Origin of the sequence: Streptomyces sp. NPDC059718, assembly GCF_042733315.1 — a bacterium.
In the GTDB taxonomy this organism is placed as follows: Bacteria; Actinomycetota; Actinomycetes; order Streptomycetales; family Streptomycetaceae; genus Actinacidiphila.
In genome coordinates this window covers 53,627-110,473 of record NZ_JBHWGA010000013.1, presented here as the reverse complement: position 1 = coordinate 110,473, position 56,847 = coordinate 53,627, and the positions used below count along the sequence as shown (strand labels likewise).

At 74.1% G+C, this 56,847-nt stretch carries 49 protein-coding genes (2 of these 49 only partly in view); 27 read left to right on the top strand and 22 right to left on the bottom strand.

Features of this window, described 5'->3' with window-relative positions:
• Positions 1-1,310, bottom strand: the 5' portion of a protein-coding gene (locus tag ACFV3E_RS17175) for an outer membrane protein assembly factor BamB family protein (protein ID WP_500535392.1). The gene continues 265 nt to the left of window position 1, outside the view; the window shows 1,310 of its 1,575 coding nt (coding positions 1-1,310); its start codon is at positions 1,308-1,310; its stop codon lies off the left edge, out of view.
• A gap of 107 nt (positions 1,311-1,417) precedes the next feature.
• Positions 1,418-3,208, bottom strand: a complete 1,791-nt coding sequence (locus tag ACFV3E_RS17170) for an ABC-F family ATP-binding cassette domain-containing protein (protein ID WP_500535391.1) — start codon at positions 3,206-3,208, stop codon at positions 1,418-1,420.
• Between the two features lie 157 nt (positions 3,209-3,365).
• Between ACFV3E_RS17170 and ACFV3E_RS17165 the strand changes: the two genes are divergently transcribed.
• Together ACFV3E_RS17165 and ACFV3E_RS17160 are read left to right on the top strand one after the other, a co-directional pair.
• Positions 3,366-3,641 carry a type II toxin-antitoxin system Phd/YefM family antitoxin gene (locus ACFV3E_RS17165; protein ID WP_500535390.1) on the top strand — a complete coding sequence of 92 codons (276 nt, stop codon included), beginning with the start codon at positions 3,366-3,368 and terminating at the stop codon, positions 3,639-3,641.
• Complete coding sequence (locus ACFV3E_RS17160; RefSeq protein ID WP_500535389.1) at positions 3,638-3,889, top strand: type II toxin-antitoxin system RelE family toxin; 252 nt, start codon at positions 3,638-3,640, stop codon at positions 3,887-3,889. The genes ACFV3E_RS17165 and ACFV3E_RS17160 overlap by 4 nt, the downstream gene beginning before the upstream one ends.
• On the opposite strand, the gene ACFV3E_RS17155 is transcribed toward ACFV3E_RS17160, so the two are convergent.
• The 7 genes from ACFV3E_RS17155 to rsmI form a co-directional block, all read right to left on the bottom strand.
• Positions 3,867-5,186 (bottom strand): acyltransferase family protein, encoded by a 1,320-nt coding sequence (locus ACFV3E_RS17155; RefSeq protein ID WP_500535388.1) that lies wholly within the window; start codon positions 5,184-5,186, stop codon positions 3,867-3,869. The two genes, ACFV3E_RS17160 and ACFV3E_RS17155, sit on opposite strands and share 23 nt — an antisense overlap.
• 82 nt (positions 5,187-5,268) lie before the next feature.
• Entirely contained in the window at positions 5,269-6,177 is a 909-nt protein-coding gene (locus ACFV3E_RS17150) for a 4-(cytidine 5'-diphospho)-2-C-methyl-D-erythritol kinase (RefSeq protein WP_500535387.1), read from the bottom strand.
• A 91-nt stretch (positions 6,178-6,268) separates the two neighbouring features.
• Positions 6,269-7,162: a 16S rRNA (adenine(1518)-N(6)/adenine(1519)-N(6))-dimethyltransferase RsmA gene (rsmA, locus tag ACFV3E_RS17145; RefSeq protein WP_500535386.1), complete on the bottom strand. Its 894-nt coding sequence runs from the start codon at positions 7,160-7,162 to the stop codon at positions 6,269-6,271.
• Positions 7,163-7,201: 39 nt separating this feature from the next.
• Entirely contained in the window at positions 7,202-8,449 is a 1,248-nt protein-coding gene (locus tag ACFV3E_RS17140) for a resuscitation-promoting factor (protein WP_500535385.1), read from the bottom strand.
• 230 nt (positions 8,450-8,679) lie between these two features.
• Positions 8,680-9,585 carry a TatD family hydrolase gene (locus ACFV3E_RS17135; RefSeq protein ID WP_500535384.1) on the bottom strand — a complete coding sequence of 302 codons (906 nt, stop codon included), beginning with the start codon at positions 9,583-9,585 and terminating at the stop codon, positions 8,680-8,682.
• A gap of 31 nt (positions 9,586-9,616) precedes the next feature.
• Entirely contained in the window at positions 9,617-10,015 is a 399-nt protein-coding gene (locus ACFV3E_RS17130; RefSeq protein WP_500368908.1) for a hypothetical protein, read from the bottom strand.
• Between the two features lie 191 nt (positions 10,016-10,206).
• Positions 10,207-11,091, bottom strand: a complete 885-nt coding sequence (rsmI, locus tag ACFV3E_RS17125; RefSeq protein ID WP_500535383.1) for a 16S rRNA (cytidine(1402)-2'-O)-methyltransferase — start codon at positions 11,089-11,091, stop codon at positions 10,207-10,209.
• A 90-nt stretch (positions 11,092-11,181) separates the two neighbouring features.
• On the opposite strand from rsmI, the gene ACFV3E_RS17120 reads away from it, so the two are divergent.
• The 5 genes from ACFV3E_RS17120 (at position 11,182) to ACFV3E_RS17100 (ending at position 18,590) form a co-directional block, all read left to right on the top strand.
• Positions 11,182-12,912 carry a dolichyl-phosphate-mannose--protein mannosyltransferase gene (locus tag ACFV3E_RS17120; protein ID WP_500535382.1) on the top strand — a complete coding sequence of 577 codons (1,731 nt, stop codon included), beginning with the start codon at positions 11,182-11,184 and terminating at the stop codon, positions 12,910-12,912.
• Positions 12,913-13,003: 91 nt separating this feature from the next.
• Entirely contained in the window at positions 13,004-15,424 is a 2,421-nt protein-coding gene (locus ACFV3E_RS17115; protein WP_500535381.1) for a SpoIIE family protein phosphatase, read from the top strand.
• A gap of 167 nt (positions 15,425-15,591) precedes the next feature.
• On the top strand, positions 15,592-17,211 hold the full coding sequence (locus tag ACFV3E_RS17110) for a penicillin-binding transpeptidase domain-containing protein (RefSeq protein WP_500535380.1): 1,620 nt from the start codon (positions 15,592-15,594) through the stop codon (positions 17,209-17,211).
• Positions 17,212-17,265: 54 nt separating this feature from the next.
• Positions 17,266-17,751 carry a YbaK/EbsC family protein gene (locus ACFV3E_RS17105; RefSeq protein WP_500368898.1) on the top strand — a complete coding sequence of 162 codons (486 nt, stop codon included), beginning with the start codon at positions 17,266-17,268 and terminating at the stop codon, positions 17,749-17,751.
• The gene (locus ACFV3E_RS17100) at positions 17,748-18,590 is read left to right on the top strand and encodes an EamA family transporter (protein ID WP_500535379.1); all 843 of its coding nucleotides are present in this window, start codon (positions 17,748-17,750) and stop codon (positions 18,588-18,590) included. Before ACFV3E_RS17105 ends, ACFV3E_RS17100 begins: the two co-directional genes overlap by 4 nt.
• 542 nt (positions 18,591-19,132) lie before the next feature.
• On the opposite strand, the gene ACFV3E_RS17095 is transcribed toward ACFV3E_RS17100, so the two are convergent.
• Positions 19,133-19,912, bottom strand: a complete 780-nt coding sequence (locus ACFV3E_RS17095; RefSeq protein WP_500535378.1) for an SDR family NAD(P)-dependent oxidoreductase — start codon at positions 19,910-19,912, stop codon at positions 19,133-19,135.
• Positions 19,913-20,021: 109 nt separating this feature from the next.
• Here ACFV3E_RS17095 and ACFV3E_RS17090 point away from each other — a divergent pair, with 109 nt between their 5' ends.
• The 3 genes from ACFV3E_RS17090 to ACFV3E_RS17080 all read left to right on the top strand — a co-directional run bounded on the left by ACFV3E_RS17090 (position 20,022) and on the right by ACFV3E_RS17080 (position 26,403).
• Positions 20,022-21,677, top strand: coding sequence for an FAD-binding dehydrogenase (locus ACFV3E_RS17090; RefSeq protein ID WP_500535377.1), 1,656 nt, complete (start codon positions 20,022-20,024; stop codon positions 21,675-21,677).
• 101 nt (positions 21,678-21,778) lie between these two features.
• Entirely contained in the window at positions 21,779-22,978 is a 1,200-nt protein-coding gene (locus ACFV3E_RS17085) for a serine hydrolase domain-containing protein (RefSeq protein WP_500535376.1), read from the top strand.
• A 50-nt stretch (positions 22,979-23,028) separates the two neighbouring features.
• The gene (locus ACFV3E_RS17080) at positions 23,029-26,403 is read left to right on the top strand and encodes a S41 family peptidase (protein WP_500535375.1); all 3,375 of its coding nucleotides are present in this window, start codon (positions 23,029-23,031) and stop codon (positions 26,401-26,403) included.
• Between the two features lie 80 nt (positions 26,404-26,483).
• On the opposite strand, the gene ACFV3E_RS17075 is transcribed toward ACFV3E_RS17080, so the two are convergent.
• From ACFV3E_RS17075 to ACFV3E_RS17060, 4 genes are all read right to left on the bottom strand, one after another.
• Positions 26,484-26,744, bottom strand: a complete 261-nt coding sequence (locus ACFV3E_RS17075; protein WP_500535374.1) for a hypothetical protein — start codon at positions 26,742-26,744, stop codon at positions 26,484-26,486.
• A gap of 98 nt (positions 26,745-26,842) precedes the next feature.
• Positions 26,843-27,736, bottom strand: a complete 894-nt coding sequence (locus tag ACFV3E_RS17070; RefSeq protein ID WP_500535373.1) for an SDR family oxidoreductase — start codon at positions 27,734-27,736, stop codon at positions 26,843-26,845.
• Positions 27,733-28,665 carry an alpha/beta fold hydrolase gene (locus ACFV3E_RS17065; RefSeq protein ID WP_500535372.1) on the bottom strand — a complete coding sequence of 311 codons (933 nt, stop codon included), beginning with the start codon at positions 28,663-28,665 and terminating at the stop codon, positions 27,733-27,735. The genes ACFV3E_RS17070 and ACFV3E_RS17065 overlap by 4 nt, the downstream gene beginning before the upstream one ends.
• The gene (locus tag ACFV3E_RS17060; RefSeq protein WP_500535371.1) at positions 28,662-30,173 is read right to left on the bottom strand and encodes a flavin-containing monooxygenase; all 1,512 of its coding nucleotides are present in this window, start codon (positions 30,171-30,173) and stop codon (positions 28,662-28,664) included. The genes ACFV3E_RS17065 and ACFV3E_RS17060 overlap by 4 nt, the downstream gene beginning before the upstream one ends.
• A 165-nt stretch (positions 30,174-30,338) precedes the next feature.
• Here ACFV3E_RS17060 and ACFV3E_RS17055 point away from each other — a divergent pair, with 165 nt between their 5' ends.
• The 3 genes from ACFV3E_RS17055 (at position 30,339) to ACFV3E_RS17045 (ending at position 34,009) form a co-directional block, all read left to right on the top strand.
• Positions 30,339-31,028, top strand: a complete 690-nt coding sequence (locus ACFV3E_RS17055) for a MerR family transcriptional regulator (RefSeq protein ID WP_499516859.1) — start codon at positions 30,339-30,341, stop codon at positions 31,026-31,028.
• A 72-nt stretch (positions 31,029-31,100) separates the two neighbouring features.
• Positions 31,101-33,134: an MDR family MFS transporter gene (locus tag ACFV3E_RS17050; protein ID WP_500535370.1), complete on the top strand. Its 2,034-nt coding sequence runs from the start codon at positions 31,101-31,103 to the stop codon at positions 33,132-33,134.
• A 50-nt stretch (positions 33,135-33,184) separates the two neighbouring features.
• Positions 33,185-34,009, top strand: coding sequence for an arylamine N-acetyltransferase family protein (locus ACFV3E_RS17045; RefSeq protein ID WP_500535369.1), 825 nt, complete (start codon positions 33,185-33,187; stop codon positions 34,007-34,009).
• Between the two features lie 8 nt (positions 34,010-34,017).
• Here the strand turns inward: ACFV3E_RS17045 and ACFV3E_RS17040 are convergent, their stop codons facing one another.
• Positions 34,018-34,233, bottom strand: coding sequence for a DUF4287 domain-containing protein (locus ACFV3E_RS17040; protein WP_500535368.1), 216 nt, complete (start codon positions 34,231-34,233; stop codon positions 34,018-34,020).
• 179 nt (positions 34,234-34,412) lie between these two features.
• Here ACFV3E_RS17040 and ACFV3E_RS17035 point away from each other — a divergent pair, with 179 nt between their 5' ends.
• The 4 genes from ACFV3E_RS17035 (at position 34,413) to ACFV3E_RS17020 (ending at position 37,340) form a co-directional block, all read left to right on the top strand.
• Positions 34,413-35,225: a helix-turn-helix domain-containing protein gene (locus ACFV3E_RS17035; RefSeq protein ID WP_500535367.1), complete on the top strand. Its 813-nt coding sequence runs from the start codon at positions 34,413-34,415 to the stop codon at positions 35,223-35,225.
• A complete protein-coding gene (locus ACFV3E_RS17030) occupies positions 35,222-35,416 on the top strand; it encodes a DUF397 domain-containing protein (protein ID WP_500368873.1) in 195 nt (64 codons plus the stop codon). The genes ACFV3E_RS17035 and ACFV3E_RS17030 overlap by 4 nt, the downstream gene beginning before the upstream one ends.
• A 60-nt stretch (positions 35,417-35,476) precedes the next feature.
• Complete coding sequence (locus tag ACFV3E_RS17025) at positions 35,477-36,127, top strand: HAD family acid phosphatase (protein WP_500535366.1); 651 nt, start codon at positions 35,477-35,479, stop codon at positions 36,125-36,127.
• A gap of 139 nt (positions 36,128-36,266) precedes the next feature.
• Positions 36,267-37,340 carry a glycerophosphodiester phosphodiesterase family protein gene (locus ACFV3E_RS17020; protein ID WP_500535365.1) on the top strand — a complete coding sequence of 358 codons (1,074 nt, stop codon included), beginning with the start codon at positions 36,267-36,269 and terminating at the stop codon, positions 37,338-37,340.
• Positions 37,341-37,411: 71 nt separating this feature from the next.
• On the opposite strand, the gene ACFV3E_RS17015 is transcribed toward ACFV3E_RS17020, so the two are convergent.
• The 3 genes from ACFV3E_RS17015 to ACFV3E_RS17005 form a co-directional block, all read right to left on the bottom strand.
• Positions 37,412-38,317: a DMT family transporter gene (locus ACFV3E_RS17015; protein ID WP_500535364.1), complete on the bottom strand. Its 906-nt coding sequence runs from the start codon at positions 38,315-38,317 to the stop codon at positions 37,412-37,414.
• Between the two features lie 172 nt (positions 38,318-38,489).
• On the bottom strand, positions 38,490-39,686 hold the full coding sequence (locus ACFV3E_RS17010; protein WP_500535363.1) for a MarP family serine protease: 1,197 nt from the start codon (positions 39,684-39,686) through the stop codon (positions 38,490-38,492).
• Between the two features lie 274 nt (positions 39,687-39,960).
• Positions 39,961-41,484 (bottom strand): MFS transporter, encoded by a 1,524-nt coding sequence (locus tag ACFV3E_RS17005; protein WP_500535362.1) that lies wholly within the window; start codon positions 41,482-41,484, stop codon positions 39,961-39,963.
• Between the two features lie 186 nt (positions 41,485-41,670).
• Between ACFV3E_RS17005 and ACFV3E_RS17000 the strand changes: the two genes are divergently transcribed.
• Both ACFV3E_RS17000 and ACFV3E_RS16995 read left to right on the top strand, forming a co-directional pair.
• Positions 41,671-41,940 (top strand): DUF2630 family protein, encoded by a 270-nt coding sequence (locus tag ACFV3E_RS17000; RefSeq protein WP_500328961.1) that lies wholly within the window; start codon positions 41,671-41,673, stop codon positions 41,938-41,940.
• Positions 41,937-42,245, top strand: coding sequence for a GNAT family N-acetyltransferase (locus tag ACFV3E_RS16995; RefSeq protein ID WP_500535361.1), 309 nt, complete (start codon positions 41,937-41,939; stop codon positions 42,243-42,245). The genes ACFV3E_RS17000 and ACFV3E_RS16995 overlap by 4 nt, the downstream gene beginning before the upstream one ends.
• Here the strand turns inward: ACFV3E_RS16995 and ACFV3E_RS16990 are convergent.
• Positions 42,235-42,849 carry a TetR/AcrR family transcriptional regulator gene (locus ACFV3E_RS16990; protein WP_500535360.1) on the bottom strand — a complete coding sequence of 205 codons (615 nt, stop codon included), beginning with the start codon at positions 42,847-42,849 and terminating at the stop codon, positions 42,235-42,237. The two genes, ACFV3E_RS16995 and ACFV3E_RS16990, sit on opposite strands and share 11 nt — an antisense overlap.
• A 155-nt stretch (positions 42,850-43,004) precedes the next feature.
• A complete protein-coding gene (locus ACFV3E_RS16985; protein WP_499512309.1) occupies positions 43,005-43,445 on the bottom strand; it encodes an OsmC family protein in 441 nt (146 codons plus the stop codon).
• Positions 43,446-43,674: 229 nt separating this feature from the next.
• Between ACFV3E_RS16985 and ACFV3E_RS16980 the strand changes: the two genes are divergently transcribed.
• The 6 genes from ACFV3E_RS16980 to ACFV3E_RS16955 all read left to right on the top strand — a co-directional run bounded on the left by ACFV3E_RS16980 (position 43,675) and on the right by ACFV3E_RS16955 (position 51,534).
• On the top strand, positions 43,675-46,200 hold the full coding sequence (locus ACFV3E_RS16980; RefSeq protein WP_500535359.1) for a SpoIIE family protein phosphatase: 2,526 nt from the start codon (positions 43,675-43,677) through the stop codon (positions 46,198-46,200).
• Positions 46,201-46,272: 72 nt separating this feature from the next.
• Complete coding sequence (locus ACFV3E_RS16975) at positions 46,273-46,881, top strand: helix-turn-helix domain-containing protein (protein WP_500535358.1); 609 nt, start codon at positions 46,273-46,275, stop codon at positions 46,879-46,881.
• Positions 46,878-48,179 (top strand): MFS transporter, encoded by a 1,302-nt coding sequence (locus ACFV3E_RS16970; protein WP_500535357.1) that lies wholly within the window; start codon positions 46,878-46,880, stop codon positions 48,177-48,179. The genes ACFV3E_RS16975 and ACFV3E_RS16970 overlap by 4 nt, the downstream gene beginning before the upstream one ends.
• 73 nt (positions 48,180-48,252) lie before the next feature.
• Positions 48,253-49,731, top strand: a complete 1,479-nt coding sequence (locus ACFV3E_RS16965; RefSeq protein WP_500535356.1) for a dihydrolipoyl dehydrogenase family protein — start codon at positions 48,253-48,255, stop codon at positions 49,729-49,731.
• A 76-nt stretch (positions 49,732-49,807) separates the two neighbouring features.
• Complete coding sequence (locus tag ACFV3E_RS16960) at positions 49,808-50,761, top strand: hypothetical protein (RefSeq protein WP_500535355.1); 954 nt, start codon at positions 49,808-49,810, stop codon at positions 50,759-50,761.
• The gene (locus tag ACFV3E_RS16955; protein ID WP_500535354.1) at positions 50,758-51,534 is read left to right on the top strand and encodes a peptidoglycan-binding domain-containing protein; all 777 of its coding nucleotides are present in this window, start codon (positions 50,758-50,760) and stop codon (positions 51,532-51,534) included. The genes ACFV3E_RS16960 and ACFV3E_RS16955 overlap by 4 nt, the downstream gene beginning before the upstream one ends.
• Here ACFV3E_RS16955 and ACFV3E_RS16950 read toward each other — a convergent pair.
• On the bottom strand, positions 51,483-53,084 hold the full coding sequence (locus ACFV3E_RS16950; RefSeq protein ID WP_500535353.1) for an IucA/IucC family protein: 1,602 nt from the start codon (positions 53,082-53,084) through the stop codon (positions 51,483-51,485). The two genes, ACFV3E_RS16955 and ACFV3E_RS16950, sit on opposite strands and share 52 nt — an antisense overlap.
• Positions 53,085-53,159: 75 nt before the next feature.
• On the opposite strand from ACFV3E_RS16950, the gene ACFV3E_RS16945 reads away from it, so the two are divergent.
• Positions 53,160-54,818: an IucA/IucC family protein gene (locus ACFV3E_RS16945; RefSeq protein WP_500535352.1), complete on the top strand. Its 1,659-nt coding sequence runs from the start codon at positions 53,160-53,162 to the stop codon at positions 54,816-54,818.
• A 455-nt stretch (positions 54,819-55,273) separates the two neighbouring features.
• On the opposite strand, the gene ACFV3E_RS16940 is transcribed toward ACFV3E_RS16945, so the two are convergent.
• Positions 55,274-56,629, bottom strand: a complete 1,356-nt coding sequence (locus tag ACFV3E_RS16940) for a hypothetical protein (RefSeq protein WP_500535351.1) — start codon at positions 56,627-56,629, stop codon at positions 55,274-55,276.
• Between the two features lie 209 nt (positions 56,630-56,838).
• Between ACFV3E_RS16940 and ACFV3E_RS16935 the strand changes: the two genes are divergently transcribed.
• A protein-coding gene (locus ACFV3E_RS16935) for a hypothetical protein (protein ID WP_500535350.1) crosses the window boundary here: on the top strand, positions 56,839-56,847 show its beginning. It continues 576 nt past the right edge of the window; the window shows 9 of its 585 coding nt (coding positions 1-9); it begins with the start codon at positions 56,839-56,841; the stop codon falls past the right edge of the window.

Below are 56,847 nucleotides of genomic sequence, written 5' to 3'. Positions count from 1 at the left end.
AGCTCGCGCTCCTGGTCGGGCTTGGCGAGCCACGTGGGCTTGCCGGTGGTGAGGTCGAGCGCGGCGATCTCGTTCGTCTGGGAGTAGGAGGTGCCGCTGCCCGAGTGGGTCTTGGTGGGCAGGTAGATGGTCGTGCCGTCGACGGCGACGTTGGTGCACCGGTTGTCCTCGCAGTGGATCCGGTACGTGGCGTCCGCGCCGCCCGCGCCCAGCGAGATGCGGCTCTTCATCTTGCCGCCGTCCAGGTACACGATGTCGGTCATCGACAGGCTGCCCGCCGACAGCCCCACGACCACCGGGTCCGTGGAGATGACGCTGTACACCTCACTGCCGCTCGGCACCTGCCAGGACCACTTCTTGGCGCCGCCCTCACCCAGGCCCTGCACGTACTCGTCACCGCCGAAGCCGCCGCACTCGACGACCGCGACCAGCGCGCTCCCGCCGTGGTAGCCCTTGTCGGTGCACTCCGAACCGGCCTTGGGCGTCCACAGCACGGCCCCGGTGCTGATCTTGTACGCGACCGAACCGCCGATCCAGGAGACGGCCGCCGTGTCGCCCGTGAGCGCGATCTGCGAGTAGCTGTGCGAGGTCCGGCCGTCCGGGTCGGGCAGCTTCTTCGCCCACAGCTTCTTGCCGTGGGCGATGTCGACGGCGATCACGCTGTCGCAGTCCGTGCCGTACTGCAGCACCAGGCGGTCGCCGGCCGCCGACTCCGGGCCCGGGCAGGACTCCCCCTCCAGCGGGATCGACCAGTTCTCCTTGCCGCTGTCGAGGTCGAAGGAACGCAGCGCGTCGGGCATCGTCTTCACGACGGCGTTGCCGGTGAACCAGGCTTCCGCCACCGGGGCGGTGATCTCGGACTTGGACGGCCGCACCGCCTTCTTGTCCCACAACGCGCGGGCCTTCAGCGGGCCGTCGCCGGCCGGGCGGCTGCTGCTGCCGCCCTTCGCCGGGGTGTCCGAGGGCCCGTCGTCGCCGCCCGCGGCCAGGAAGACCCCCGCGCCGACGACCAGGACGGCCGCGATCGCCGCCGCCACGATCGCGGCCACCTTGCCTTTGCCGCGCTTCGGCGGCTGCGGGTACTGCGGGTACGGCTGGTAGCCGTACCCGGGGAGGGGCTGGGTCGGCGCCTGGGCGTACGGGTTGGGGCCGTACGGGCCCGGCGGCGGGGGCGGGGGCGGCGGCTGCTGTCCCTGGGGATGGGCCGGCGGCTGGGCGTAGGGGTTGGGCTGCTGCGGCGGGTAACCGTACTGAGGCGGCTGCGGCCCGAATCCGGGCTGGTTGCCGGGGGGAGGCGGCGGCTGCGACATCAGCGGGCACCTTTCGGGCACAGGTGTGCGGAGGCGGACGGTGACCCTCTTTGTACCACCGGTGACACACCGTTCCGCCCCCGCGCCGAAGGACCGTTACGGCACTGCTACACCTCGTCCGCCAGTTCCAGCCAGCGCATCTCCAGTTCCTCGCGCTCGGCGGCCAGCGACCGCAGCTCCATGTCGAGTTCGGCCACCTTCTCGAAGTCGGTGGCGTTCTCGGCGATGGCGGCGTGCAGCTTCGACTCCCTCTCGCCGATCTTGTCCAGCTGCCGCTCGATGCGCTGCAGTTCCTTCTTGGCCGCGCGGCTGTCGCCGCCGCCCTTCGGCTTGGCCGGGGCGGGCGCGGGGGTGGCGGCCTCGACGGCCGCGCGGCGCCGCTCCAGGTACTCGTCGATGCCGCGCGGCAGCATGCGCAGCGTCGCGTCGCCGAGCAGGGCGAAGGTGCGGTCGGTGGTCCGCTCCAGGAAGTACCGGTCGTGGGAGATGACCACCATCGAGCCGGGCCAGCCGTCGAGCAGGTCCTCCAGCTGGGTCAGGGTCTCGATGTCCAGGTCGTTGGTGGGCTCGTCGAGGAAGAGCACGTTGGGCTCGTCCATCAGCAGCCGCAGCAACTGCAGCCGGCGCCGCTCGCCGCCGGACAGGTCACCGACCGGGGTCCACTGCTTCTCCTTGGTGAACCCGAACTTCTCGCAGAGCTGACCCGCCGTCAGCTCCCGTCCCTTGCCGAGGTCGACGCGGCCGCGCACCGACTCCACCGCCTGCAGCACCCGCAGCGACGGCTCGAGTTCGGCGACCTCCTGCGAGAGGTAGGCCAGCCGTACGGTCCTGCCGACCACCACCTTGCCGGCCACGGGCTGCTGCTCGCCCTCGCTGACGGCGGCGTCCGCGAGCGCCCGCAGCAGGGACGTCTTGCCCGCGCCGTTGACACCGACCAGGCCGACCCGGTCGCCGGGGCCCAGCTGCCAGGTCAGGTGCTTCAGCAGCACCTTGGGTCCGGCCTGCACGGTCACGTTCTCCAGGTCGAAGACCGTCCTGCCCAGCCGGGTCGTGGCGAACTTCATCAGCTCGGCGTTGTCACGCGGCGGCGGCACGTCGGCGATCAGCTCGTTGGCCGCCTCGATGCGGAAGCGCGGCTTGCTGGTGCGGGCGGGGGCACCGCGGCGCAGCCAGGCCAGCTCCTTGCGCATCAGGTTCTGCCGCTTGACCTCCTCGGTCGCGGCGATCCGCTCGCGCTCGGCGCGGGCGAAGACGTAGTCGCTGTAACCGCCCTCGTACTCGTGGACGTCACCGCGCTGCACGTCCCACATGCGGGTGCAGACCTGGTCCAGGAACCAGCGGTCGTGGGTCACGCACACCAGGGCCGAGCGCCGTGCCCGCAGATGACCGGCCAGCCAGGAGATGCCCTCGACGTCGAGGTGGTTGGTGGGCTCGTCGAGCACGACCAGGTCCTGCTCGGCGATCAGCAGCTTCGCCAGCGCGATCCGGCGGCGCTCACCACCGGAGAGCGGCCCGATCACCGTGTCCAGCCCCTGCGGGAAGCCGGGCAGGTCCAGCCCGCCGAAGAGGCCGGTGAGCACGTCCCGGATCTTCGCGTCGCCCGCCCACTCGTGGTCCGCGCGGTCACCGACCACCTCGTGCCGGACGGTGGCCTGCGGGTCCAGGCTGTCGTGCTGCGTCAGCACGCCCAGCCGCAGGTCCGAGGTGTGCGTCACCCGCCCGGTGTCCGGCCCCTCCAGCTTCGCCAGCATCCGGATCAGGGTCGTCTTCCCGTCGCCGTTGCGGCCGACGACGCCGATGCGGTCGCCCTCCGATACGCCGAGCGAGATCCCGTCCAGCAGGGTGCGCGTTCCGTACACCTTGCTGACGGACTCGACGTTGACCAGGTTGACGGCCATGGGACTCCTGTCACTACGAAAGAACGACCTCCCAGGGTAGTGCGGCCCCCTCACCCCCCGGGTACGGCGACCGCCCCCCGGACACCCGTGCGGGTGGGCTCGCCCACCAGAGGTGAATCGCCAACCGTACACAGCCGCAGGTCTGTACAGTTTTCCCATGGATACGTATCCGCTCGTGGAAGCGCGCAACCAGCTCGGGCAGCTCGTCGGCCGAGTCCGGCACGGGCATGAACACATCCTGATCAGCGAGTACGGGAAACCCGCCGCCGCGCTCATCCCGATAAGCGCCCTCGAGGAACTGCAGCGTCTGCGCGATACGGCGGACGCTGCCGAGGCGGCAGCCCGCGAATCGGCTCCCACCGGCCCCGCGATGACGCACGACGAGTTCATGGCCCGGTTGGAGGACGAGGACCGTCAGGCCGATGCCTCGTGACCCACACCGTCGTCTGGCAGCACCAGGCCATGGCCGAGTTCCGCCGCCTGCGCGTCCTCGACCCGGTGGGTGCGAAGGCCTGCGCGGCTGCCGTCCGGGATGTGGCCGGGGAACCGCACCTCCGGACTGCGCACGCCCTGGGAGGTTCGGGGTACGGGCGGCTGTCCGCCGGCGACTGGCGTGTCCTGTACCGGCCCGACGCCGAGACCGTCACCGTGCTCGTCCTCAAGGTCGGCCGGGTGGGCTGAAGCCCGGCTCAGCCCTGACGCGGCCCGCCCTTTCGACCAGGGCCCAGCCGGCGACGGCCATGAGGACGGATGCCGGAGCCGTGACGCGGAAGGCGATCAGGGTGGCCGAGTGGCCGTCGAAGCCGACGGCGGACAGGCCGAGGACGCCCAGCAGCGCGAGGACGACGCCGAACGCGGCACCGGGGCCGGAGAGCGGGCCCGGCGCCTGGGCGGGGCGCGGGGCCGGGGGGCGTTCGGCGCGGCGGAAGACGGCGACCAGGGCGGCGGTGAGGGCGGTCGCGGCCGCCACGCGCAGCGGCACCTGGGCCCACCAGGCGGCGGTGGCCGGGGCGGGCAGCGTCCGGCCCAGGGAGATCAGCGCGCCGTACACGGCGAGCATGGCCGTGAGGTGCCAGAGGAAGGCCGTCATCGCGATGCCGTTCGCGGCGACCACGCCGCGCCACACGCGCGGGCGCTCCAGCAGGCGCGCGGCGGGGCGCCGCAGCAGTTCGACCGCGCCGACCAGCCACACGCCGTGGCAGAGGAGGGCGAGCGTGGGCGGCGCCATGTTCGAGATCCGCTCGCCGGGCATGCCCACCATGGACAGCGGGTACGGCCCGAGCGCCACCAGCGCGACCGCCCCCGCCAGCCCGCAGACGGCCAGCGCCGCGGGGAGGCGCAGCCGGCCGTCCGCCCGCAGGAAGCCCAGCTGGTGCACCGCGAGCCAGACGAAGGCGAAGTTCAGGAACGGCACGTAGGGCACGTCGAGGGCGAAGCGCAGCACGTCCACCGCGACCGCGCCGGCCGACAGCGCGGCGAAGGCGCCCCAGCCGTACCGCTCGTGCAGTCGCAGCAAGGGCGGGGTGAAGGCCACCATGCCGAGGTAGATCCCGATGAACCACAGCGGCTGCGCCACCAGTCGCGCCGCCACGTCCGGCACGGGGAGCAGCAGCGCGCCCGCGGCCCACACCGCGACGAACAGCATCGTCGGCCCCAGCAGCCGGCGCAGCCGGGCCCGCAGGAAGGCCGCGTACCCGCCGCCGGAGCGTGCGACGGAGCGGTAGGAGAGCGCGTGCGAGAAGCCGCCGACGAAGAAGAACACCGGCATGATCTGCAGCACCCAGGTCAGCGGTTGCAGCGCCGGGCGCACCGCCAGCAGGTTGCCGACCTCGACGCCCCCGTCGGCCCCGGTGGTCACCGCCGCCATCAGCCAGTGCCCCAGCACGACCGTGGCCAGCGACGCCACCCGCAGGAAGTCGACGTAACGGTCCCGTGCCGCGGGCGTGGCCGCGGCGATCTCTCCGGCTGTCATCCCCATGACGGCACGATCCCGCGGCGGGGCGCCGCTCCGTCAGGCCCGCCCTACTCAACTCGCCCCGGAAGACGGTGAGTACGGGTACTCAGAGCAGGGTCGCGCCCTGCGCGGGGCCGGTGGTGACCCGTACCGCGCGGCAGGTGCCGGAGGCGGCGAGGGCGCCGGCGACGGCCTGCGCGGACTCGGCGTCCTTGGCGAGGAAGGCGGTGGTGGGCCCGGAGCCGGAGACCAGGGTGGCCAGGGCGCCGGCCTCGGCGCCCGCGGCGAGGGTCGCGGCCAGCGAGGGGCGCAGGGAGAGCGCGGCCGGCTGGAGGTCGTTCGCCAGGGAGGCGGCGAGGGCCACGGCGTCGCCGGTGCGCAGCGCGTCGAGCAGGGCCGGGGACGCCTCCGGCTCCGGCACGGCCGCGTCGCCGCGCAGCCGGTCGCACTCGCGGTAGACCTCGGGCGTGGACAGGCCGCCGTCGGCGACGGCGAAGACCCAGTGGAAGGTGCCGCCGGTCTCCAGCGGCTCCAGCAGTTCGCCGCGGCCCCGGCCGAGGGCGGCGCCGCCCACCAGGCTGAACGGGACGTCGCTGCCGAGGCCGGCGCAGATCGCGAGCAGTTCCTCGCGGCTCGCGCCGGTGCCCCACAGCGCGTCGCAGGCGACCAGGGCGCCCGCCGCGTCGGCGCTGCCGCCGGCCATGCCGCCCGCGACGGGGATGTCCTTGTTGATGTGGATGTGGACGCGCGGCTCCAGCCCGTGCCTCGCCGCGAGCGCGATCGCGGCGCGGGCGGCGAGGTTGCTCGCGTCGGCCGGGACCTGGTCGGCGTCCGGTCCGGTGACCGTGATCCGCAGCTCTTCGGCGGGAGCGACGGTGACCTCGTCGTACAGGCCGACGGCGAGGAAGACGTTGGCCAGGTCGTGGAAGCCGTCAGGGCGCGGTCCGCCCACCGCGAGCTGGACGTTGACCTTGGCGGGGACGCGGACGGTCACGGACGCGGGTCGGCGGGTCACTTGCGCGGTTCTCCTCGGAGCGTGAGCGTGGGGCACTCGATGCGGGGCCTTCGGTGCGTGCGGCACGGCGGCGCCCCCATTGTGCCCTCTGTCACCGCAGTGAGCGGCCGCCACCGCCGTGCTCGGCGATCGCCGCGAACTGCTCAACGGTCAGCGCCTCCCCGCGCGCCTGCGGCGACACCCCCGCGGCCACCAGCGCCTCCTCGGCGGCGGCGGCCGAGCCCGCCCAGCCGGCCAGCGCGGCCCGCAGCGTCTTGCGGCGCTGCGCGAAGGCGGCGTCCACGACCGCGAAGACCTGCTCGCGGGTGGCGGTGGTGGCGAGCGGCTCCTTGCGGCGGACCAGCGAGACCAGCCCGGAGTCCACGTTCGGGGCGGGCCAGAAGACGTTGCGGCCGATGGCCCCGGCCCGCTTCACCTCGGCGTACCAGGCGGCCTTCACCGAGGGCACCCCGTACACCTTGGAGCCGGGCCCTGCGGCCAGCCGGTCGGCGACCTCGGACTGCACCATGACCAGGGAGCGCTCGATGGTCGGGAAGGTCGCGAGCATGTGCAGCAGCACCGGGACGGCCACGTTGTACGGCAGGTTGGCCACCAGCGCCGTGGGCGGCGGACCCGGCAGCTCCTCGACGCGCAGCGCGTCGAGGTGCACGAGCGCGAAGCGGCCGGCCCGGCCCGGCAGGCGGGCGGCGACGGTCGAGGGGAGGGCCTCGGCCAGCACGTCGTCGATCTCCACGGCGGTGACGTGCTCGGCCACCTCCAGCAGCGCCAGCGTGAGCGAGCCGAGCCCCGGGCCGACCTCGACGACCACGTCGTCGGGCCGGACGTCCGCGGTGCGCACGATGCGGCGCACCGTGTTCGCGTCGATGACGAAGTTCTGGCCGCGCTGCTTGGTGGGGCGGACGCCCAGCGCGGCGGCCAGCTCACGGATGTCGGCGGGGCCGAGCAGGGCGTCGTCGGCGGGACCGGAGTGGTCGGTGGTGCTCACCGCTCAAGGGTATCCGGGCCCGGCGGGACCTCCGGCGGGCTACGAGTAGAGCTTGCGGCCGCACACCGGCCAGGGGCTGGCACCGCGCTGGATGTACAGGCGCTTGGCGCGGTACGTCTGCTCCTTGGCGGAGGCGTCCTGGGGGCGGCCGTGGCCGCCCAGGTTGCGCCAGGTGCGCTGGTCGAACTGGTAGAGGCCGCCGTAGGTGCCGGAGGCGTCCACCGCGTTCGGCCGGCCGCCCGCCTCGCACCGGCCGAGGGCCTTCCAGTTGAGGTGGTCGGCGCCCTCGACGCTGTCGGGGAGCCGCTTGGTGCCGACGCGCACGACCTGCCGCACGGGCTCGCGCAGCACCTCCTCGGCGACGCGCCGCGGCTTGCGCCGGACCCCGTCGACCGTGCGGTACGCGTACGTGACGCGGCGCAGCCCGTTCCTGCCCCGGGTGTCGACGGCTGTGGTGCCCTCGAACAGCGAGGGGTCCTCCGTCCGCTCGACGGGGAAGGGCACCGGCTCCTCGTGGACCTCGTCGTGGCCCCGGATGCGCCGGACGGAGATCGTCTGGCCCTCGCGCGGGAAGCCGTCGGGGTCGGCGGAGGTGGTGTCGAGGCCGTGCAGGGCGATGCCGGCGTCACGCAGCGCCTCGCCGACGGTGGCGGCGTTGGTGCGGACCGGCCGTTCACGGCCGTCGACGAGGAAGGTCACCTGGCGTTCGGTGCGGACGTCCAGTTCCAGTCCGTGCCGACCGATCGCCTCGCCGCGGGAGGCGGACAGGTACGCGCCGTCCGCGCGCACGCCCAGCTGGCGCAGGGCGCCGTCCACGGTGCCGGCCGTGGTCCAGATCCGCCGGGGCCGGCCGTCGAGGGTCAGCGCGACCGGGCGGCCGTAGCGGACGGCGACGGTGTCGCCGTCCTGCAGCGCCGCGTCGGGGTCGGGGGCGACGATGTCGTGGTCGCCGACCTCGATGCCCTGGCGCTGCAGCAGTTCCTCCACGCTCCCGGCGAAGGTGTGCAGGGTGCGCGGCCGGCCGTCCACGCTGAGCTGCACGGCCTTGCCACCGGCGAGGTAGGCGGTGCTGCCGCCCGCCAGGCAGGCGACGACCAGGGCCTGGGGCAGCAGCCTGCTCAGCGCGTCCGGGCGCCGCGCGGCGCGCCTGCGCCGGGCGGCCGCGCGTCCGGGGCGCGGCGCGACGTCCTCGTCGACGGGGGCCGTGCCCGGTGTCCTGCGGTAGGGGCCGTCCGCGTAGGACCGTGTTCCGGCCTGCGTCGTGCCCGCCTTGCTCCTGTTGCTCACGGCGTACCTCCGGCCCGGTCCGATCGGACCGAACCGGGACCATAGCGGAGGATTCGTCACTCTCCCAAGCAGGACGGTCACGCCGTGTCGCCGGACGAGGGGACCGCGACACCCTCCGTGACCGTGGTCAGCGCGCCCTGCGCCGCCCCCGGAGGCCGTCGGCGCGGCCGCCGGACGTCCGGAATCGGACAACCGTGTTACGCCGACCGCGCGAACCGCGCGACGCGGCGTCAGTAGCCGAAGGCCCGGGCCGTGTTGGCCCCGATGGCCGCGGCGAGCTCGTCCTCCGCGGCGCCCCGGGCAGCGGCCATGGCCCGCACGGTGACCGGGATCAGGTACGGGGCGTTGGGGCGGCCGCGGTGCGGTACGGGGGTGAGGAAGGGCGCGTCGGTCTCGACCAGGAGGAGCTCGGCGGGGGCGACGGCGACCGCGTCGCGCAGGTCCTGCGCGGACTTGTAGGTGACGTTGCCGGCGAAGGACATGTAGTAGCCCTTGTCGGCGCAGAGCTTGGCCATCTCCGCGTCGCCGGAGTAGCAGTGGAAGACGACGGTGCCGGGCGCCCCCTCCTCGTCGAGGATGCGCAGCACGTCGGCGTGGGCCTCGCGGTCGTGGATGACCAGGGCCTTGCCGTGCCGTTTGGCGATGTCGATGTGGCGGCGGAAGGAGTACTGCTGGGCCTCGACGCCGTCGGGCCCGGTGCGGAAGTAGTCCAGCCCGGTCTCGCCGACGCCGCGCACCTGGGGCAGCGCGGCGAGGGCGTCGATCTCCGCCAGGGCGGCGTCCAGCGCGGGCAGCCCGCCCGCCTTCCGCGCCCCCTGCCGGCTCCAGCCGTCGGGGTCCCCGTGGACGATCCTGGGGGCCTCGTTGGGGTGCAGGGCGACCGCCGCCCACACCTGCTCGTACGCCCCGGCGGTGCGTGCCGCCCAGTGGGAGCCGTCGACGTCGCAGCCGACCTGGACCACGGTCGTCACGCCGACGGACGCCGCCTTCGCCAGCGCCTCCTCGACGCTGCCCTCCTGCATGTCGAGGTGGGTGTGCGAGTCCGCCACCGGGACCGCGAGCGGTTCGGGGAGGGGAGGGGCGGCGGACGCGTCCTTCTTCGGGCGCCGGCTCTGGCTCTGGTTCTGCTCGGGCATGCCCCAGATCCTAGGCGTGGGGCCGCGGCGGCTACCGGGCGTCCCTCCTGCGGTGCAGCAGGTTGCGGGGCGACCAGTGCCGTGCGCGGCGCTCGGCGTCCTCCACGGCGGGCGAGGCCGGCACCCGGCGCATGTCGGAGGCCGCGGGCAGGGGGCCGGCGGCCGCGGTGGCCGACCACGACCCGGCGACATCGGAGACCTGTCCGGCCCGCATGATGCGGACCTTGTGGCTCTCGCACTCCACGCACGTCGGCCGGGTCAGCGGGGACGGCACACGCTTGCCGTCCGCCATGTACCAGACGACCTCGCGACCCTGCGCGTCGACGTGGTGCTCGATCTCGTACGCCTGCTCCCATCCGCGTCCGCAGCTGATGCAGACGAAGGCGTACGCCTCACGAACCGTGCCATCGGTTCCGATGGTCTCGCTCATGGCAGCTCCTGTTGCCCTCCGGACGAGGCGTCCGGAGCGGGACTTCCCTCCATCAGCGAACGCCCGGGAAAGCGCCGGCGATAGCGGGGGTGCCCTTTCTTGAGCCAGTTTTGGGGAGTATGTGACACGGGGCCGAGCAGGCGGCCCAGGTTTTTCCCTCTCCTACGATAGGACTTTGCACCGCGCCGCGTTTAGCCGGTTGTGGGCTGGTTCGCGGCGTGCTTCGCGGACACCACGGCGTCGAAGACCTCCCGCTTGGGCAGCCCCGCCTCCGTCGCCACGGCCGCGATCGCCTCCTTGCGCCGCTCCCCCGCCTCCTCACGGACCCGGACCCGGCGCACCAGCTCGGCGGCGTCCAGTTCCTGCGGCCCGGTCTCCGGGGCGCCCTCGACGACGATCGTGATCTCCCCACGCACCCCCTCGGCGGCCCAGGCCGCCAGTTCCTCCAGGGGACCGCGCCGGACCTCCTCGTAGGTCTTGGTCAGCTCGCGGCAGACGGCGGCCCGGCGCCCGGCGCCGAAGGCCTCGGCCATCGCCGCGAGGGTCTCGGCGAGGCGGTGCGGGGCCTCGAAGTAGACCAGGGTGCGCCGCTCCCCCGCGGCCTCGCCCAGCCGGGCCCGCCGCTCGCCGGCCTTGCGGGGCGGGAAGCCCTCGAAGCAGAAGCGGTCCACGGGCAGGCCGCTGAGGGCGAGCGCGGTCAGCACGGCGGACGGTCCGGGGACGGCCGTCACCCGGATGTCGCGCTCGACGGCCGCCGCGACCAGCCGGTAGCCGGGGTCGGAGACCGAGGGCATCCCGGCGTCGGTGACGAGCAGCACCCGGGCGCCCTCCTCCAGCGCCGTGACCAGCTCCGGGGTGCGGGCCGTCTCGTTGCCCTCGAAGTACGACACGACCCGGGCGGTGGTGGTCACGCCCAGGGACTGGGTGAGCCGGCGCAGCCGCCGGGTGTCCTCGGCGGCGATCACGTCGGCCCCGGCCAGCTCCGCGGAGAGCCGGGGCGGGGCGTCGGCGACGTCACCGATGGGGGTCCCTGCGAGCACGAGTACGCCTGCGGCCGGTCCTGCGGAGCTAGTCACCGCCCCAGTCTCCCACCCGCCGCACACCCGGCCGGGCCTGCCGCGGCACGGCGGCGTACCCCCGGTTGGCCCGGTCCTCAGCACATACACATGCGGCTTCCCTACGATGGCCCGGTGACGAGTGACACCGCGACGCATGCGCACCGGGTCGAGGACGCCCCCAAGGCCGCGGAGGAGCAGAGCCCCTGGCAGCGGCAGCTGCGCCGCTTCGGCTACGTGGACCGCCCGCGCCCCGACGTGCGCGAGCGCCTGGTCCCGCCGTTCCCCGAACCGGGGACACGGGCGTGGGCGGCGCTCGGCGTGGGCCCGGCGACGGCACGCCGGCTGGCCCGCTGGACGGGCTGGGGCGGGCCGCTGCTCGTGGCGTTCTTCGCGGGCCTGCTGCGGTTCTGGAACCTGGGCAGCCCGCACGCGGTGATATTCGACGAGACGTACTACGCGAAGGACGCCTGGTCGCTCCTGCAGTACGGCTACGAGGGCAGCTGGCCCGACAAGGCCAACGACCTGATCCTCGCCACCCCGCCCTCCATCCCGCTCTCCGACGCCCCCTCGTACGTGGTGCACCCGCCGGTCGGCAAGTGGGTGATCGCCTCCGGTGAGTGGATCTTCGGGCTGAACCCCTTCGGCTGGCGCTTCGCGATGGCGGTGCTCGGCACGCTGTCGGTGCTGATGCTCTGCCGGATCGGCCGACGGCTGTTCCGCTCGACCGCGCTGGGCTGCCTCGCGGGCGGCCTGATGGCGGTCGACGGCCTGCACTTCGTGATGAGCCGCGTCGCCCTGCTCGACCTCGTCGTCATGTTCTTCGTGCTGGCCGCCTTCGGCTGCCTGCTGATCGACCGGGACCGCGCACGGGCCCGGCTCGCCGCCGCCCTGCCCGAGGGCCGCCCGGACGACCGCGTCGCCTCCTTCACGTGGCTGGGCGTCCGCCCGTGGCGGATCGCGGCCGGGATCTGCCTGGGCCTGGCCATCGGCACCAAGTGGAACGGCCTGTACGTGCTGGCGCTGTTCGGCGTCCTCACCGTGCTGTGGGACGCCGGCGCCCGCCGCGTGGCGGGTGCCCGCCACCCCCGGCTGACGGCGTTCTGGCTGGACGGGCTGTGGGCGGGCCTGTCCGTGGTCGGCGTCGCCGTCGCCACCTACCTGCTGTCCTGGCTCGGCTGGTTCACCACCGACAAGGGCTACGACCGCGACTGGGCCAAGGGCGACGGCGGCTTCCCCTCCCGGTCCTGGGCGGCGCTGCGCAGCCTGTGGCACTACGAAGCGCAGGTGTACGACTTCCACGTCAACCTGCACTCCCCGCACACCTACCAGTCCAACCCGTGGAGCTGGCTGGTCCTGGGCCGCCCGGTGTCGTACTTCTACGAGTCCCCCAAGCTCGGCGAGGACGGCTGCACCGCGGCCGGCGGCTGCGCCCGCGAGGTGCTCGCCATCGGAACCCCGCTGCTGTGGTGGGCCGGGTGCTTCGCCCTGCTGTACGTCCTGTACCGCTGGATCTTCCGCCGCGACTGGCGCGCCGGGGCGATCGCCTGCGGCATCGCGGCCGGGTACCTCCCGTGGTTCCTCTACCAGGACCGGACGATCTTCCTCTTCTACGCGGTCGTCTTCGTGCCCTTCCTCTGCCTCGCGGTCGCGATGATGCTCGGCGCGATCCTCGGACCCCCCGGCGCGAGCGAACGCCGCCGCATGTGGGGCGCGGTCGGCGCGGGCACGCTGGTGCTGCTGATCGTCTGGAACTTCATCTACTTCTTCCCGCTCTACACCGGGCAGACGATCCCCATGGACGCCTGGCGCGACCGGATGTGGCTGGACACCTGGATCTGACCCGCCCGGCCGCGGGGCCGCTGACCTGCTCGGTGACCGTTTGCAGGGGGACGACCACGGACCTAGCGTGAACCCCGAGGGAATGTCACGTATGTCCGCCCCCGATCGCAACGTGCCCGGTCAGGCGTCGGCGCTCGACAGCGTCGGCGCGGCTCTGGCGGTGGTCGACGCGGAGGGGGTCCTCGTCCGCTGGACCGAGGTCGCGCAGAGGCTGCTGGGGTACGCGGCGGCGGACGTCCTGGGCAGACCGGCCTCGATGCTGCTGGACGGCCCGGAGGGCGGGCCGCGGGGGTTCACGTGGGAGTGGGCCGGTCCGGTCGCGCTGCGGCACCGCGACGGCGGGCGGCTGGACGTGGACCTGCGGGTGACCGGGTTGCCGGGGGCCTCGGGCACGAAGGACTGGCTGGTCGCGACGGCCGGGGTGCCTGCGTCCGTGCTGGAGTCGGCCGCGGAGCTGTGCCCCTTCCCGATGGCGATCTGGGACAGCGACCTGCGCACCGCGTGGCTGAACGACGCCCTGGCCGAGGCGTTCGGCCTCTCCCGGGAGGAGCGCCTGGGCCGGCACCTGGACGAGTCACCGCTCTACGCGAACACCGAGCAGGTCGAGGCCCTGTTGCGCGAGGTCCTGGAGAGCGGCGTCCCGGTGATCGACCGGGAGCTGAGCCAGCTGGACCGGCTGCGGCACCGCGCGTACGCGCTCTCCGTCTTCCGCATCGAGGACGTCCGCCACGGCCGGGCCGGCGTCTGCTCGGTCAACGTGGACGTCACCGAGAGCCGGCGGGCCAGGGACCGCATGACCGTGCTCGGCCGCGCGGCGACCAGCATCGGGACCAACCTGGACGTCCTGCAGACCGCGCAGGACCTCGCCGACCTGCTGGTACCGCTGCTCGCCGACTACGCGACGATCGACCTCGCGGAATCGGTGCGGCTCGGCGACGCCCCGCTCACCCGGCTCGGCCCGCTGGAGGACGGCAACGTCCCCGTCTTCCACCGGGCGGGGATCGCCTCGGTCCACCACGACTTCCGGGAGTCGCTCTACGCACGCGGCAGCCCCGTCTTCGTCCCCCCGCACTCGCCGTTCATCGAGGTGCTGAGCTCCGGCCGGACGTACATGGAGGCGGAGCTGGACACCGAGCCCGGCACGTGGCTGGAGGAGGACCCGCGGCGACTGGAGCGGGTCCTCGACCTCGGGATGCACAGCCTGCTGATCCTGCCGGTCGTCGCGCGGGACGAGATCCTCGGTGTCGCCGTGCTCGTCCGCAGCGAGAACCCCACGCCGTTCGACGAGAACGACCGGACGCTCGCGGAGGAGCTGGTCAGCCGGGCCGCCCTCAGCCTGGACAACGCCCGCCGCTACACGCGCGAGCACACCATGGCCCTGACGCTGCAGCGCAGCCTGCTCCCCCGCAAGCCGAGCGCCGGGTTCTCCCTGGAGACGATCTGGCGCTACCTCCCGGCGGACACGCAGGACGGGGTGGGCGGCGACTGGTTCGACGTGATCCGGCTGTCCGGTGCCCGGGTGGCCCTGGTCGTCGGGGACGTCGTGGGGCACGGGCTCAACGCCGCCGCGGCCATGGGGCGGATCCGCACGGCGGTGAGCACCCTCGCCGGCCTGGACCTGCCCCCCGACCGGCTGCTGTCCGCGCTGGACGACCTCGTCGTCCGGCTGGGTTTCGAGGACTCCGACGAGCCCTCGCCCGCCGCCGGCATCCTCGGCGCCACCTGCCTGTACGCGGTCTACGACCCCACCGACGAGCGCCTGACCATCGCCCGGGCCGGGCATCCGCCGCCGGTGATCATCACCCCGGACGGCACGGCGGGCTTCCCGGAGATCCCCGCCGGCGCGCCGCTGGGCGTGGGACTGCGGTCCTTCCCGTCGGTCGACCTGGAGCTGCCCGCGGGGAGCGTGATCGCCCTGTACACCGACGGGCTCGTGGAGACCCGGGACGGTGACATCGACGACGGCCTGGAGCGCCTGCGGACCGCGCTCAGCCGGCCGCCGGGCACATCGCTGGAGGACCTGTGCACCGCGGTGGTCGACCTGCTGCCCAAGCGCGGACAGGACGACGACGTCGCCCTGCTGCTCGCCAAGACCTGCCGGCTGAGCCCCGACCGGGTGTTCAGCGTGGAGATGCCCGCCGATCCGGCCGCGGTCGGACGGGTGCGGGCCGAGGCGGCCCGGCAGCTGTCCGCCTGGGGGCTGGACCGGCTGCGGGCGGCCGCCGAGCAGATCGTCGCGGAGTTGCTGGCCAACGCCGTCCTGCACGGGGCGGGACCCGTACGGCTGCGGCTCATCCGGCACATGAAGCTGGCCTGCGAGGTCTTCGACGCCGGTCCGGGCCCGCCGCTGCCGCGCCGTCCCGACCCCACGGACGAGGGCGGCCGGGGCATGGTGATCGTCGCGGAGCTGTGCACGCGGTGGGGTGTCCGCAGGACCGCGGAAGGCAAGATCGTCTGGGCGGAGCTGGCCCTCACCGACGAGGAACGGCTGCCCCCCGGGCCGGAACGGTGACCCCGCCGCGCGACGGCCCCGACCGGCGGACTTTCCCGATCGATGGGAAGCGCGTGCCGAAGCTGTGACCCGGTCGACAGCCTCAGGCCCCTCTCCGTCCCGTAGAGTGCGCTTGCATTGCCTCAATTTTGAACATGTTCAGGGGGACCACGGGGAGGGTCGGTGCCATGCGCCGAGGTGTGAAGCTGGGGATCGTCGCCACGCTGACCGCGGGACTGGTGGGGACCGCGGGGTACGGGGCGTACAACATCTACAACGGGCTGGCCGGGGGTGGCGGTCTCTCCACGGAGGCCGCCCCGGTGGAGACCGGGCCGCCGACCGCGGCGGAGGTGAAGAAGACCGCCGCGGACTTCCTGGCCGCGTGGGCCAAGGGGGACACCACCGCGGCGGGGGCCCTCACCAACGACGCGGCGGAGGCCTCCACGGGCCTGTCCGCGTACCGGAAGCAGGCGCACGTCGCCCGCGTACGGCTGACGCCGGGCGCGGCCCAGGGGGCCGTGGTGCCGTTCAAGGTCGTGGCCTCGCTCTCCTACCAGGGCAAGTCCTCCACGTGGACGTACTCCTCGGCCCTCACCGTCTTCCGCGGCGAGACCACCCATCGTCCCCTGGTCGACTGGGAACCCGCGGTGCTGCACCCCAAACTGACGGCGGGTCAGTCGCTGGAGACCGGTGAGGCCGCCTCGCCGCCGGTGGTCGTCGTCGACCGCAACGGCAAGGAGCTGGACGCCGACGACTACCCGTCCCTGGCCTCGGTGCTGCCCCAGCTCCGCGAGCGCTACGGGGCCAAGCTCTCCGGCGGCAAGGCGGGCATCGAGACCTGGGTGAACGGCGCCGACGGCCCCGGGCAGACGCTGCACGTGATCACCCAGGGCACGGCCGCGAAGCTCCCCACCACCTTGGACGCCACGCTCCAGAAGGCCGCCGAGCAGGCGGTCAAGCGCAGCGGCCAGTCCTCGGTCGCGGCGGTCAGGACCGGCACGGGCGAGATCCTCGCCTTCGCCAACAACCCGGCGAGCGACAACAACAACGCCTTCAACGCGCAGGTCGCCCCCGGCTCCACCTTCAAGGTCGTCACCGCGACCGCCCTGCTGGAGAAGGGCGTGTCCCCGGGCACCCCGGCGCCGTGCCCGGCGACCGCGAACTTCGACAACGGCAAGATGTTCCACAACGTGGAGAGCTCCTCCGACCCGTCGGCCACCTTCCAGCGGGACTTCGCGATCTCCTGCAACACCGGCTTCATCAAGCTCGCCGGCCACCTCGACCAGTCCTCGGTCCCCTCGGTCGCCCAGCGCTACTACGGCTTCGGCCGGACCTGGAACGTCGGCGTCCCGGCCTGGGACGGCCGCGTCCCCGGCGGCCCGGGCGACGAGATGACGGAGGAGATGATCGGCCAGGGCCAGATACAGATGAGCCCGCTCAACATGGCCTCCGTCGCCGCCACCGTGCAGAACGGGGTGTTCCGCCAGCCCCGGCTGGTGGCCGCCGACCTGATCGAGGGTCCCCTCGCGAAGGCGGGCAGCGCCCTCCCGTCCGGCGTGCGGAGCAACCTCAAGTCGATGATGCGGCTGACCGCGTCGAGCGGCACCGCCGCCGGCGCGATGCGCGGGGTCTACGGCGACGTCGGCGCCAAGACCGGCTCCGCGGAGGTCGGCGGCCAGGAACAGCCCAACGGGTGGTTCCTCGCCTACCGCGGTGACGTCGCCGCCGCCGGGATGGTCCTGGAGGGCGGGCACGGCGGCGACTCCGCCGGGCCGATCGTGGCCTCGGTGCTGAAGGCCGCCTCGTGACCCGCCCGCAAATGGCTTGGCACCCCGGCCCCGCCGAGCGCTAGCGTGCCGGCCATGTCGACATCAGCTGCAGCCCATCCCCGGTTCGCGGAGGCACTCACCGCGCTGGGGCTCCAGGTACCCGTACGCGCCTTCCCGGACGCGACCCGCACCGCGGCGCAGGCCGCCGCGGCGATCGGCTGCGAGCTCGGCCAGATCGTCAAGTCCCTGATCTTCGCGGCGGACGGCGTCCCGGTGCTGGTGCTGATGGACGGCGCGTCCCGGGTCGACGTGGAGCGGGTCCGCGCCGAACTCGGCGCGAGCGAGGTACGCCGGGCCGACGCGGACCTGGTGCGCGAGACCACGGGGTACGCCATCGGCGGCGTACCCCCCTTCGGGCACCGGACCCGCACCACCGTCCTCGCCGACCGGGGGCTGCTGGCGCACGGCACCGTGTGGGCGGCCGCCGGCACCCCGCACACCGTCTTCCCCATGGCACCCGCCGAACTGGTCGGGCACGCCGGGGCGACCCTCGCCGACGTCCGCGAACGCACCGCGTGACGCCCCTGATAGCGACGGCCGTCCTGCTCGCGGCGGTCACCCACGCGGCGTGGAACGCCATCGCCCACGGCATCAAGGACCAGCTCGTCGCGTTCACCCTCGTCGGGGGCGGCGGAGCGATCTGCGGCGCGGCGATCGCCGGGTTCGCACCGCTGCCCGCGGGGGACGCCTGGCCCTACCTGATCGTGTCGGTGGGGATCCACATGGCGTACATGTACCTGCTGATGAAGTCCTTCACGCTGGGGGACTTCGGGCAGGTGTACCCCATCGCGCGCGGTGTCGCCCCCATGGTCGTGACGCTGCTGGCGGCGGTCTTCGTGGGCGAGGTGCCGGACGCCCTGCAGACCGCGGGCGTCCTCGTCGCCTCCGCCGGGCTCGGCGGGGCCGCCCTGTGGGGCATGCGCGGCCGCGGCAAGGACTGGCCGGCGGTGGGCGCGGCCGTGGGCACCGGCCTGACCATCGCGGCGTACACCGTGGTCGACGGGGTCGGCGTCCGCGCGTCCGGCACCGCCCTGGGCTACGTCGCCTGGCTCCTGCTCATCCAGGGTGTCCTGCTCGTGTGCTGCGCCCTCGCGGTGCGCCGCGCCGCGCTCCCCGCGCAACTGCGCCCGGTCGCCGCCCGCGGGCTGCTCGGCGGGGCGCTGTCCATGTCCGCGTACGGCCTCGTCCTGTGGGCCCAGACGCGGGGCGCCCTCGCGCCGATCGCCGCCCTCCGGGAGACCTCCATCATCGCGGGGGCGGTCATCGGGGCGGTCTTCTTCAAGGAGCGGCTGGGGCGCCCGCGCATCGTCGCGGCGCTTGTGGTTGTGGCCGGGATCGGGCTCATGCTTCACGTGTGACGGCGCGTTCGTCTGCGGCCCGGTGGTTGTGTGCGGGTTGTTTGCGCCTGCGGCGGGCGTCCACCCGCCCTCCCGCCCGATTGCCCGGCGCGGTCAGTGCGGGCCTCGCACCGTGTGCCTGGGTCGGGGCCGCGCCGGCGCACGTCCTCAGCGCTCGCGGTTTACCCCGACATCGTTCGGCGCCGGGTTCGCCGCTCGTCGCTTCCGGGCGCACCCCGCCACACCCCCTCCCGATGTCGCGGCGCATGACGGCCGGTGGGGGGTGAGTGGGGCACTTGCGGCAACCCCGGACCGCCTCCTCACCCCCCCCCGGCCGTTAGTCGCCTACACGGCAGGAGGGGGTGTGGCGGGGTGCCCCCATGGGGGTCCCCCCGGCCGAAGGCTGGGGGCGTACCCCGGCGCGGCACCGACCCACAACGAACGCGCGAGGCGGTCACTAACCGCGCCGGGCAATCGGGCGGGAGGGTGGGGGAGAAACCGCAACAGCAACACACAACGGCGCCGCACACAGACACCGGGCCCCACAGAGCGCACCCCGGGCATCAATCCAGCGCCGCGCGGAAGCCGGACCCGTTGACGAGGATGCCCCCGTCGACGGGGAGCGTGAGGCCCGTGATCCAGGACGCGTCCCGGGAGGCGAGGAACGCGACGGCCGCCGCGATGTCGTCGGGCTCGCCGACCCGCCCGAGGGGGTACACCCCGGCGAGGCGGTCGAGGGCCTCGTCGCGCCCCGCCCACGCGGGCGTCCGCACCGTGCCGGGGGCGACGAGGTTGACCCGGACGCCGCGCGGGGCGGCGTGCACGGCCAGCGTGCGGGTCAGCGAGGCGAGGCCCGCCTTGGCGGCGCTGTAGGCGTGGTTGCCGAAGTTCATGTGCCCGTTGACGGAGCCGATGCTGACGATCGCCCCGCGCCCGCCCGCCTCCGCCAGCAGCGGAAGCGCCGCGCGGGCGCAGCGCATGGCCCCGGTGAGGGTGACCTCGAGGTCCTCGTACCACTCCGCGTCGGGGATGTCCTCGAACCGCGGCGGGTCCACGTGGCAGGCGTAGGCGTTGTTGACGAGCACGTCGAGCCGCCCGAAGCGCTCGGCGGCGTACGCCATGGCGGCGTCCACCGCGGCCTGGTCGACGACGTCGCACGCCACCGCCGCGGCCCGGCCGCCGGTCTCCTTGCCGAGGGCCTCCGCCGTCGCGGCGGCGCGCTCCCCGTCCAGGTCGGCCAGCAGGACGTCCGCGCCCTCGGACATCAGGCGCCGGGCGGTCGCCGCGCCGATGCCCTGGGCACCTCCGGTGACGACGGCGACGTGTCCCTCGAACCTGCGCATGGCGTCATCCCCGGCCGGCGAGCGATGTCGAGAGGCGCTGCCCTCTCGCCTCCTTACTCGCGCGTAGCGTAACGTGCCTGCACACCAAAGGGGAGCGGAAAGGCACACCATGGCGCTGGACGCGGACGTCATCGTCGTCGGAGCGGGGCTGGCGGGTCTGGTCGCGACGGCCGAGCTGGCCGACGCGGGCCGCAAGGTCCTCCTGCTCGACCAGGAGCCGGAGGGCAACCTCGGCGGCCAGGCGTTCTGGTCCTTCGGCGGGCTGTTCCTCGTCGACTCCCCCGAGCAGCGCCGGATGCGGATCAAGGACAGCCGCGAACTCGCCCTGCAGGACTGGATGGGGACCGCCGGCTTCGACCGTGCCGAGGACCACTGGCCGCGCAAGTGGGCCGAGGCGTACGTGGACTTCGCCGCCGGCGAGAAGCGGTCCTGGCTGCACGCGCAGGGGATACGGTTCTTCCCGGTGGTCGGCTGGGCGGAGCGCGGGGGCTACCTCGCCACCGGGCACGGCAACTCGGTGCCCCGCTTCCACATCACCTGGGGCACCGGGCCGGGCGTCGTGGCGCCGTTCGTCCGCCGGGTGCGGGAGGCGGTGGCCAAGGGCCTGGTGGAGCTGCGTTTCCGGCACCGCGTGACGGCGCTGACGACGACGGGCGACACGGTGGACGGCGTGGCGGGCGAGGTCCTGGTGGACAGCGACGCCGAGCGCGGCCAGGCGAGTTCGCGGGAGATCCGCGCGGAGTTCCAGCTCAGGGCGCAGGCGGTGGTCGTCACCTCGGGCGGCATCGGCGGCAACCACGACCTGGTGCGCAAGGCCTGGCCGGAGCGGCTGGGCACGCCGCCGCGCAAGCTGCTGTCGGGCGTACCGGCGCACGTGGACGGCCTGATGCTGGGGATCGCCGAGGCGGCCGGGGCGCACCTGATCAACGGCGACCGGATGTGGCACTACACCGAGGGCATCGAGAACTGGAACCCGATCTGGGGCAGGCACGGCATCCGCATCCTGCCGGGGCCGTCCTCCCTGTGGCTGGACGCGACCGGCAGGCGCCTGCCGGTGCCGCTCTTCCCGGGCTTCGACACGCTGGGGACGCTGGAGCACATCATGCGCTCCGGGCACGAGTACACGTGGTTCGTCCTCACCCAGAAGATCATCGAGAAGGAGTTCGCGCTGTCGGGCTCCGAGCAGAACCCGGACCTGACCGGCAAGAGCGTGCGCGACGTGCTCAAGCGCGCGCTGCCGGGGGCCCCGGGCCCGGTCGAGGCGTTCAAGGAGCACGGCGTCGACTTCGTCGTCGAGGACGACCTGGCGGCGCTGGTGCGCGGCATGAACGCGATCACCAAGGACGACCTGATCGACGAGACCGCGCTGCGCCGCGAGATCGAGGCCCGCGACCGCGAGATCACCAACACCTTCACCAAGGACCTGCAGGTCACCGCGATCCGCGGGGCCCGCAACTACATCGGCGACAAGCTGATCCGCACCGCGGCGCCGCACCGGTTGCTGGACCCGAAGGCGGGCCCGCTGATCGCCGTGCGGCTGAACATCCTGACCCGCAAGTCGCTCGGCGGGATGGCGACCGACCTGGACGCCCGGGTGCTGCGCGCCGACGGCGAGCCGCTGCCCGGGCTGTACTCGGCGGGTGAGGCGGCCGGCTTCGGCGGCGGCGGGGTGCACGGCTACCGCTCGCTGGAGGGGACCTTCCTCGGCGGCTGCATCTTCTCCGGCCGTACGGCGGGCCGCGCGGCGGCGAAGGCGACCGCCTGACCGCTCCCCGGGACACCCCTTCGCGCTGCCGCGCCGTGCCGACCCCGGTCCGGACCGGTCGCGGGCGGGAGGCACCATGGGAGGAGCAACAACGGCGGCGCATGGTGGGAGCACGGGCTGTGGTGGACGTCCACGGGGCAGTGACGGAAGGCTTCGAGCCGGTCCGGGAGGCCTTCGTCCGGAACTTCGAGGAGCGGGGCGAGCGCGGCGCGGCCGTGGCGCTGTACCGAGACGGCCGCAAGGTCGTGGACCTGTGGGCGGGCTCCGCCGACGGGGACGGGGCCGGGGGCGCGCCCTGGGCGCAGGACACCGCGCAGGTGGTGCGCTCGGCGACGAAGGGCGTGGCCGCGGCGTGCCTGCTCCTGCTGCACCAGCGGGGCCAGCTGGACCTGGACGCGCCCGTCGGCACGTACTGGCCCGAGTTCAAGACCGCCGGCAAGGAGCGGGTCACGTTCCGCGACGCCCTGGCGCACCGGGCCGGTGTGCCGGCGCTGGACACCCCGCTGAGCCCGGGCCAGGCGCAGGACGGCAGCAGCGGACCGCGGGCGCTCGCGGCCCAGGCCCCGTTCTGGGCGCCGGGGACGGACCACGGCTACCACGCGCAGACCTACAGCTGGCTGATCGGCGAGCTGGTGCAGCGGGCGAGCGGCGGCCGGTCCATAGGGCGCTACGTGGCGGAGGAGATCGCCCGCCCGCTCGGCCTGGACCTGTGGGTCGGGCTGCCCGCGGGCGAGGAGCGCCGCGTCGGGCGGATCGCCGCCGTGGAGACCCCGCCGCCGCCGGCCGCGGCCGGGCTGCGGGCGCGACCCAAGCGGAACGTGACCGAGGCGTACGAGGACCCGTCGTCGCTGACCCGGCGCGCGTTCGGCACGATCGACCCGCTGCCGGACGAGAACGACCCCGCGTACCACGCGGCGCAGCTGCCGGCCTCCGGCGGGATCGCCACCGCGCGCTCGCTGGCCCGCTTCTACGCCGCGCTGATCGGGGAGGTCGAGGGCCCCGGGGCGCGGCTCTTCGCCCCGGCGACGCTCACCTCGGCACGCACCCCGGAGTCGGAGGGCCCGGACCGCGTGCTGGTGGTGAACACCCGCTTCGGCCTGGGCTTCATGCTGCACGGCCCGGCCGCCCCGCTGCTGTCCCCCGGCTCCTTCGGCCACCCCGGCCGCGGCGGGTCGCTGGGCTTCGCGGACCCCGGCGAGGGCGTGGCCTTCGGATACGTCACCAACGGCATGCAGAAGAACGTCACCGCCGATCCCCGTGCCCAGGCACTGGTCCGCGCGGTGCGGGAGTGCCTGCGCTGACGCGGACCGGAAAAGTTGCCCGGGCTCCGGGAGCCGCGAACGATGGATGAGTGAGCGACGCCGCATACCTCCGGTTTCCGCATGTTCACGGCGAGCGGCTCTGTTTCGTCGCCGAGGACGACATCTGGGTCGCGCCCCTGGACGAGGGGCGCGCGTGGCGGGTGACGGCCGACCGGATCCGGGTCGGGCATCCGCGCTTCTCGCCCGACGGCTCCGTGATCGCCTTCAACAGCTGGCGTTCCCTCGACCCCGAGGTGTACGTCGCGCCGGTCGAGGGCGGCCCGGCCCGCCGGCTGACCTACTGGGGCAGCACCGACACGCGCGTGCGCTCCTGGGCGCCGGACGGCCGGATCCTGGCGGTCTCGTCGCACGGCGAGCCGTTCTCGCACTACACGTGGGCCTACGCGATCCCCGACGAGGGCGGCCCGGGCAGCCGTCTGCCCTGGGGCCCGGTGTCGGACATCGCCGTGGACGACAGCGCCGAGGGCGAGCACCGGACGCTGCTGCTGACGGCGACCGCGCCGCACGAACCGGCCTCGTGGAAGCGGTACCGGGGCGGGGCGACGGGGCGGCTGTGGCTGCAGTGCCGGCGGCTGGTGCCGGAGGTCGACGGCCACCTGGAGTCGCCGATGTTCGTGGCGGGGCGCATCGCCTTCCTCTCCGACCACGAGGGCGTCGGCAACCTGTACTCCTGCCTGCCGGACGGCACGGACCTGCGGCGGCACACCGACCACGCCGACTTCTACGCCCGCAGCGCCGCGACCGACGGCACGCGCGTGGTCTACCAGTGCGCGGGTGAGGTGTGGCTGGTCGACGACCTCGGCCCGGGGTCGGTGCCGCGCCGCGTCGCGGTCGACCTCGGCGGCCCGCGGGCCGGCCGGCGCCCGTACCAGGTCCCGGCCTCGGCGTATCTGGACGGGCTGGCCGTGGACCGCACCGGCCGCGCCAGCGCGGTGTGCGTGCGCGGCAGCCTGTACTGGCTCACCCACCGCGACGGGCCCGCGCGCACCATCTCCGACGTGCCCGGGTCGCGGGTCCGGCTGCCGGTCATGCTGGGCGACACCGGGCGGATCGCCTTCGTCACCGACGCCGAGGGCGAGGACGCCATCGAGATCGCCGCGCTGCCGGGCCGCCCCGCGGCGCTGGCCGCGGCCGACATCGCCGACGCCGACGACGCCGTCGCGCAGGCGTTGCGGGCCACGGAGGAGGAGGCCGCGGAGGAGGAAACGGCGGAGGACGCGGCGTCCGCCGAGGGGCAGACGCTGCCGCGGCCCCCGTGCCGCAGCGGCGGCACACGGCTGGCGTGCGGACTGCTCGGCCGCGTCCACGAACTGGTGCCCTCGCCCGACGGCCAGATCCTCGCCGTCGCCTCCCACGACGGGCGGCTGCTCATGGTCGACGCGGAGTCGGGCGTCGTGGCCGAGCTCGTCCGCTCCACCAACGGCCCCGTCCGTGACCTGGCCTTCTCCCCGGACTCCAACTGGATCGCCTGGTCCCACCCGGTCATCGGCCGTTCGCTGCGGAAGATCCGGATCGCCCGGCTCAGCCCGGATCCGGAGACCGGCAAGCACACCCTCATCGACGTCACCAACGGCCGTTTCGAGGACGAGCAGCCGGTCTTCACCCGTGACGGGCGCTACCTGGCCTTCCTGTCCTGGCGCGGCTTCGACCCGGTGTACGACGTGCACACCGGCGACCTGTCCTTCCCGCTGGGATGCCGCCCGCACCTGGTACCGCTGCACTCGGCGACGCCCTCGCCCTTCGCGCTGCCCGTGGAGGGCCGCCCGCCGGGGGGCGGGCTGGACCCGACCGGCTTCGCCGAGGGGCCGCTGGCGGTGGAGGCGGCCGGGCTGCCGATGCGGGTGACGCCCTTCCCGGTGCCCGCCTCCAAGTACAGCTCGCTGGAGGCGGTCAGGGGCGGGCTGACCTGGCTGCGCTGGCCGATCTCCGGCGCGCTCGGCGAGACCTTCGTCAATCCGACCGACCCCTCCGCCCGCCCCACGCTGGAGTACTTCGGCCTGGCCAAGTCCAAGCGGGTCGAGCTGGTGCGGCACATGGACTGGTACCGGGTCAGCGGCGACGGCACGCAGCTGGTGGTCTTCGACGAGGGCGACCTGACCGTGGTCCCGGCGTACGAGCCGGGCGACCTGGACTCCACCGTCTACATCGACATGCGCCGGATCCTGCACGAGGCGAACCCGCCCGCCGAGTGGCGGCAGGCGTTCGACGAGGCCGGGCGGATCATCCGCGACTACTTCTGGGCGCCGGACATGTGCGGCATCGACTGGCCGGCGATCCTCGACCAGTACCGTCCGCTGGTCGAACGGGTCGCCACCCCGGACGAGTTCGCCGACCTGCAGCGCGAGGTCCTGGGCGAACTGGGCACCTCGCACGCGTACGTGGCGCCCGCCCGCCGCAGCGAGGGGCCGCCGCACTACCAGCGGCCGATCGGGCTGCTCGGGATCAACTTCGTCCACACCAAGGACGGCCGGTGGGTGCTCGCGCGCATCCTGCCCGGCGAGTCCTCGGACTCCAAGGCCCGTTCGCCGCTGGCCGGCACCGGCGTCCTGGAGGGCGCGACGCTCACCCACGTCGACGGCCGTGCCGTCGACCCGGTCGCCGGACCCGGTCCGCTGCTGTCGGCCGCGGGCGGCACCACGGTGGAGCTGACCTTCACCCCGCCCGACGGCGGACATCCGCGCCGGGTCGCGGTGGTGCCGCTGGTGGACGAACGGCCGCTGCGCTACCAGGACTGGGTGGCCAAACGACGCGCGGTCGTCCGGGCGTTGAGCGAGGGCAGGTGCGGCTACCTGCACATCCCCGACCTGGGGGGCTCGGGCTGGGCGCAGTTCAACCGCGACCTGCGCATCGAGATCGTGCATCCGGCGCTCATCGTCGACGTGCGCGGCAACGCGGGCGGCAACATCAGCGACCTGGTGGTGGAGAGCCTGACCCGCAAGATCCTCGGCTGGGACCACACCCGGCACGCGCAGCCGGTGAGTTACTTGGGCAACGCCCCGCGCGGGCCGATCGTGGCGCTGGCGGACGAGGCGACGGCCTCCGACGGCGACATGATCACCGCCACGTTCCGGCTGCTGGGCATCGGCCCGGTGGTGGGCCACCGCACCTGGGGCGGCGTGGTCGGCATGACCGGCCGGCACCGGCTGGGCGACGGCACGGTGATCACGGTGCCGATGAACGCCGCCTGGTTCGAGGCCTACGGCTGGTCGGTGGAGAACTACGGCGTGGAGCCGGACATCCCGATCATCCGCACGCCGCTGGACTGGGCGGAGGGCCGCCGCACCGACCTGGAGGTCGCCGTGCAGACGGCACTTGACCTGCTGGAGAAGCACCCGGCCTCCACGCCGCCCGATCTGTCCGACCGCCCGGACCGGCGTCGGCCCCCGCTCCCCCCGCGTCCCTGAGTCCCTCCCCGTCGGGGACGACGGAAGGGGCGCGCCCTGAACGGGCGCGCCCCTCCACGCTCACGCCTGGACCACGCGGGTCAGCTGTCCCGGTCCTGCCGCTCGTCGATCTCCTCCAGCGAACGCTGGCGGTCGCCCTTGGGCATCGACTGCGGGGACGTCCTGGACGGCTGGCCGTGGCCGGGCTCGCGGTGCTGCTGCTTGCCCTGCTGGCGCATCGGCTCGCCTGCCGGGCCCTGAGCGCGCTCGCGGGTCTGGCCGATGCGCTCCTGGGTCTGGGGCTGAGCCTGCGGGCGGTTCTGCTGCCCGGCCTTGTTTCGCGTGGGGTCGTTCTTGCCCATGATCACTCCTTCGTGATGTATGGAATGGGCCTCGACCAGGCTGACACGGCCGGACACAGTACGCACTTCGGACGAACGCGTTCCGTGAACAGCGCTGGTCAGACGGGCCCTTCCGACCGGGCCCGCTCGTCCGCGGCGCCGCCGCGCCCGACGAGTCCGTGCCGGATGCCGCCCGCGGCGGCGATCCTCGGTTCCAGACGGCGCATTTCGCGCCGCCCCAGGGCACCCCCGATCAGGCCCGGCAAGTACCCGCGCACGGACTGCATTCCGCGCAGCCACCACTGGGCGTAGACGTGCGGCGAGCGGCGGGCGATCCCGTCCGCGATGCGCTCGACCGCCGGCTCCAGCGGGTAGGTGCGGTTGGCCGGCCAGGGCAGCCGTGCGCGGGCCTCGCGCATCACGTCGTCCTCGTCCGCGCCGCGCACCATGTCGGTGTCGGTCCAGCTCAGGTACCCCACACCGACCTTGACGCCCTTGACGCCGACTTCCGCGCGCAGGCAGTGCGCGAAGGACTCCACCCCCGCCTTGCTCGCGCAGTACGCGGTCATCAGCGGCGCCGGGGTGATCGCGGCGAGCGAGGCGATCTGCAGCAGGTAGCCGCGCGAGGCGAGCAGGGCGGGCAGGAAGGCCCGGGCGGTGACCACGCTGCCCAGCAGGTTGACCTGGATGACGCGTTCGAAGTCGGCGGGGTCCACGTCCAGGAACGGACCGCCGGTCGCCACACCGGCGTTGGCGACCACGACGTCGACGCGGCCGTAGCGCTCCACGACCTCCCCGGCCACGCGGGCCATGGCCTCCCGGTCGGTGACGTCGGCCGTCCAGTACCCGGTGTCGGGGCCGATCTCCGCGGCGACGCGCTTGAGTTCATCCGGCTCCAGCCCCACCAGCGCCAACCGGGCGCCGCGCGCGGCGAGTTCACGGGCCAGCAGCGCCCCCACCCCACGGGCGGCGCCGGTCACCACCGCGACCTGCCCGTTCAGCGACCTGCTCATGCCGTCTCCTCCTTGACCTGGGCCCCGGGCCGAAGGTGGTCCTCGACGAGGGTGCGTACGACGCCCGCCACCGCGGCCGGTGCCTCCAGCGGCGTCATGTGGCCGAGGCCCGGCAGTTCGGTGAGCCCGGCGAACCGCGAGAGCCGGGCGGCCATGCCGTGCGCGTGCGCCGGCGGGGTGAGCTTGTCGGCGCCGCCCACGAGCACGGCGGTGGGCGCGCGCAGCGCGCAGACGCCCGCGTCCAGGTCGAGCCCGGCCAGCACCCGGCCCCACTCCGCGCGCTGCCGGCGCCCGCAGGCGTGCACGATGCGGGCGGTGGCGGCCACCAGCTCCTTGCTCGACGCCGCGCCCAGGATCCCGTACTTGAGCGCGGCCCGGGTCACCGCGGACTGCGGGCCGAGCGGCGCCGAACTGACCAGCAGGAAGCGGTGGAATGCGTCGCGCACCCGCTTGCTGCGCACCCGCGGGGGCAGCACCGCCGCCTCGGCGAGCAGCCGTCCGCTGCCGGTGCTGGCCAGCAGGACCGCGGCCGTGCGGGTCTGCACGGCGGCTCGGTCGCCGGCCGCCATCGCGGTCATCCCGCCCATGGAGTGGCCGACCAGCACCACCTTCTCGTCGCCCTCGACGACGGCCTCCAGGACCGCGGTGAGGTCGTCGGCGAGCGCGCCGGTGCCGTAGCCGCCGCGGCGCGGGGTCCCGCTGGCGCCGTGGCCGCGCTGGTCGTACGCCACGACCCGGTACTCCCCGGCGAGTTCGTGGATGAGCGGGGCCCAGAAGAGGGTCCTGCAGGTCCAGCCGTGGATCAGCACCACGGTGGGCGCCGTGCCGGCCTCGGGGCCGTACTCCTCCACGTGGATCGAGGTGCCGTCCTCGGACCGCACGGAGTGCGTGCGGCGGGCGGCCGGGAGGTCGAAGACGGACGCGGTCACGAGGCCACCTCCACGCGCTCCGGGCGCTCCCCCGGGGCACCGGCGGGCACGATCTCGTACTCCTGGAGTTCCAGCCGGCGCGTGGCGCGCCGGAACTCCGCGGTCGTCCCGGGCCAGACGGTGGTGTTGCGGCCGCGGTCGTCCAGGTACCAGCTGACGCAACCCCCGGTGTTCCAGACCGTACGCGCCATGCGGCGCTGCAGTTCCTCGTTCCAGGACCGCACGGCCTCCGGACGGGCGTCGAACGCGGCGGCGCCGGCGGTGTCCAGGGCGCGCAGGTACGCGGCGACGTAGTTCAGCGAGGACTCGATCATCAGGATCATCGAGCTGTTCCCGAGGCCCGTGTTGGGTCCGATGACGAACAGCAGGTTGGGGAAGCCGTCGACGGTGCAGCCGCGCAGCGCGGCCATGCCGTCCTTCCAGTGCTCGGTCAGCGAGCGGCCGTCGGCGCCGAACACCCGCTCGCCGATGGGCATGTCGGTGACGTGGAAGCCGGTGCCGAAGACGATGGCGTCGGCCTCGCGCTCGGTGCCGTCGGCCATGACGAGGGTCGAGCCGCGCACCTCCTCCAGCGCGGAGGCGACGACCTCGGTGTTGGGCCGCGCGAGCGCCGGGTAGTAGTCGTTCGACAGCAGGATGCGCTTGCAGCCGATCCGGTAGTCGGGGGTCAGCTTGGCCCGCAGCGCCGGGTCCTTGACGGCCTTGCGCAGGTGCGAGGCCGCCATGGCCTGGGCGCCGCGCATCATCGCCGGGCGTTTGGTGAACGCGCCGACCTGGAACTCGCGGATCAGCCAGAGCAGTCCGCGCCGCGCCCTGGCGGTGGCCGGCACCTTGCCGTGCAGCCACTGCTCGGCCCGGCTGATCCCGCGGTCCATGCGCGGCATCACCCACGGGGGCGTCCGCTGCACCACGGTCAGGCGCTCCACCTCGGGCTGGATCGCGGGCACGATCTGGATCGCGGAGGCCCCGGTGCCGACCATGGCGACCCGCTTGCCCTTGAGGTCGAATTCGTGGTCCCACTGCGAGGAGTGGAAGACCTTCCCCGGGAAGGCGTCGAGACCGGGGACGTCCGGCAGCTTGGGGTCGGACAGCGGCCCGGTGGCCGAGACCACGACGTCGGCGGTGAGTTCGCCGCGGGAGGTGGTGATGCGCCAGTGCCGGGCGCCGGCCTCCCAGCGGGCCTCGGTGACCTCCGTGCCGAGGCGCAGGTGCGGGCGGAGGCCGAAGGTGTCCGCGACCCTTTCCAGGTAGGCCCGGATGTGCGGCTGGCCGGAGAAGGTGCGCGGCCACTGCGGGTTGGGCGCGAAGGAGAACGAGTACAGGTGCGAGGGCACGTCGCAGGCACACCCCGGGTAGCTGTTGTCCCGCCACGTCCCGCCGACGGAGTCCCGGCGCTCCAGGACGACGAAGTCGGTGATCCCCTCGCGTCGCAGCCGTACGGCGGCACCGAGCCCGCCGAACCCCGATCCGATCACCGCAACCCGCACGTGTTCGCTGTGTCCGGCCATACCGCCGCCTCTCGGTGCCGCCCCTGCCGAATCGCGCCAGTGTTCACTGGCACGGTCCGGAGCGTAGACCAGAAGGCGTTACCAGCGGTAGAGGGCGGGCCGCGCGATGTGTCGCGCACACCGCATAGGCTGATCGGCGTGGCGACGCACGAGCGCGAGTACCGGATGGACGAGTTGGCCGAAGCGGCCGGTGTCCCGGTGCGTACCGTCCGCTTCTACCGGGAGCGCAAGCTGCTCCCGGCGCCGCGCCGCGAGGGCCGGATCACCTGGTACAACGACCACCACCTGGCCCGGCTGCGGACCATCACGGCGCTGCTGGAGCGGGGCCACACCCTCGGCGGCATCGCCGAGCTGATGGACGCCTGGGAGAGCGGCCGCCGCGACGTCGGCGAACTGCTCGGCCTGGACCCGGGACTGCCCACCCGCTGGTCGGAGGAGGAGCCGCTGCGGCTCACCCCGGAGGGCCTCGCCGACCACTACGGCGACCAGGCCACCGCGGAGAACCTGGCCACCGCCCTGGACATCGGCTACCTCGCCGTGGACGGCGACGACGTCGTCCACGTCAGCCGCCGGCTGCTGGAGGCCTCGGCCGCACTGGTCCGGGAGGGCGTCCCGCTCGCCGAGGTGCTCGCCGCCGGCCGCGCCATGCGGGGCCGCATGGACCTGCTCGCCGAGCTCTTCGTCGAGCTGGCCCGCACCTACGTCCTGCCGGACGCGGAGGCCGACCTGCAGTCCGGCGACACCACCCGGCTGAGCGAGGCGATCGCCCGGCTGCGCCCCCTGGTGCAGGCCGTCGTCGAGGCGGAGCTCGCCCTGGCGATCGACCGCAGGCTGCGCGAGGAGCTCAAGCGGTAGCGGACGCCCGCGCATAGCCCGTACGGGCGTTGTGGCCGGGCGGCACCGGCGGGCCCGCGCGAGGGTGGAGCCATGGCCGTCACCGTCCCCACCGCCGGCCGGCCGCCCGCCCTGAGCCGCCGCCAGACCAACGTCGTCTTCGTGACGATCGTGCTCGGCCTGCTGCTGGCGGCCCTGGACCAGACGATCGTCTCCACCGCGCTCCCGACGATCGTCGCGGACCTCGGCGGCGCCGGGCACATGGCCTGGGTGGTCACGGCCTACCTGCTGGCGGAGACCGTCTCCACCGTGCTGGTCGGCAAGTTCGGCGACCTGTTCGGCCGCAAGGTCGTCTTCCAGGTCAGCGCGGTCGTCTTCGTCGCCGGCTCGGTCTTCGCGGGCGCCGCCACCAGCATGCTCATGCTGATCGCCGCCCGCGCCGTCCAAGGGATCGGCGGCGGCGGGCTCATGGTCACGGCGATGGCCCTGATCGCCGACGTCATCCCGCTGCGCGAGCGCGGCAAGTACCAGGGCGCGCTGGGCGCGGTCTTCGGGGTCACGACGGTCGTCGGCCCGACCCTGGGCGGTCTGTTCACCGACCACGCCACCTGGCGCTGGTGCTTCTACGTCAACGTCCCCGTCGCGATCGTGATGGTCGTGATGGCCGCCCGTACCGTCCCCGTCGTCCGGGCCGCCGTCCGCCCCGTCGTCGACTACGCGGGCATCGCGCTGGTCGCCCTGGGCGCCTCGGGACTGGTGCTCGCCCTGGAGTGGGGCGGCAGCCAGTACGCCTGGGACTCCGCCGTCGTGGTCGGGCTGTTCGCCTCCTCGGCCGTACTGCTGACCGCGTTCGTCCTGGTCGAACTGCGCGCGAGGGAGCCGATGCTCCCCATGCACCTGTTCCGCAACCCGGTCTTCGTCGTGTGCTCGCTGCTCAGCTTCATCGTCGGCTTCGCGCTGCTGGGCGCGCTCACCTACCTGCCGACCTACCTCCAGTTCGTCGACGGGGTCTCCGCCACCGAGTCCGGGGTCCGCACCCTCCCGCTCGTCGCCGGACTGCTCGGCACGTCCGTGGCCTCCGGCACCGTCATCGGCCGCACCGGGCGCTACAAGGCCTTCCCCATCGCGGGCACCGCCGTCATGGCGCTCGGCCTGTACCTGATGTCCACCATGGACCGGGCCACCGGGCCGTGGCTGGAATCCCTGTACATGCTCGTCTTCGGCCTCGGCATCGGCCTGGCCATGCAGGTCCTGACCATCGCCGTCCAGAACACCGTCGCGTACGCGGAACTGGGCACCGCCACCTCCGGGGTGACCTTCTTCCGCACCCTCGGCAGCGCCTTCGGCACCGCCGTCTTCGGCACCCTGTACGGCAACCGGCTCGGCCCCGCCCTGTCCGCCGCCCTCGCCGAGGTGCCCGGCGTCCCTGCCGCCGCGGCCCAGGACCCGCAGGCCCTGCGGGCGCTCCCGCCCGACCGGGCCGCCCCGATCGTCGACGCCTACGCCGACACCGTCCAGCACGTCTTCCTGTGGGTCGCCCCGGTGGCCCTGGCCGGTTTCGTCATCGCCTGGTTCCTCAAGGAGGTGCCGCTGCGCGACAGCGCCCGCGCCGGCGCCTCGGACATGGGCGAGGGCTTCTCCGCCCCCGACTCCCCCGACGCCGTCGTCCAGCTGGAGCGGGCGGTCGCGGGCGTCATGCGCCGCGAACACGCCGCGGAGCCCGCCGTCGCCCTGCGCATCCTGGCCGACTCCGGCTCCCCGCTCACCCCGGGCGAGGCCTGGGCGCTCGGGCAGATCCACTGGCGCGACCGCTTCCAGGGCGGCGCCTCCCTGGACGCCATCGCCCGCGCCCACCACATGCCCGGCGAGGTCCTCGAACCCGCCTTCGCCAAGGTGGCCCGCGGCGGCTGGGCCCGCGTGGACGGCGGCGTCCTCACGCTCACCGCGGCCGGGCGGGCCCAGCTCGACCTCCTCGCCGCGGCCTGGCGCCGCTGGCTGGACTCCCGGCTCGACGACTGGACGGTCGCCGACCCCGCCGACCGTGCCCTGATGGACCGCGCCGTCGACAGCCTCGCCCGCAAACTCCTGGAGGAGAGCGAGGACGACCGCCACCCCGCGCCCGTGTAGGGGCCGGTCCGTGGGGCGAAGGAGTCGCCGCGCATCCGTAGGGTGGTCGTATGACGCTCGATCTCGATGCCTATCTCGCCCGCATCGGCTGGGCCGGGGAACGCCGCCCCACGGCGGAGGTGCTGCGGTCCGTGCACCGCGCCCACATGCTGGGCATCCCGTTCGAGAACCTCGACCCCGTCCTGGGCCGGGCGCCCTCGCTCGCGCTGCCCGACCTGGAGGCCAAGCTCGTCCACGGCCGGCGCGGCGGCTACTGCTACGAGCACAACACCCTGTTCGCCGCCGCGCTCACCGCCCTCGGGTTCCGGGTCACGCTGCTCACCGCGCGCGTGCTGGTGGGGGCGAAGCCGGGGGACGTCCGCCCCCGTACGCACATGCTCATGCTCGCCGAGGTGCCCGGCGAGCCGGTGCCGTACGTGAGCGACGTCGGCTTCGGCAGCATCGGCGCCCTGCTGGAGCCGTTGCCGCTGGTGGCGGACGTGGAGCTGCACGACGCGCCGCGCCGCCACCGGCTGGTCCACGCGCCGCACGACGGGCCGCTGGAACTGTGGAAGCTCCAGGCGAACCCGCCCGGCGCCGGTGACGACGGCTGGGAGGACCAGTACGCCTTCACGGTGGAGCCCTTCCGGGCCCCCGACTACGAGGTCATCAACTGGCACGTGGCGACCAACCCGCGCTCCCCCTTCTCCCGCGGCGTCTACGCCCAGCGCACCACCGGCGAGGCGCACCTGTCCCTGACCGGACGCCGCCTGACGGAGACGACGGCCGACGGCACCCGCAAGGAACGGCAACTGGCGGACGCGGACGAGGTGCTGCGGGTCCTGGCGGACGACTTCGCCGTACGGCTCCCGGAGGGGACGCGGCTGCCGGAGTGACCCGGCGGCTACGACGCGTCCTTCCCCTCGGCGAGGGTGTGCGCCACCAGGGCGTTGGCGTGTCCGTGCCCGAGTCCGTGCTCGGCCTTCAGCCAGCCGACGAGCTCCATGTGCCGGGCCGGCGGGGAGGAGCGGATGAGCTCCTTCCACTCCCCGACCGGTCGGCCGTACTTCTTCTCGATCGACGGGAAGTAACTCGCCGGGCCCTTCACGTTTTCTGTCATGCCCGGTGGACCGCGCGGGGGCCGTGAATCCATCGGCACCGTGGCGTGGCCTGCGTCACACCCGGTCCGCGATTCCCCGCGTCAGGTGAATTCCGCCGGTTCCCGGCGTGCCGCCGCCCGCCGCGTGCCTAGCGTGGCGCTGCGGGACGACGCCAGGGGAGCCGGACGGGGGTGGCCGCGTGACGGTCGAGGACAAGCGCTCGGTGAGCATGAGGATCTTCGGGGACCTGCTCAAGGCGCTGCGCGAGGGCCAGGGGCTCACCCTGGACGCGGTGGCGGCGCACACGGGCTACTCGAAGTCGCAGACCGTCAAGATCGAGTGCGGTGAGCGCATCGCCAGCACGGCGTTCATCGACAGGGCCGAGCAACTGCTGGGCTCACCCGGGGTGCTGAAGGCGGTGGCACCCCATCTGTCCCGGGAGAAGCTGCCCGTGGGGTACGGGGAGTACGCGGACGAGGAGGCCCGGGCGCTGAGCCTGGGAACGTACGACTCCCACGTCGTCAACGGCCTGCTGCAGACCGAGGCCTACATGCGCGCGGTCTTCGGCGCCCGCTGCCCGGCCCTTGAGGAGGACGAGGCCGAGCGCTGGACCGAGGACCGGCTGGCCCGCCAGGCGCTGTTCACCCGCAAGCCGGTGTGCATGCTCTCCTTCGTCCTGGAGGAGTGGGTCCTGCGCCGCCCGACGGGCGGACCGGCCGTGATGGGGGAGCAGTTGCGGCACCTCGTCGAGGTGGGGCAACGGCGCAACGTCCAGATCCAGGTGATGCCGGCGCGCTACGGGACCCACGCCGGTCTCGACGGTCCCTTCACCCTGCTGGAGAACCCCGAACGCCAACTGCTCGCCTACGCCGAGGGCCAGGCCGGGGGCCTGCTCACCGATGACCGGAAAAGGGTCAGTCTGCTCCACCAGCGCTATGGCATGATCCGGGCACAGGCCCTCACGCCGGAGGACTCTGCCAAGGTGATCGAGCAGATTGCGGGTGAACTGTGAGCGCTCTCGTGTGGTTCACGTCCCGTCACAGCGGCAGCGACGGCGGTCAGTGCGTCGAGGTGGCGGTCGGCCCGGCCGCCGTCCACGTACGGGACTCCAAGGACCGCTCCGGCCCGGTTCTGGCCTTCGAGCCGGACGCGTGGACCGCGTTCGTGGCCTTCGCCGGCCAATTGTCCGAGCCCCAAGGATAGTTACCAACCGGTAATCCGAGCGCCAGTTTCCGCTCACCCGCACCAGCGAACGTACGGTGCATGACAACCCTCAAGACCCTCACCCGGAGACGCGGCGCCGTCGTCGCGGCGATCATCGCCGCCGGGGTGTCCGGCATCGCGCTCCCCGCCGACGCGCACGCCGACGAGCCCACCGGCGTCCCGGTGGCGGCGGCCACCACGGCCTCCGCCACCGCCGCCTCGGTCGACCACGGGACCTGGCTGCGGGACGTGCGCCCGGTGATCGACCAGGCGCACACCTACGTCCAGGACCGCACCGCCGCCCGGAAGTCCGGCGAGAAGCTGGCGATCGTGCTGGACATCGACAACACCGCGCTGGAGACGTACTTCGACTGGTGGTTCCCGCCGGCCGTGGCGCCGACGCGTGACCTCGCCCGGTACGCGGACTCCCGTGGCGTGGACGTCTTCTTCGTCACCGCCCGGCCGGACTTCATCTACCCGGCCACGCATTACAACCTCGACCGCGAGGGCTACCCGGTCGCCGGGCTCTACGGCCGTTCGATCCCGGACCTCTTCGACGAGGTCGGCGCGTACAAGACGGCGCAGCGCGCCGCCATCGAGAAGCGCGGCTACACGATCGTCGCGAACATCGGCAACAACACCACCGACCTGGTGGGCGGCCACGCCGAGCGCACCTTCAAGCTCCCCGACTACGACGGCCTCCTGGACTGACACCGTCCGCGATCGGGCCACGCCCGGGGGACGATCGTTCCCCGGGCGTTCACCATGCCCTCATGCGCGGGCTTCGTACGCGCTCGACCTGCGGCTTAGCGTCACGAGGTCCTGTTCGTCCGATGTAGACGAGGTGTAAATGTCCCTCCGGCACGCAATCGCAGCCCTGGCCGTCGTACCCGCGCTCGTGGTCCCCACCGCCGCCCAGGCGGCCACGGCCCACCACGGCCACGGCCACTCCCCCAAGGCCTCCTTCGACCTGCAGGCCCACCGCGGTGGCATCGGCATGACCACCGAGGAGTCCCTGGAGGGCTTCGGCAAGGCCCTGCGCCTCGGGGTGAGCACCCTGGAGCTGGACACCCACGTCACCAAGGACCAGAAGGTCGTCGTCAACCACGACCGCCAGATCAGCGCCCAGAAGTGCAAGGACACCGGCCCCGTGACGGCGGGCGACCCGATGTACCCGTACGTCGGCAAGTACATCAAGGACCTGACGCTGGCCCAGATCAAGACGATGGACTGCGGTTACCAGCAGCTGCCCGGCTTCCCCGAGCAGGAGCAGATCAAGGGCCACCGCATGGTGGAGCTCAAGGACGTCCTGGGCCTGGTCAAGAGCTACAAGGCCAAGAAGGTCAAGCTCAACATCGAGACCAAGGTGGAGGCCGGCGCCCCCGAGCAGACCGCGCCGCGCGAGCTGTTCGTGCGCCGGGTCTTCGAGGAGATCCACCGCTCGGGCATCGAGAAGCAGGTCACCATCCAGTCCTTCGACTGGGGCGCCCTGAACGAGATGCACAAGCTCGCGCCGAAGTACCCGCTGGTGGCGCTCACCAACTACGACTTCCTCCAGGTCGGCAAGCCCGGCGCCTCCCCGTGGCTCGGCGGCATCGACGCCGACGACTACGACGGCGACTTCGTCAAGGCCGCCGCCGCCGTACCGGGCGTCAAGGCGCTCTCCCCGGTCTACGGCATGCCGCAGAACGGCACCATCGCCGACCCGAACTTCAGGTTCTACGTCACCGAGAAGATGGTGGACGACGCCCACGAGCTCGGCCTGAAGGTCATCCCGTGGACCTGTGACGACAACCCGACCATCGAGGCCCTGATGGACATGGGCATCGACGGCATCATCACCGACTACCCCAACCACGTCCGGCAGATCATGGCCGACCGCGGCATGCGCCTGCCCAAGGCGTACCCCGCCCCGCGCCACTGACGAGCGGCGCACCGCACGCGCGGACGCCCCCGGGACCGGCTGCCGGTTCCGGGGGCGTCCGCGCGTGCGGTTCACATGGTCGAGGCGGCGGGTTCCCCGGCCGGGCTGGCCAGGTGCTCCTCGGGGTGGACGCACTTGTACAGGCACTGGGTGCGGGACATCGCGAAGACGCCGTAACTGAGCACCGCGAACCCCGCCAGCGCGGGCAGCAGCCAGAAGCCGGTGCGCGGCTGCTCGCCGTAGAGCGTGACCCCCAGGCAGAAGCCGACGACGGCGTCGCCGAGCGTCAGGGCGGGCTGGGAGGCGATCAGCGGTCCCCCCTGCATCGCGGTCCCCAGCAGGAACAAGGAGAACCCGCCGGCCGCGGCGAAGGCGTAGGTCTGCCAGGACAGCAGCCAGGTCCCGACCCCCTGGTGCTCCAGGACGTCCATGGACGACTTGATCAGCGCGGCCGTGAGGGCGTTGCCGACCGCGGCCGCCCCACCGAGGCAGGCGGCGCGCATCAGGCCGGTGGGCCGCCGCAGCCCGGCGAGCACCAGCACGGCGCCGAGCCCGCCGACGATCAGCAGCGTGGGCACCCACCAGATGCCCGGCACCTGGTCCCGCCCCCCGCTGGGTGACATCGAGAAGAGGAACAGCGCCAGGCCCCCGGCGATGCACGCCACACTGACCCACGCCTTGCGGGACAGCTCCACGTGGAAGACCATGCCGCCGATCACCAGGGCCAGCGGCAGTTCCAGGATGAACACCGGCTGGACCGCGGCGAGCGAACCGGTGCCCAGCGCCAGGGCCTGGAAGATCGCGGCGAGGATGACGCCGAGGATGCCGGCGAGCCAGACCGGGGTCCGCAGCAGGTCCTTCATCAGGCCCAGGCGCAGGGACTTCGAGGCGGGGACGGTGAGCACCGCGCGCCGCTGCAAAACCGTCCCGAAGGCGTTGCTGCAGGCCGCGAGGACGGCGAAGAGGATGGAGATCATGACAACGGCACCACTCCCGCGTGCTCGGCCGCGGTCGTCCTCGTCCGGCTCGGCGCCGGACGAGGCCTGATGGGTTCGATGGCTTCGATGATTTCGGTGGGTTCGTCCAGGTTTCCGCGTAAAGGGAAAGTCTAACGTCGAACGTATGCGGAGGCCCGCCGCGGTCCGGCGGTCACCGTGCGGCCCGGTCGCCGGTGTCCACCGGCTCCGTGGCGCGCGCCCCGCGCAGCGCGTCGGAGCGCACCTCGTCGGCGGTCAGCACGTAGCCCGTCGTGGAGTCGGTGGTGGAGCGGGCGAAGACCACCCCGTAGACACGTCCGGAGGTGTCCAGCAGCGGGCCGCCGGAGTTGCCGGGGCGCACCACGGACCGGACCTGGTAGATGTCGCGGGTGACCGTACCGTCGCCGTAGATGTCCTGGCCGGTGGCGCGGATGCGGCCGGCCACCGTCGCGGCGCGCAGGTCGAGGCCGCCGTCCTGCGGGTAGCCCGCCACGACCGCGCCGTCACCGCTCACGGCGTCGTCGGTGAAGCTCAGCGCGGGCGCGTCCAGCCCCGGGACGTCCAGGACGGCGACGTCCTTGCCGGGGTCGAAGAGCACCACGGTGGCCCGGTAGGCCCGCCCGAGGCCGCCGACCTGCACCGCGGGTTCGTCCACCCCGGCCACCACGTGGGCGTTGGTCATGACGTGCTCGTCGGCGAAGACGAAACCGGTGCCCTCCTGGCCCTGGCGGCGGCCTTCCACGGAGGCGACGCCCTCGATCTTGACGGTGCTGCGCGCGGCCGCGCCGGCCGCGGCGGTGGTGACGTTGTCCCCGGAGGGCGCGGGCACCCCGTTGACGGGCTCGGACTCGAAGGGGTTGAACACCTGCGGGAACCCGGCCTCGGCCAGTGCGCTGGTCGCCCTGCTGAACCAGGTGGGTGCCTGCCGGGGCATGGTGTCCTGGACCGCGCCGAGCACCTCGGACCCGCGGATCGACTGCGCCAGCACGCTGGAGGAGGACGTCACCAGCACGCTCGCGGCCACCCAGGCGACGAGCAGCACGGCCACGGCGTTCGCCACCGCGCCGCCCACCCCGTCGAGCCAGCGCAGCGGGCCCCAGTCCAGCCCCGTCCGCACCTTCCAGGCGACCCCGGAGGCGAGGGCGTGCCCGCCGGCCGCGGGCACCAGGACGGTCAGCAGCGCGACCAGCGTCGCCCGTGGCGTGCCCGACTCGACGTACTGCAGCACGTACGGCAGCAGCCACACGCCGACCACCGCACCGCCGAGGAAGCCCGCGAGCGAGATGCAGCCCACGACCAGTCCGCGCCGGAAGCCGGCGACGGCGTAGGCGACGGTCAGCACCAGCAGCAGGAGGTCGAGCAGGTTCAACCGAGGGGCCTTTCGACGAAACCCTGTGGACCAGTGAAAACGCACATTAACTGACCATAGGTTCCCTTTTGCGGTGCACCGCACGCAGATTCCGTCACATCCGCCCCGGGCTCCCCGGATCACCGTGGAATCGCATGGGAAAGGCCCGGCACGGCTTCCGTGTGCAACCACGGACGCCGGCACCGGGCCCTCCGTCGCACCGCACCCCGTCCCCACGGGTCGGCGCGTGCGGGACCTTCCCACCGCTCAGGGGCGGCCCCGCAGCTCATCCCCCCTACATGTGGACGACCGGGGCGGCCTCAGCATTCCCGTCCTGAGCAGGAATTCCACGCCGGTACAGCAGGAAGCTGATCACCAGGCCGGCGGCGAAGAAGGCCGCGGCCCACCAGTAGGCCGTCGCGTAGCCCTCCAGCGCGGCCTGCGCCTTCACCAGCGGATCGGTGCGGTGGGCCAGGGCGTAGTCGGTGGCGGCACCGGTGGCCAGGGTGTTCAGCAGCGCGGTGCCGATCGAGCCGCCGACCTGCTGCATGGCGTTGACGGCGGCGGAGGCGACGCCCGCGTCCTCGGCGCCGACACCGGTGGTGGCCAGGTTCATCGCGGGCGGGAAGATCAGGCCCATGCCCAGGCCGATCACCAGCAGCGGCGGCAGCACGTCGGCCGCGTAGCCGCTGTCCAGGCCGAGCCCGGTCAGCCAGGCCAGGCCCGCCGCCGCGAGGCCGAAACCGGCCGGCACCACGGGCTTCGGGCCCACCCGGGGCACCAGCACGGTGGTGGCGACCTGGGCGCCGACCATCAGGGCGCCGACCAGCGGGAGGAAGGCCAGACCCGTCCTGACCGAGGAGTAGCCGAGGGTGAGCCGCAGGTAGTAGGTGAGGAAGAGGAAGACCGCGAACATGCCGGCGCTGGAGACCAGCGAGGCGGCGAAGGAGGCACCCCGGTTGCGGTCCAGCAGCACGCGCAGCGGCAGCAGCGGGTGCCGCGCCCGGGTCTGCCACCAGGCGAAGGCTGCCAGCAGCAGCGCTCCCGCGGCCAGGTAGCCCCACACCTGCGGCGAGCTCCAGTCGTGGCTCTCGGCGTTGGAGAAGCCGAAGACGACGGCGAACAGCCCGGCGGAGACCAGCACGGTGCCGGGCAGGTCGATCGTCGCGCCGGGACGGCGGCTCGCCCGCCGCAGCAGGGCCGCGCCGCCGAGGAAGGCGGCCAGTGCGAAGGCCAGGTTGACGTAGAGGGTCCAGCGCCAGTTCAGGTACTCGGTCAGCACCCCGCCGAGCAGCAGGCCGACGGCCGCCCCGGAGCCGGCGATGGCGCCGTAGATGCCGAAGGCGCGGGCGCGTTCCCTGGCGTCGGTGAAGGTCGTGGTGAGCAGCGAGAGCGCGGCGGGCGCGAGGAGCGCTCCGAAGGCTCCCTGCAGGGCCCGGGCGGTCACCAGCATCTCGAAGCTGCCGGCGGCGCCGCCGAGCGCGGAGGCCCCGGCGAAGCCCGCGACGCCGATGAGGAAGGCGGTCTTGCGGCCGAAGAGGTCCGCGATCCGGCCGCCGAGCAGCAGCAGGCTGCCGAAGGCGAGGGCGTAGGCGGTGACGATCCACTGCCGGTTGCCGTCGGTGAAGCCCAGGTCGGCCTGGGCGGAAGGGAGGGCGATGTTCACGATGGTCGCGTCGAGCACGACCATCAGCTGCGCGATGCCGATGACGGCGAGGACCCACCAGCGCTGCGCCGCCGGGGCGTCGGGCGCCTTCGTCTCGGCCCCCACAGGGGGTGCGCCGGTGCCGGCCTTCGGGTCGGCGGTGCTCTGGGACATGCGGGACGCGCTCCAGTCGGTCACGGGGAGGGCAGGGAGGAGTCGGGACGCCGGGAACCCGACGAGATACGAAACCGTTTCGTACATGTCGAGACTAGGGCCCGTCTTATCGAAACGCAAGTGTTTCGATCGCAGGGGCGCAACCGGCTGCCTAGAGTGGGAGCCGAGGACCGAGGAGGTGCGGCCGTGGCCGAGCAGCACGCGGGAGATCGCCCCGAGAGGGCGATCCTGGAACGGATCAGCGCGATGGTCTCCGACGAGAGGACCCTGCGCGAGCTCCTCAGCGAGGGACGGGTGGACAGCGGGACCGAGCAGGCCCGGCTCGACGAGCTGGAGCGCGAGCTCGACCAGTGCTGGGACCTGCTCCGCCAGCGCCGCGCCAAGACCGAGGCGGGCGGGGACCCGGGCGAGGCGAAGGTGCGCCCCTCGCACACCGTGGAGGGCTACCAGTCGTGAAGAGCGACGCGAAGGTGACGGACACCCCCGGCGCGCGGCGCTACGAGGCGCACGTCGGCGGCAGGCTGGCGGGCTTCGCCACGTACATCCGCACCCCCGAGATGATCGCCTTCCTGCACACCGAGGTGGACCCGGAGTTCGAGGGCCGCGGCGTGGGCTCCGCGCTCGCCCGCCACGCGCTGGACGAGGCGCGGGAGCACGGCCAGAGCGTGCTGGCAGCCTGCCCGTTCATCGCGGGCTGGATCGCGCACCACCCCGAGTACGAGGACCTGGAGTACCAGCCGCGCAGCACGGTCAGCGACTAGGGCGACCGGGTCCGATGCCGAGCGCAGGCAGCACCACCGCGTCGATGTAGCGGTGCATGAAGGCGGCGTCGACCTCCACGTCCTCCAGCAGGCGGCGGGTGATCACGGCGCCGAGCATCATGTGCGGCATGAACTCGGCCGCGGGGACGGCGGCGTCGATCTCCCCCCGGTCGGCGGCCCGCCCCAGCAGCTGCCGCACCCCGGTGAGCTCGGGCTCGATCAGGTGCTGGCGCATCGCCTCGGCGAGGTCGGGGTTGGTGGCGGAGGCGTGGGCCAGGCCCCGTATCAGCGGGGTGTCCACGTCGGAGCCGTCGCCGATGCGGTCGGCGAGCTCGTGCAGGTCGCCGGGGAGCGAACCGGTGTCCACGTTCTCCACGTGCACCGGCTTGGTGCACCTGAGCGCGGTCACGACGAGCTCCGGCTTGCTCTTCCACTGCCGGTAGAGGGTGGCCTTGCTGGACCGGGTGCGGGTGGCGACCGCGTCCATCGTCAGCGCGTCGTACCCGACCTCGCGCAGCAGGTCGATCACCGCGCCGTACAGCTCCTGCTCCCGCTCGGGCGTCAGCCGCGTGCGGCGCGCCGGTGCGCTCGCGTCGGTCGTCATGTTCCGTGCTCCGTCTCTCGTCCCCTGCGAAACGGTTTCGTATCCCAACGACAATATGGCACCGCCCACCGAAACCGAAACGTTTCGATGGGCGGTGCACGCGGTCCGGCTCCGGACCGGCGCAGGGCCGGCTCACGGGCCGGCGCCGCGCGGCGTCAGGCCAGCGAGGCCGTGAGCGTGATCTCCGTGCCCGCGAGCGCCTTGCTCACCGGGCAGTTCGCCTTGGCGTCCTCGGCCGCCTTGACGAACTCCGCCTCGTCGATCCCGGGCACCTCGCCCTCGACGGTCAGGTGGATGCCGGTGATCCCGGTGCCCGGCTTGAAGGTGACGTCGGCCTGCGTGCGCAGCCGGGTCGGCGGGGTGCCCGCCTTGCCCAGGCCGGCCGACAGGGCCATCGAGAAGCAGCTGGAGTGGGCGGCGGCGATGAGCTCCTCGGGGCTGGTCTTCCCGCCCGGCTCCTGGGAACGGGCGACCCAGGTCACCGGGTACTCCCCGATGCCGGAGGAGTCGAGGGTCACGACCCCGCTGCCCTCCGTCAGACTGCCGTCCCAGACGGTGTGCGCGACCCGCGTGGTGGAGTGCGGCGTGGTGGACATGGTGGATCCTCCCAAGTACGGCGTACGGCTGCGGCGGGTCCAAGTCTTCACCACCGAGCGCCGCTTCGCGAAGCGATCTCCCCGGCCGTGACGGTCGTGTTGCCCCCTGTCAAACGGGCCGTCACCCACAAGGGTGGCTGTACGCAGGGATTTCACCGACCCGCCCCCCGTCGCCGCGCCGCCGCCCTACGTTCGGGACCTGGGACGCGGACGTCAAGGAGTGAGCCTGGTGGTCGAATCCGTGCGGGTACCCATCCTCGCTTCGTGGGAACGCTGTCAGACCGCCGGCCTCGACCCCGAACGGCTCGAGGTCCCGTACACCGACGACGTCGACCCCGCCGGGGCACTGGTCCGGGCCGCCGGTCCGGTCCTCGACCGGCTCGCGGGCACGCTCTCCGGCACCCGTACCGCCGTCCTGCTCACCGACGACCGGGGGCTGGTGATCGACCGCCGGGCCGCCGAGCCGCCGCTGCTGCCCGCCCTGGACCGGGTCCGGCTCGCCCCGGGCTTCAGCTACCACGAACTCGACGCCGGGACCAACGGCATCGGGACCGCCCTGGCCGCCCGGCACCCCGTCCGCGTCTCCGGCGAGGAGCACTTCTCCGCCGCCCTGCGCGGCTTCACCTGCTTCGGCGTGCCCGTCCGCCACCCCCTCAGCGGCCGGGTGGAGGGCGTGCTCGACCTCACCAGCCTGTACGGCGACGCGCACCCCCTCATGGCCGAACTCGCCCGCGGCTGCGCCCTCGCCATCGAGCAGCGGCTCCTGGAGGAGTGCGGCGAACGCGAACGCGCCCTGCTGCACGGCTACCTGACCGCCGAGCACCGCGGCGCCGCGGCCGCCCCCCTGCGGCTCGACGGCGTGGGGCACATCCCCGGCGTCGGCCCCCCGGCCGGGCTCACCGACGGGGACGAGTCGGTGCTCGCCGAGACCGCGGCCGGGCTGATCGCCGCCGGACGGCGGGAGGCGCTCGAACTCCCCCTCTCCCACGGCCGCACGGCCCACCTGCTGTGCCGGCCCCTCGCGGGCGGCGCCGTCGTGGAGGTCAGCGTGCCCGGGGACGCCGGCTCGCGCGGCGACGCCCCGGGCGCGGCCGCACGCCGCCCGCTGCTGGTCGGCGAGCCGGGGGTCGGCCGCCTGGCCGTCGCCGCGCGCCGCCGCCTGGAACTGCTCAGCGACGCCGCCCTGCGGATCGGCACCACCCTCGACGTCGCCCGCACCGCCCGCGAGATCGTCGAGGCCGCCGTGCCCCGGTTCGCCGACCACGCGACCGTCGACCTGTACTGCCCCGTCCTGAACGGCACGCCCCCCGGTGCCCCCGGAGCGGAGCTGCGCCGGGTGGCGGCGGACGGCGCGGCCCGCGGCCACGGCCCGTACGCCAGGGGCGAACCGATTCACCTCCTCCCGGACAGCCCTCAGGCCAGAGCGCTGTACGGCGGCTCCCCGGTCCGCGACACCTCCCCGGGCCCGGACGGCGAGCCGTGCGCCGTCATCGCCGTCCCCCTGCGCGCCCGCGACACCCTGCTGGGCGTCGCCACCTTCCAACGCGCCGCGCGGACCGAACCGTTCGCCGAGGACGACCTCACCCTCGCCCGCGACCTCGCCGCCCGCGCCGCCGTCTGCATCGACAACGCGCGGCTCTTCACCCGCGAGCACCACCTCGCCCTCGAACTCCAGCGCAGCCTGCTGCCCCGCGACGTACCGGAGCAGCACGCCGTGGACGTCGCCCACCGCTACCTCCCCGCGGCGCGCGGCCGGGTCGGCGGCGACTGGTTCGACGTCATCCCGCTCTCCGGCGCGCGGGTGGCCCTGGTCGTCGGTGACGTCGTCGGGCACGGGATCCACGCCGCCGCCGCCATGGGGCGGCTGCGCACCGCCGTGCACAACTTCTCCGCCCTCGACCTGCCCCCGGACGAGTTGCTGGGCCGCCTGGACGACCTCGTCGTCCGCCTCGACGACGAGAGCGGCACCGGTCCCGGCCTCGCCGGCGCGACCTGCCTCTACGCGGTCTACGACCCGGTCGCACGGCGCTGCCAGCTGGCCCGGGCCGGTCATCCGCCGCCCGCGCTGCTCGCCCCGGACGGCGAGGTGCGCTTCCCCGACCTGCCCGCCGGACCGCCCCTGGGCCTGGGCGGACTGCCCTTCGAGACCGCCGAGTTCGCGGTCCCCGAGGGCAGCGGCCTCGTCCTGTACACCGACGGCCTCATCGAGGGCCGCCACCTCGACCCCGACACCGGGATGCGCCGGCTCGGCCGCGCCCTCACCGCCGTCCCGCGGGACTGCCCTCCGGAGGAGGTCTGCGCGGCGCTCGAGGCCGCGCTGCGCCCCGCGCCCTCCGCCGACGACGTCGTCCTGCTCGTCGCCCGCACCCGGTCCCTGGACGAGCGCCAGGTCGCCTGCTGGGACGTGCCCGACGACCCCGCGGCCGTCTCCGCGCTCCGCTCCGCGATCACCCGCCGGCTGCGGGCCTGGGGTCTCGACGAACTCGCCTTCACCACCGAGCTGATCGCCAGCGAGCTGATCACCAACGCCATCCGCCACGGCGCCGGCCCCGTGCAGGCCAGGCTGCTGCGCGACCGGGCGCTGGTCTTCGAGGTCGCCGACGCCAGCGGCACCTCCCCCCGGCTGCGCCGCGCGGCCACCACCGACGAGGGCGGCCGCGGGATCTTCCTCGTCGCCCAGCTCTGCCGCCGCTGGGGCACCCGCTACACCGAACGGGGCAAGGTCATCTGGACGGAGCAGCAACTGCCCGCGTGAAGCGGGCCCGTCAGCGGCACAACATGCAGAGAATTCTCTGCAGAGATTCCTCTGCAACACTAGGCTGGCCGCGTGACCGACGAACCCGAACACGCCCCGCCGCCCCAACCCACCCGGTCCACCCGGCGACTCGACGCCCGGAGCCTGCGCGGACTGGCCCACCCGCTCCGCATGGGCATCCTGGAAGTGCTCAACCTGCACGGCCCCGCGACCGCCACCGGCCTGTCCCGCCGGCTCGGCGAGAACACCGGGACCGTCAGCTGGCATCTGCGGCACCTGGCCGAACACGGCTACATCGAGGAGGAGACCGGCCGTGGCACCAAGCGCGAACGCTGGTGGCACGCGGTCTCCGGCGCGCACCTGCTGAACCCCGCCGAGTTCCACGGCGACCCCGGCACGCAGGACGCGCTCGCGGTCTACCTGCGCCAGCTGGCCCAGCAGTTCCTCACGCGCACCCTGACCTACCTCGACGGCGACTGGGACACCGCATGGCAGCAGGCCGCCACCCTCTCCGACTGGCGGAACCTGCGCCTGGCCCCCGACGAACTCGCCCGGCTCAACGGGGACCTGATGGAGGTCGTCGCCCGCCACACCCCCGCCCCCGGCACCGAGCCGTCCCCCGGGGCGCTGCCGGTGATCGTCCAGGTCCAGTCCTTCCCGCGCGAGGACGACGCACGATGAGCGACCGCCGGCACGGAGGGCTGCTGCGGCACCATCACGACTTCCGGCTGCTGTGGTGCGGCGAGACCACCGGCAGGCTCGGCGCGTCGGTCACCGCGGTCGCCCTGCCGCTGGCCGCCGTGTCCGCACTGCACGCCGGCACCTTCGAGGTCGGTCTGCTGAGCGCCTGCGCCTGGCTCCCCTGGCTCGTCATCGGCCTCCCGGCCGGCGTCCTCGTCGACCGCCTCCGCCGCAGACCGGTCATGCTGGCCGCCGCGGGGGCCTCGCTCGCGCTGTTCGCCGCCGTCCCGGTGGCCGCACGGCTGGGGGCGCTCACCATGGGACTGCTCCTGGTGGTCACCCTCCTGACCGGAACGGCCGCGGTGTTCTTCCAGACGGCCTACAGCGCCTACCTGCCCACCCTGCTCGCACCCGAGGACCAGGCCGAGGGCAACGCCAAACTGCAGGGCAGCGCCGCGGCGGCGCAGATCGCCGGCCGGGGCGCGGGCGGCCTCTTCGCCCAACTGGCGGGTGCGGTCGACGCGTTGTACGTGAACGCCGCGACCTTCCTGGTCTCCCTGCTCTGCCTGTCCGGAATCAGGCACCGCGAGCCCCGCCCCGCCCCCACCGCCCCCGGCGCGCGCCGCGCGAGGATGACCGGCGACATCGCCGCCGGGCTGCACGTGGTCGCCGGAGACCCGTGGCTGCGGACGCTGACGCTGTTCGGTGCCGCCTCCAACCTCGCCCTGATGGCCTACCAGTCGATCCAGGTTCCGTTCCTGGTGCGTCACGTCGGCCTGAGCCCGGGCGCGGTCGGCGCGCTGGTCGCCGCCGCGAGCGCGGGCGGCGTCGCCGGGGCACTGCTCGTCCACCGGGTCGCGGCGCGGACCGGCACCGCCCGCGCCACGCTCCTGTTCGAGGCCGGGCTGGCCGTGCCCGCCCTGCTCATCCCGCTCACGACACGCGGAGCCGGGGTCCTGCTGTACGCGGCCGGGGGCTTCTGCGTCTCCGCGGGCGTGGTCGCGGGCAACGTCCTCAAGGCGGGCTTCCAGCAACGCCGCTGCCCGCCCCACCTCCTGGGGCGGATCACCGCCGGCACCACGTTCCTGAACTACGGCACGCTTCCCGTCGGCGCGCTGCTGGGCGGCACGCTCGGCACCGTCCTCGGCCTGCCCGCCGCCCTGTGGATCAGCACGGCGGGGGTGCCGCTGGCCGGCCTGGTGCTGCTGCTGTCCCCGCTCCGCACCGCCAGGGACCTGCCGACGGACCCGCTCCCCACCGGCGGCACCGCCCCCGCCAGGGCCGGCGCGGCCGGGTGAGGCCGTACGGGTGAAGCGACGGGACACGCTGGTTCCGGCTGTGCGCGGACGCGGTGTTGCCTACGGTGGGACCATGACCACGGCGGCAGACAGCAGCACGAACGCGAGCACGGACACCTACGACGTCATCGTCATCGGCGCGGGCCCCACCGGGGAGAACCTCGCCGACCGCACCAGGCAGGCCGGACTGACCACCGTGGTGGTCGAGGCGGAACTGGTCGGCGGCGAGTGCTCCTACTGGGCGTGCATCCCCAGCAAGGCGCTGCTGCGCCCCCAGGCGGCCCTGGACGCCGCGCGGGCGGTCGCGGGGGCACGGGAGGCGGCCGGCGGGCGGCTCGACGCCGCCGCGGTGCTGGCCCGGCGCGACTGGTGGACGGGGAACTGGAAGGACGACGGGGCGGTGGGCTGGCTGGACTCGGCCGGCATCGACCTCGTCCGGGGGCGCGGCCGGCTCGACGGCCCGCGCCGGGTCGTGGTCGACACCCCGGACGGCGGCGAGCGCGTCCTGGTCGCCCGGCACGCCGTGGCGGTCTGCACCGGTACCCGCGCACAACTGCCCGACCTGCCCGGCATCGCCGACGACCACGTGTGGACCAGCCGCGACGCCACCAGTTCCCCCGAGGTGCCGGGGCGGCTCGTGGTGGTCGGCGGAGGCGTCGTCTGCGTCGAGATGGCGACCGCCTGGCGGTCGCTCGGCTCCGAGGTGACCGTGCTGGTCCGCGGCTCCGGGCTGCTGCCCCGCTGGGAGCCGTTCGTGGGCGAGCTCGTCGCGGACGGGATGCGCGCCGCCGGGGTGGACATCCGCACCGGCGTGTCGGTCACCGAACTGCGGAGGGCCTCGGAGTCCGGGCCGATCACCCTGGCGCTCTCCGACGGGTCGGAACTCGTCACCGACGAGGTCCTGTTCGCCACCGGCCGCGTCCCGCACACCGACGCCCTGGGCCTGGAGACGGTCGGCCTCACCCCCGGATCGTGGCTGGAGGTCGACGACACCTGCCTGGTCAAGGGCGTCGAGGGCGGCTGGCTGTACTGCGCGGGCGACACCAACCACCGCGCCCTCCTCACCCACCAGGGCAAGTACCAGGGCCGTATCTCCGGCGCCGCCATCGCCGCCCGCGCCAAGGGGGAACCCCTGGACACCGTCCCCTGGGGCCGGCACGCGGCCACCGCCGACAACGTCGCCGTCCCCCAGGTCGTCTTCACCGAGCCCGAGGCAGCCGCCGTCGGCATCACCGCCGAGCAGGCCGGGCGGGAGGGCCGCCGCGTCAAGGTCGTGGACTACGACATCGGCAACGTCTCCGGAGCCGGGCTGTACGCGGACGGGTACAAGGGCAAGGCGCGTGCCGTCGTCGACCTGGACCGGGGTCACCTCGTCGGCGTCACCTTCGTCGGCCCGTCGGTCGGCGAACTGCTGCACTCCGCCACCATCGCCGTCGCCGGTGAGGTGCCACTGGAACGGCTGTGGCACGCCGTACCGGCCTTCCCCACGATGAGCGAGGTGTGGCTGCGGCTGCTGGAGACCTACCGGGACGCGCCGGACGGCGAAGGCTGACGGAGAAGGCGGCCCCGGGCGCCTGCCGATAGGATCGCGCCCTGCTCGTCGAGTCCAGGTCGAGGGGACAGTTGAGGTGGGGATTTTCCGGCGCGGGCCGAAGCGTGACCAGCGGGACGCACCCCGCGACCCCGAGTACGCCTTCTTCTCGGTGGGCGAGGGCGCGCGCTTCCGCGCGATCGTGCGCGAGTCGTTCGCCGAACTCGGGCTGGAGGTCACGGTCTTCGCCGACATGGTGACCGACGACTCCGGCCGTCGCTTCGGGCTCGGCAACCTCGCCGCGCTGTGCCACAACGACCGGCGCGGCCCGCGCGTGTGGCCGCTGCTGGCGCGGGAGCACATCGGTGCGGTGCTGCGCACCCTCGACGGGCCCTCGCCGCTGGAGACCCTGCCCGCCGAGGAGATCCGCGAACGGCTCTACCCGCGTCTGGTCACCCCCGACACGGTCGACCCGGAGACCTTCCGCTACGCCCGGGTCGCCGCGCCCGGGCTGCTGGAGGTGCTCGCCCTGGACCTCCCGGAGAGCGTGATGACGCTAGCCGACCACGCCCTGGTCCCGCTCGGCGACGCCCGTGAACTGCGCGGCCGCGCCCTGCTCAACCTGCGCGACCTGCCGGTGGAACGGCACGAGGTGGTCCGGCACGCCGACGTACGCTTCGACGTCCTCGTGGGCGACTCCTTCTTCACCGCCGCCCGGGTGCTGGTCCTGGACGAGCTGGTGGAACGGGTCACCGGGGAGCCGCTGACCGCCGACGGGGCGCTGGTGGCCATGCCGTTCCGGCACCAGCTGGCCTTCCACGCCATCCGTGACAGCGGCGTCATCCCGGCGCTCAACGGCATGGCGGGTTTCGCGGCGGCGGGCCACGAGGACGCGGTGGGCCCCATCAGCCCGTACGTCTACTGGTGGCGGGACGGCGTGCTGACCCAGCTCAGCCGGAAGGACGGCGACGGGCTGCTGATCACCGTCGGCGAGGAGTTCCAGGACGTCCTCGAACGCCTCGTGCCCGACCAGGCGGGCGAGGAGAGATGAGCGACGGCCGGGCGGGCGGGACGACCGTCAGACCGCTGATAGGCGTGGGCCCCGAGGGGCCCGCGCCCGACTACGCCGAACTGTTCCCCGAGAAGCCGCACGGCACGGGCGATGGCCCCGGCGACCCGCAGGGGTCGCCGCCGCGGATACCGCACCCGGCGGGCGGGCGCCGCGGGGCGCGCCGCGGGGCGGCCCGCTCCCGGCGGCGCCTGCGGGCCGTCGTCACGATGGCCGGGGCGGTCGCCGGCGTCGGCGTCCTGGCCCTGCTCGGGCACCTCGTCACCGGTCCGGGCGAGGCCGACCGCGCGCTGCCCGATCCGAGCGCCTCGCCGCCGCGGCTCGCGCTGCCCAGCCTGCCGGACTCCGACGGCACCACGCAGCCCTCGCGCGGCGCCTCGACCCCGTCGGCACGTACGGGCGCGGGCGAGGCCTCCCCGTCCGCCTCCGGCTCCGGTTCCGCGTCCGGCACCCTGCCACGGGCCTCCGCCACGGGCACCGCGACCGCCATCGCTCCGGGCGGGACCACCGGCAGCGCGACCGCCGGTTCCGGCGCGGTGCTCAAGCCCGGCTCGCGCGGTCCCGAGGTCGTGGCGCTGCAGCAGCGGCTCGCCCAGGTCCAGCTCTACGACGGTCCGGCCGACGGCAAGTACGACGGCGGCGTCAAGTACGCCGTCCAGCGGTACCAGATGGGCTACGGCGTCACGGGCGACGCCTCGGGGTTCTACGGCCCCGCCACGCGCCGTTCGCTGGAGTCGGTCACCACGGCGCCCTGAGGCCGCAGCGGGTTCGGCAGCGGCAGGTAGCGGGCGGCGGCGCCGTCCGCGCCGGTCCAGCGCAGGAGCAGGTTGGTCTTCGCGGGGATGTACGGGGCGGCGAGCAGCTCCCGGACGGGCGCCGCGTCCCCCTGCCCGGCCGCCCACTCCACGAGGAACGCCCGGGCCCGCGCCCACAGCACCGGCGTGAGCGCCGGGTGGCGTTCGGCGACCGCGCCCGCGATCTCCAGCAGGTTGTTGGTGACGAGGCAGTAGACCAGGCGTTCCCAGCCGTGGGCGGCGTCCACGCCGGGCCCGGGCGCGTCCGGCCGTGCGTGGCGGCCGAGCAGCTCGTGGTGCCGCTCCTCGACCAGCTTGACGCCCTCGTGGTCGCGGAAGAGCGCCTGGCCGGGCACGCCGTCGGCGTCCACGGCGACGAGCACGTTCTGCAGGTGGCACTCCAGCACCGCCCCGTGCCGGAGGTACGCGTGCAGCACCGGCGGCACGACCTGCCGCAGGTACGCCTCCCACCAGGTCAGCGCGCCGTCCGCGGTCAGGCCCGGCGCGGCGAGCGGGCTGCCCTCGTACCCCTCGGCGACGGCCGCCGCGAGCAGCGGGGTCAGCCCGGGGCGCAGGTGCTCCCCGAAGCCGTCGCGGACGAGCACGGCCAGCCCCTCGAACGCGTCCCGGCCGCCCAGGCCGGCGGTCCGGTAGCCGCGGTCGGACAGGACGTCCGCCTCCGGGACCGCGCGCAGCACCTCGTCCACCGGCCCGAGCCAGCGCAGGTCGTGCCGCCACAGCCGGCGGATGTCGTTGGTGATCCGCACGTCGAGGCTGAACTTCAGGAAGAGGTCGGCGTCCGGCAGGTACACCGTCCGCAGGGACGCCGTCGGCACGGCCGGTACGGCGGTGTGCCCCAGGCGCAGCAGGCGCCCGTCCCGGAACGCGGGGAGGTCGCCCAGCAGGGCCAGCTGCCAGGGGTGCGCGGGCAGTACCCGGTAGCCCTCGGGGACGTCCGGGTACAGCCGGTCGAGCACCGAGGTGTCGCCCTCACCGGACAGCAGGTCCGCGCGGACCGCGAGCAGCGTGAGCGGAAAGCTCGTGTGCGCCTCCGGCGCGTAGGGCAGCCAGCTCTCCGGCGGGCCGCCGCCGCGGGTCTTGGGGGCGGGGTGGTGGCGGTGACCGGCCACGAGGGCCTGCTCGGAGCGCAGGTACGGATCGGCGGGCGGCGGCGCGTGCTCACGGGCCTCCAGCAGGGCGGCGAGCACGTCGCGGCTGTCGCCGATCTCGGCGGGCAGCCCGGCACCCGCGACACCGGTGCGCGCGGTGAGCTCCGCGGCGGCGACGTCGACCAGCGCCTCCAGCGGGAGCGGCCGCCAGCCGTCCCCGGTGCGCAGCTCGGGCCCGGCGGGATGGCGCCCGGCCCGCACCCGCAGCAGCGCGCCGGTCGCGGGCAGCCGGTGGACGGGACGGCCCCCGTCCTCGCCCGCTGCCTCGGCGAGCTCGCGCAGCAGGCAGTTCAGCAGGGCCGTCGCGGAGAGCGCCTCGGCGCGGTCCCAGGCGTCACCCACGACGGGACGTTCCTGCTGGTCGCTGCCCTGGTCGATGCACGGTCGGCCGCCTCCTGCGTAGGGTAGGGACCCATCATGTACCCGCACTCGGCGGCTGCGACGCGGCGCCCCCTGGAGACGGCGTTCGCCACCGAGCTGGCGACGCTCCGTCCTGATCTGCACGACGCGTACACCGCCGCGCTCCCCGGTGCCCGCGCCGCCGTCCTCGGCCGCCTGTGGCGCGCCCTGCTCCTGGAACCCCTGCCGGGCATCGCCTCGCGCGGCCCCGACCGGGTGCTCTTCCACGACGGCCGGGTGCTCACCGGGCCGCGGCGGCTGCCGCACGACCTGGGGTCGCCGAAGGACGAGCCGGCCCTGCTTCTGGACGGCCGGCCCCACGACCACCCGGCCGCCCTGGTGGTGGCCCTCGGGCTGCCGGGCTCGGGCCTGCTGCGCGACGAACTCGACGACAGCGTCGCCTCGTTGGCCCTGTCCCGGGCGGGCGCCACGGGCATGGCGGGCCACGGCGGCCGGCCGCCGACGCTCGCCACCTTCGAGCAGGGCGTCGTCGACGGCCATCCCTACCACCCGTGCTGCCGCAGCCGTCCCGGCTTCTCCGTGGCCGAGCAACTGGCCTACGGGCCCGAGCACCGGCCCGTCGTCGCCCTCGACCTCGTCGCCGTCCCGGCCGCCGGCTCCCTGGTCACGGGCGCCTGGCCGGACCGGTTCCGCGACGGCGACCGGCTCCTGCTGCCCGTCCACCCCTGGCAGACCCGGCACATCCTGCCCGCCCTGGGGCTGCGCCCGTACGCCGAGGCCGCGCTCCCCACCCGGCCGCTGATGTCGGTGCGCACCCTCGCCCCGCTCGACGGCGGGCCGCATCTGAAGACGGCGCTGAGCATGCGGATGACCTCGGCCGTCCGCGACATCTCGGCCCGCTCGGTGACCGACAGCGAGCCGCTGTCCGCGCTGCTGGACGAGCTGACCCGGCGGCTCGGCGGCGGCACGCTGCGCGTCACCCGCAACCTCGCGGCGGCCGCCGCCGTCGTCGGCGGTGAGGCCAGCCCCGACCTCGCGGCGCTGCTGCGGGAGTCCCCGTCCGTTTTCGCCGACCCGGCGGCCGGGGAGAGCGTGCTGCCCGTCGCCGCGCTCACCGGGCGGCCCGCCGACGGCGGGCCGCCCCTGCTCCGCTCACTGCTCACGGCCGCGGGACCGGGCGCCCCGCAGGACGGCACCGCCTGGCTCACCGCCTTCGCCCGGCTCGCGCTGCCGGCCATGCTGCGGCTGCTGTCCCAGGGCGTCGCCCTGGAGGCGCACGGGCAGAACCTCCTGGTCGTCCTCGACCGGCACGCCCGGCCGCTGCGGCTGGTCTACCGCGACCTGGCCGACGTCCGGATCAGCCCGGCCCGCCTCGCCCGGTACGGCGTCACCGTGCCCCCGCTCGGCCGCGGCCTGAGCGACGACCCCGCGGTGCTGCACGCCAAGCTCTACGGCTCCCTGGTCGCCACCACGTTCGGCAGCCTCGTCTCCGCGCTCGGCGAGGCCCATCGCCCCACCGAGGCACGGCTGTGGGCCGCGGTGCGCACCGAGACCGCCCGCGCCTTCGACGCCCTTCCCGCCACGGCGGACACCCGCACCGACCGCGCGGCCCTGCTCTCCGCCCCCGAACTCCCCGTCAAGGCGCTCACCTTGATGCGGCTGGAGACCTCCGCGAGCGGCGACCACTGGACGGGCCTGCCCAACCCCCTGCTCTGACCGACCGATCCGCCGGCCGGGGACGTTCGCGCCCGGCGACGGGGTGACGTCGCCGAACGGCAGGAGCAGCGCACCGCTCCCCCGTGCCGGGACGGCCACGACGAGAGACTGCCGATTAGGCAACGGCCGGGACGAAGGCGCACGTGGAGACCAGCACACGGGTGCGCCTGCCGGGGCCACGAGGCCGTGTCGTCGGACGCCCTCCCCCCGGCCTTCGGCCGGGGTGCCCCCACGCTGCGTTGTCGAATCGTGCGGCCCGCTGCGAGGCCGACTCTCCGTCTTGCGATGCGCCGCACCTGGGGGCACCTCCCAGCGGAGCTGGGGGAGCTCCTGTGATGACACGGCACAGCGGCGACCACTGGACGGGCCTGCCCAACCCCCTCCTCTGACCGCCGGATCCGGGGGCGCGATCCGGGGGCCGGATCCGGGAGCCGGAGCTGGGAATCGGGCCGGAGTCAGGCCCTGGGCCGGAGGGACCCGTCGTCCAGGAGCCATTCGCGGTGCACGGCGCCGAGCGGGACGCGCTGCTCCATGAGCGGGGTGCCGAAGACGTTCAGGCGCAGTTGCAGCGCCCCGGTGAGGTCCACACCGCCGTACAGCCTCCAGGCCAGGGCCGCGGAGCCGGCGCTGCCCCGGGACGCGGCGCCGGCCGTGGCCTCGCCGCGCAGGTAGGGCGCGAGGTCGGCGGTGACGCCCACGGCCCCGTACAGGCCGACGCTCGCCTCGGCGCCGACCGTGGCCTTGACCCGGCCGGTGGCGGTCAGCGCGGCGCGGACCGGGGTGCTCGTCATGTCGGCCGCGGCGACCGGCCGCCAGCCCGCGGTCCGCGCGTAGTCGCCGCCGAGCCGGAAGCCGCCCTCGAGGTCCTGCCGTACGTCGACGCTCACCGTGCCGTCCGCCTCGACCTGGAGGTAGCAGGTCAGGTCGAGGTTGACGACCACCGGGACCGGCCCGACCTGGATGACCGGGTCCGCGTGCAGCCTGGCGAAGGGCACCCGCAGCGGCCGGCCGCCGTCCGCGGTCACGGCTGCACGGCCACGCACCGCCCAGCCGGAGGTCCACCGTCCCGACAGGCCGAGGAACGCGGCGTCGGGCGAGAGCGCCGAACCGCCGTCGTAGGAGAACTCGACCTCGGGCGCGACCTCGACGTACCCGGACACCCGCAGGCCCGCGGCCGGCACCCCGGCCTCCGCGCCGACGTCCACGCGCAGGCTGCCCAGGGGCAACCGGGCGCCGCCCGGGCCGGTCGTGCGGCCGCCCGCCGTGGCCCGGGAGACCTCGACGCCCGCCACCAGGGGCTCGACGTCCACCTCCGCGGGGTCGACCGGCACGGTGCCCTCGGCCTTGTCCCGGCCGAGCAGGGCGCTCATCGTGGCGGGCGCGGTCTCGACCCGGGTCCGTGTGCCGTCGTCGTCCAGGACGCGGGTGACCTCGGCCAGCAGCCCGTCGGGGGCGCCCGGGGCAGGACCGCTGGCGATCACGTCGCCGGTCCGCGGCGCCTCGGCGGCGGAGATGACGGCCCGCCGGGTCGTGCCGTCGTACGAGGCGACCTTGAGCGCCGCCCGCCGGGCGCGCCCGTCGCCGCCGGCCCGGGCGACGGCGGTCGAGGTGTTCGTGGGCGCCGCCTTGACGGCGAGGTCGTGGGACGGCGCGGCCTGGACGCCGGCCGCGGCCCGCGCGGTGGCGGACGGTGGTGCGGCCTGGGCGGGGGTGGCGGCCGGGGGATCGGCGGCGGCCGAACACCCGGCGAGCAGGAGGGAGACGGCCGCGGCGGCGGCTAAGCGGACGTGCCTGGAGGCGGATGCGCGCATGGAGGGTCCTCGGAGCGTGTGGTGGGGGGTACGCACGGCAGAGAGGGCGACCCGCGACTTACCGGCGGGTAACAACCGCCCCGAGCATCCCACGCGGCCCGGGCGCCCCGCGGCGGATCCACCCCCGGCCCGGCCATGACCTCGGTCACACGGCACGCTCCCCGCCCCGGCCGAAGCCGTTGTCGGTCCCGCCCCCTACGGTGGCCGCCATGTCCGAA

Coding starts and splice junctions, on each gene's coding strand:
- ACFV3E_RS17170 (WP_500535391.1), bottom strand. CDS start 3,208: ATGGCCGTCAACCTGGTCAACGTCGAGTCCGTCAGCAAGGTGTACGGA.
- ACFV3E_RS17165 (WP_500535390.1), top strand. CDS start 3,366: ATGGATACGTATCCGCTCGTGGAAGCGCGCAACCAGCTCGGGCAGCTC.
- ACFV3E_RS17155 (WP_500535388.1), bottom strand. CDS start 5,186: ATGGGGATGACAGCCGGAGAGATCGCCGCGGCCACGCCCGCGGCACGG.
- ACFV3E_RS17135 (WP_500535384.1), bottom strand. CDS start 9,585: ATGCCCGAGCAGAACCAGAGCCAGAGCCGGCGCCCGAAGAAGGACGCG.
- ACFV3E_RS17130 (WP_500368908.1), bottom strand. CDS start 10,015: ATGAGCGAGACCATCGGAACCGATGGCACGGTTCGTGAGGCGTACGCC.
- ACFV3E_RS17120 (WP_500535382.1), top strand. CDS start 11,182: ATGCGGCTTCCCTACGATGGCCCGGTGACGAGTGACACCGCGACGCAT.
- ACFV3E_RS17115 (WP_500535381.1), top strand. CDS start 13,004: ATGTCCGCCCCCGATCGCAACGTGCCCGGTCAGGCGTCGGCGCTCGAC.
- ACFV3E_RS17110 (WP_500535380.1), top strand. CDS start 15,592: ATGCGCCGAGGTGTGAAGCTGGGGATCGTCGCCACGCTGACCGCGGGA.
- ACFV3E_RS17105 (WP_500368898.1), top strand. CDS start 17,266: ATGTCGACATCAGCTGCAGCCCATCCCCGGTTCGCGGAGGCACTCACC.
- ACFV3E_RS17095 (WP_500535378.1), bottom strand. CDS start 19,912: ATGCGCAGGTTCGAGGGACACGTCGCCGTCGTCACCGGAGGTGCCCAG.
- ACFV3E_RS17090 (WP_500535377.1), top strand. CDS start 20,022: ATGGCGCTGGACGCGGACGTCATCGTCGTCGGAGCGGGGCTGGCGGGT.
- ACFV3E_RS17085 (WP_500535376.1), top strand. CDS start 21,779: ATGGTGGGAGCACGGGCTGTGGTGGACGTCCACGGGGCAGTGACGGAA.
- ACFV3E_RS17075 (WP_500535374.1), bottom strand. CDS start 26,744: ATGGGCAAGAACGACCCCACGCGAAACAAGGCCGGGCAGCAGAACCGC.
- ACFV3E_RS17070 (WP_500535373.1), bottom strand. CDS start 27,736: ATGAGCAGGTCGCTGAACGGGCAGGTCGCGGTGGTGACCGGCGCCGCC.
- ACFV3E_RS17060 (WP_500535371.1), bottom strand. CDS start 30,173: ATGGCCGGACACAGCGAACACGTGCGGGTTGCGGTGATCGGATCGGGG.
- ACFV3E_RS17055 (WP_499516859.1), top strand. CDS start 30,339: ATGGACGAGTTGGCCGAAGCGGCCGGTGTCCCGGTGCGTACCGTCCGC.
- ACFV3E_RS17050 (WP_500535370.1), top strand. CDS start 31,101: ATGGCCGTCACCGTCCCCACCGCCGGCCGGCCGCCCGCCCTGAGCCGC.
- ACFV3E_RS17045 (WP_500535369.1), top strand. CDS start 33,185: ATGACGCTCGATCTCGATGCCTATCTCGCCCGCATCGGCTGGGCCGGG.
- ACFV3E_RS17040 (WP_500535368.1), bottom strand. CDS start 34,233: ATGACAGAAAACGTGAAGGGCCCGGCGAGTTACTTCCCGTCGATCGAG.
- ACFV3E_RS17025 (WP_500535366.1), top strand. CDS start 35,477: ATGACAACCCTCAAGACCCTCACCCGGAGACGCGGCGCCGTCGTCGCG.
- ACFV3E_RS17020 (WP_500535365.1), top strand. CDS start 36,267: ATGTCCCTCCGGCACGCAATCGCAGCCCTGGCCGTCGTACCCGCGCTC.
- ACFV3E_RS17015 (WP_500535364.1), bottom strand. CDS start 38,317: ATGATCTCCATCCTCTTCGCCGTCCTCGCGGCCTGCAGCAACGCCTTC.
- ACFV3E_RS17005 (WP_500535362.1), bottom strand. CDS start 41,484: ATGTCCCAGAGCACCGCCGACCCGAAGGCCGGCACCGGCGCACCCCCT.
- ACFV3E_RS16990 (WP_500535360.1), bottom strand. CDS start 42,849: ATGACGACCGACGCGAGCGCACCGGCGCGCCGCACGCGGCTGACGCCC.
- ACFV3E_RS16985 (WP_499512309.1), bottom strand. CDS start 43,445: ATGTCCACCACGCCGCACTCCACCACGCGGGTCGCGCACACCGTCTGG.
- ACFV3E_RS16970 (WP_500535357.1), top strand. CDS start 46,878: ATGAGCGACCGCCGGCACGGAGGGCTGCTGCGGCACCATCACGACTTC.
- ACFV3E_RS16965 (WP_500535356.1), top strand. CDS start 48,253: ATGACCACGGCGGCAGACAGCAGCACGAACGCGAGCACGGACACCTAC.
- ACFV3E_RS16955 (WP_500535354.1), top strand. CDS start 50,758: ATGAGCGACGGCCGGGCGGGCGGGACGACCGTCAGACCGCTGATAGGC.
- ACFV3E_RS16945 (WP_500535352.1), top strand. CDS start 53,160: ATGTACCCGCACTCGGCGGCTGCGACGCGGCGCCCCCTGGAGACGGCG.
- ACFV3E_RS16940 (WP_500535351.1), bottom strand. CDS start 56,629: ATGCGCGCATCCGCCTCCAGGCACGTCCGCTTAGCCGCCGCCGCGGCC.